Annotated in this window: 57 protein-coding genes, 2 tRNA genes and 1 riboswitch (1 of these 60 running past the window's edge); of the genes, 44 read left to right on the top strand and 15 right to left on the bottom strand. The window is 48.9% G+C overall.

The annotated features are described in order from the left end of the window. On the top strand, nt 1-1,089 hold the 3' portion of the coding sequence (locus Q366_RS10385) for an aldehyde dehydrogenase family protein (RefSeq protein WP_035238778.1). The gene continues 387 nt to the left of window position 1, outside the view; 1,089 of the gene's 1,476 nt are visible here — the last part of the coding sequence; its start codon lies beyond the left edge, outside the window; the stop codon is at nt 1,087-1,089. Here Q366_RS10385 and Q366_RS10380 read toward each other — a convergent pair. Beyond that, nucleotides 1,083-2,375, bottom strand: a complete 1,293-nt coding sequence (locus tag Q366_RS10380) for an MFS transporter (protein ID WP_035238691.1) — start codon at nt 2,373-2,375, stop codon at nt 1,083-1,085. The genes Q366_RS10385 and Q366_RS10380 overlap by 7 nt on opposite strands. Nucleotides 2,376-2,393: 18 nt before the next feature. Further along, nucleotides 2,394-3,377 (bottom strand): zinc dependent phospholipase C family protein, encoded by a 984-nt coding sequence (locus Q366_RS10375; protein WP_035238690.1) that lies wholly within the window; start codon nt 3,375-3,377, stop codon nt 2,394-2,396. A gap of 451 nt (nt 3,378-3,828) precedes the next feature. Here Q366_RS10375 and Q366_RS10370 point away from each other — a divergent pair, with 451 nt between their 5' ends. Further along, nucleotides 3,829-4,497 (top strand): response regulator transcription factor, encoded by a 669-nt coding sequence (locus Q366_RS10370; protein ID WP_035238689.1) that lies wholly within the window; start codon nt 3,829-3,831, stop codon nt 4,495-4,497. Between the two features lie 16 nt (nt 4,498-4,513). Here the strand turns inward: Q366_RS10370 and Q366_RS10365 are convergent, their stop codons facing one another. Next, nucleotides 4,514-5,749 (bottom strand): DEAD/DEAH box helicase, encoded by a 1,236-nt coding sequence (locus tag Q366_RS10365; RefSeq protein WP_035238688.1) that lies wholly within the window; start codon nt 5,747-5,749, stop codon nt 4,514-4,516. Nucleotides 5,750-6,014: 265 nt separating this feature from the next. Between Q366_RS10365 and Q366_RS10360 the strand changes: the two genes are divergently transcribed. After that, the gene (locus Q366_RS10360; protein WP_035238687.1) at nt 6,015-6,491 is read left to right on the top strand and encodes an IS1096 element passenger TnpR family protein; all 477 of its coding nucleotides are present in this window, start codon (nt 6,015-6,017) and stop codon (nt 6,489-6,491) included. Here Q366_RS10360 and cobT read toward each other — a convergent pair. After that, nucleotides 6,467-7,546: a nicotinate-nucleotide--dimethylbenzimidazole phosphoribosyltransferase gene (gene cobT, locus Q366_RS10355; protein WP_035238686.1), complete on the bottom strand. Its 1,080-nt coding sequence runs from the start codon at nt 7,544-7,546 to the stop codon at nt 6,467-6,469. The two genes, Q366_RS10360 and cobT, sit on opposite strands and share 25 nt — an antisense overlap. A 92-nt stretch (nt 7,547-7,638) precedes the next feature. Beyond that, nucleotides 7,639-7,844, bottom strand: a riboswitch (cobalamin riboswitch). Nucleotides 7,845-8,025: 181 nt separating this feature from the next. Between cobT and Q366_RS10345 the strand changes: the two genes are divergently transcribed. After that, the gene (locus Q366_RS10345) at nt 8,026-8,331 is read left to right on the top strand and encodes a hypothetical protein (RefSeq protein WP_035238684.1); all 306 of its coding nucleotides are present in this window, start codon (nt 8,026-8,028) and stop codon (nt 8,329-8,331) included. A gap of 20 nt (nt 8,332-8,351) precedes the next feature. On the opposite strand, the gene Q366_RS10340 is transcribed toward Q366_RS10345, so the two are convergent. From Q366_RS10340 to Q366_RS10330, 3 genes are all read right to left on the bottom strand, one after another. Continuing rightward, nucleotides 8,352-9,020 carry a YczE/YyaS/YitT family protein gene (locus Q366_RS10340; protein WP_211251884.1) on the bottom strand — a complete coding sequence of 223 codons (669 nt, stop codon included), beginning with the start codon at nt 9,018-9,020 and terminating at the stop codon, nt 8,352-8,354. After that, nucleotides 9,017-9,568, bottom strand: a complete 552-nt coding sequence (gene yjgA, locus Q366_RS10335) for a ribosome biogenesis factor YjgA (RefSeq protein WP_035238776.1) — start codon at nt 9,566-9,568, stop codon at nt 9,017-9,019. The genes Q366_RS10340 and yjgA overlap by 4 nt, the downstream gene beginning before the upstream one ends. Before the next feature lie 64 nt (nt 9,569-9,632). Next, the gene (locus Q366_RS10330) at nt 9,633-10,883 is read right to left on the bottom strand and encodes a thiolase family protein (RefSeq protein ID WP_035238683.1); all 1,251 of its coding nucleotides are present in this window, start codon (nt 10,881-10,883) and stop codon (nt 9,633-9,635) included. Between the two features lie 384 nt (nt 10,884-11,267). Here Q366_RS10330 and Q366_RS10325 point away from each other — a divergent pair, with 384 nt between their 5' ends. Further along, nucleotides 11,268-12,308 (top strand): hypothetical protein, encoded by a 1,041-nt coding sequence (locus Q366_RS10325; RefSeq protein ID WP_035238682.1) that lies wholly within the window; start codon nt 11,268-11,270, stop codon nt 12,306-12,308. Nucleotides 12,309-12,328: 20 nt separating this feature from the next. Here the strand turns inward: Q366_RS10325 and Q366_RS10320 are convergent, their stop codons facing one another. From Q366_RS10320 to lnt, 3 genes are all read right to left on the bottom strand, one after another. Then, nucleotides 12,329-12,883 (bottom strand): HD domain-containing protein, encoded by a 555-nt coding sequence (locus Q366_RS10320; RefSeq protein WP_156968153.1) that lies wholly within the window; start codon nt 12,881-12,883, stop codon nt 12,329-12,331. A gap of 2 nt (nt 12,884-12,885) precedes the next feature. Then, a protein-coding gene (gene prfB, locus Q366_RS10315) for a peptide chain release factor 2 (RefSeq protein WP_211251883.1) occupies nt 12,886-13,990 on the bottom strand; the annotation gives its coding sequence in 2 pieces (ribosomal slippage) (nt 12,886-13,920 and nt 13,922-13,990; 1,104 coding nt in all). Continuing rightward, complete coding sequence (gene lnt / locus Q366_RS10310; protein ID WP_051957971.1) at nt 13,990-15,549, bottom strand: apolipoprotein N-acyltransferase; 1,560 nt, start codon at nt 15,547-15,549, stop codon at nt 13,990-13,992. Before lnt ends, prfB begins: the two co-directional genes overlap by 1 nt. 170 nt (nt 15,550-15,719) lie before the next feature. Between lnt and Q366_RS10305 the strand changes: the two genes are divergently transcribed. The 6 genes from Q366_RS10305 (at nt 15,720) to Q366_RS10280 (ending at nt 23,490) form a co-directional block, all read left to right on the top strand. Beyond that, nucleotides 15,720-16,172: an Hsp20/alpha crystallin family protein gene (locus Q366_RS10305; RefSeq protein ID WP_035238680.1), complete on the top strand. Its 453-nt coding sequence runs from the start codon at nt 15,720-15,722 to the stop codon at nt 16,170-16,172. Between the two features lie 101 nt (nt 16,173-16,273). Continuing rightward, on the top strand, nt 16,274-18,625 hold the full coding sequence (gene lon / locus Q366_RS10300) for an endopeptidase La (protein WP_035238679.1): 2,352 nt from the start codon (nt 16,274-16,276) through the stop codon (nt 18,623-18,625). Nucleotides 18,626-18,628: 3 nt separating this feature from the next. Continuing rightward, nucleotides 18,629-19,426 carry a septal ring lytic transglycosylase RlpA family protein gene (locus Q366_RS10295; RefSeq protein WP_245619928.1) on the top strand — a complete coding sequence of 266 codons (798 nt, stop codon included), beginning with the start codon at nt 18,629-18,631 and terminating at the stop codon, nt 19,424-19,426. A 22-nt stretch (nt 19,427-19,448) separates the two neighbouring features. Then, the gene (gmhB, locus tag Q366_RS10290) at nt 19,449-20,024 is read left to right on the top strand and encodes a D-glycero-beta-D-manno-heptose 1,7-bisphosphate 7-phosphatase (RefSeq protein ID WP_035238678.1); all 576 of its coding nucleotides are present in this window, start codon (nt 19,449-19,451) and stop codon (nt 20,022-20,024) included. After that, nucleotides 20,021-22,162: an SF1B family DNA helicase RecD2 gene (gene recD2 / locus Q366_RS10285; protein WP_035238677.1), complete on the top strand. Its 2,142-nt coding sequence runs from the start codon at nt 20,021-20,023 to the stop codon at nt 22,160-22,162. Before gmhB ends, recD2 begins: the two co-directional genes overlap by 4 nt. Beyond that, a complete protein-coding gene (locus Q366_RS10280; protein ID WP_035238676.1) occupies nt 22,159-23,490 on the top strand; it encodes a YdgA family protein in 1,332 nt (443 codons plus the stop codon). The genes recD2 and Q366_RS10280 overlap by 4 nt, the downstream gene beginning before the upstream one ends. Here the strand turns inward: Q366_RS10280 and Q366_RS10275 are convergent. Beyond that, nucleotides 23,484-24,005 carry a shikimate kinase gene (locus tag Q366_RS10275; RefSeq protein WP_245619927.1) on the bottom strand — a complete coding sequence of 174 codons (522 nt, stop codon included), beginning with the start codon at nt 24,003-24,005 and terminating at the stop codon, nt 23,484-23,486. The two genes, Q366_RS10280 and Q366_RS10275, sit on opposite strands and share 7 nt — an antisense overlap. Nucleotides 24,006-24,153: 148 nt before the next feature. Here Q366_RS10275 and Q366_RS10270 point away from each other — a divergent pair, with 148 nt between their 5' ends. The 21 genes from Q366_RS10270 (at nt 24,154) to Q366_RS10170 (ending at nt 46,263) form a co-directional block, all read left to right on the top strand. Beyond that, nucleotides 24,154-25,671 (top strand): AMP-binding protein, encoded by a 1,518-nt coding sequence (locus Q366_RS10270; protein WP_035238675.1) that lies wholly within the window; start codon nt 24,154-24,156, stop codon nt 25,669-25,671. Nucleotides 25,672-25,900: 229 nt separating this feature from the next. Next, entirely contained in the window at nt 25,901-26,134 is a 234-nt protein-coding gene (locus Q366_RS10265) for a FeoA family protein (protein ID WP_035238674.1), read from the top strand. Nucleotide 26,135: 1 nt separating this feature from the next. Then, nucleotides 26,136-28,343 carry a ferrous iron transport protein B gene (gene feoB, locus Q366_RS10260; protein ID WP_035238673.1) on the top strand — a complete coding sequence of 736 codons (2,208 nt, stop codon included), beginning with the start codon at nt 26,136-26,138 and terminating at the stop codon, nt 28,341-28,343. 309 nt (nt 28,344-28,652) lie between these two features. Further along, the gene (locus Q366_RS10255; protein ID WP_245619926.1) at nt 28,653-30,998 is read left to right on the top strand and encodes a flagellar hook-length control protein FliK; all 2,346 of its coding nucleotides are present in this window, start codon (nt 28,653-28,655) and stop codon (nt 30,996-30,998) included. A 325-nt stretch (nt 30,999-31,323) separates the two neighbouring features. Continuing rightward, nucleotides 31,324-31,929: a flagellar basal body-associated FliL family protein gene (locus Q366_RS10250; protein WP_245619925.1), complete on the top strand. Its 606-nt coding sequence runs from the start codon at nt 31,324-31,326 to the stop codon at nt 31,927-31,929. A 7-nt stretch (nt 31,930-31,936) separates the two neighbouring features. Further along, nucleotides 31,937-32,935: a flagellar motor switch protein FliM gene (gene fliM, locus Q366_RS10245; RefSeq protein ID WP_035238671.1), complete on the top strand. Its 999-nt coding sequence runs from the start codon at nt 31,937-31,939 to the stop codon at nt 32,933-32,935. 2 nt (nt 32,936-32,937) lie between these two features. Further along, on the top strand, nt 32,938-33,282 hold the full coding sequence (fliN, locus tag Q366_RS10240; RefSeq protein WP_035238670.1) for a flagellar motor switch protein FliN: 345 nt from the start codon (nt 32,938-32,940) through the stop codon (nt 33,280-33,282). Continuing rightward, the gene (locus tag Q366_RS10235) at nt 33,279-33,701 is read left to right on the top strand and encodes a flagellar biosynthetic protein FliO (RefSeq protein WP_035238669.1); all 423 of its coding nucleotides are present in this window, start codon (nt 33,279-33,281) and stop codon (nt 33,699-33,701) included. Before fliN ends, Q366_RS10235 begins: the two co-directional genes overlap by 4 nt. Then, on the top strand, nt 33,698-34,474 hold the full coding sequence (gene fliP, locus Q366_RS10230) for a flagellar type III secretion system pore protein FliP (protein WP_035238668.1): 777 nt from the start codon (nt 33,698-33,700) through the stop codon (nt 34,472-34,474). The genes Q366_RS10235 and fliP overlap by 4 nt, the downstream gene beginning before the upstream one ends. Before the next feature lies 1 nt (nt 34,475). Next, complete coding sequence (fliQ, locus tag Q366_RS10225; RefSeq protein WP_035238667.1) at nt 34,476-34,745, top strand: flagellar biosynthesis protein FliQ; 270 nt, start codon at nt 34,476-34,478, stop codon at nt 34,743-34,745. A 19-nt stretch (nt 34,746-34,764) separates the two neighbouring features. Continuing rightward, on the top strand, nt 34,765-35,553 hold the full coding sequence (gene fliR, locus Q366_RS10220; protein WP_035238666.1) for a flagellar biosynthetic protein FliR: 789 nt from the start codon (nt 34,765-34,767) through the stop codon (nt 35,551-35,553). 3 nt (nt 35,554-35,556) lie between these two features. Further along, complete coding sequence (gene flhB / locus Q366_RS10215) at nt 35,557-36,633, top strand: flagellar biosynthesis protein FlhB (RefSeq protein WP_035238665.1); 1,077 nt, start codon at nt 35,557-35,559, stop codon at nt 36,631-36,633. Between the two features lie 159 nt (nt 36,634-36,792). Then, the gene (gene flhA / locus Q366_RS10210; protein WP_035238664.1) at nt 36,793-38,901 is read left to right on the top strand and encodes a flagellar biosynthesis protein FlhA; all 2,109 of its coding nucleotides are present in this window, start codon (nt 36,793-36,795) and stop codon (nt 38,899-38,901) included. Beyond that, entirely contained in the window at nt 38,894-39,997 is a 1,104-nt protein-coding gene (locus tag Q366_RS10205; RefSeq protein ID WP_035238663.1) for a flagellar biosynthesis protein FlhF, read from the top strand. The genes flhA and Q366_RS10205 overlap by 8 nt, the downstream gene beginning before the upstream one ends. Further along, nucleotides 39,998-40,891, top strand: coding sequence for a MinD/ParA family protein (locus tag Q366_RS10200; protein ID WP_035238662.1), 894 nt, complete (start codon nt 39,998-40,000; stop codon nt 40,889-40,891). A gap of 41 nt (nt 40,892-40,932) precedes the next feature. Continuing rightward, entirely contained in the window at nt 40,933-41,679 is a 747-nt protein-coding gene (locus Q366_RS10195; protein WP_035238767.1) for a FliA/WhiG family RNA polymerase sigma factor, read from the top strand. 77 nt (nt 41,680-41,756) lie between these two features. After that, nucleotides 41,757-43,541, top strand: coding sequence for a membrane-attack complex/perforin family protein (locus Q366_RS10190; protein ID WP_035238661.1), 1,785 nt, complete (start codon nt 41,757-41,759; stop codon nt 43,539-43,541). Nucleotides 43,542-43,557: 16 nt separating this feature from the next. Further along, complete coding sequence (locus Q366_RS10185) at nt 43,558-43,860, top strand: hypothetical protein (RefSeq protein ID WP_035238660.1); 303 nt, start codon at nt 43,558-43,560, stop codon at nt 43,858-43,860. Then, nucleotides 43,857-44,456, top strand: a complete 600-nt coding sequence (locus tag Q366_RS10180) for a hypothetical protein (RefSeq protein WP_035238659.1) — start codon at nt 43,857-43,859, stop codon at nt 44,454-44,456. The genes Q366_RS10185 and Q366_RS10180 overlap by 4 nt, the downstream gene beginning before the upstream one ends. Further along, nucleotides 44,453-45,985: a flagellar hook-length control protein FliK gene (gene fliK, locus Q366_RS10175; protein ID WP_035238658.1), complete on the top strand. Its 1,533-nt coding sequence runs from the start codon at nt 44,453-44,455 to the stop codon at nt 45,983-45,985. The genes Q366_RS10180 and fliK overlap by 4 nt, the downstream gene beginning before the upstream one ends. Before the next feature lie 2 nt (nt 45,986-45,987). After that, nucleotides 45,988-46,263 (top strand): EscU/YscU/HrcU family type III secretion system export apparatus switch protein, encoded by a 276-nt coding sequence (locus Q366_RS10170; protein WP_035238657.1) that lies wholly within the window; start codon nt 45,988-45,990, stop codon nt 46,261-46,263. Nucleotides 46,264-46,278: 15 nt separating this feature from the next. On the opposite strand, the gene Q366_RS10165 is transcribed toward Q366_RS10170, so the two are convergent. Continuing rightward, entirely contained in the window at nt 46,279-46,536 is a 258-nt protein-coding gene (locus Q366_RS10165) for a hypothetical protein (RefSeq protein WP_035238656.1), read from the bottom strand. 370 nt (nt 46,537-46,906) lie between these two features. Here Q366_RS10165 and Q366_RS10160 point away from each other — a divergent pair, with 370 nt between their 5' ends. From Q366_RS10160 to fliW, 9 genes are all read left to right on the top strand, one after another. Continuing rightward, complete coding sequence (locus tag Q366_RS10160) at nt 46,907-47,599, top strand: flagellar hook-basal body protein (RefSeq protein ID WP_035238655.1); 693 nt, start codon at nt 46,907-46,909, stop codon at nt 47,597-47,599. 12 nt (nt 47,600-47,611) lie between these two features. Further along, the gene (gene flgG / locus Q366_RS10155) at nt 47,612-48,394 is read left to right on the top strand and encodes a flagellar basal-body rod protein FlgG (RefSeq protein WP_035238654.1); all 783 of its coding nucleotides are present in this window, start codon (nt 47,612-47,614) and stop codon (nt 48,392-48,394) included. 69 nt (nt 48,395-48,463) lie between these two features. Continuing rightward, nucleotides 48,464-49,417 (top strand): flagellar basal body P-ring formation chaperone FlgA, encoded by a 954-nt coding sequence (gene flgA, locus Q366_RS10150; protein ID WP_035238765.1) that lies wholly within the window; start codon nt 48,464-48,466, stop codon nt 49,415-49,417. A gap of 15 nt (nt 49,418-49,432) precedes the next feature. After that, complete coding sequence (locus Q366_RS10145) at nt 49,433-50,161, top strand: flagellar basal body L-ring protein FlgH (protein ID WP_035238653.1); 729 nt, start codon at nt 49,433-49,435, stop codon at nt 50,159-50,161. Nucleotides 50,162-50,188: 27 nt separating this feature from the next. Then, nucleotides 50,189-51,214 (top strand): flagellar basal body P-ring protein FlgI, encoded by a 1,026-nt coding sequence (locus tag Q366_RS10140; RefSeq protein ID WP_051957968.1) that lies wholly within the window; start codon nt 50,189-50,191, stop codon nt 51,212-51,214. Nucleotides 51,215-51,292: 78 nt separating this feature from the next. After that, nucleotides 51,293-51,601, top strand: a complete 309-nt coding sequence (locus Q366_RS10135) for a rod-binding protein (protein WP_035238652.1) — start codon at nt 51,293-51,295, stop codon at nt 51,599-51,601. 146 nt (nt 51,602-51,747) lie between these two features. Further along, a complete protein-coding gene (gene flgN, locus Q366_RS10130; RefSeq protein ID WP_035238651.1) occupies nt 51,748-52,251 on the top strand; it encodes a flagellar export chaperone FlgN in 504 nt (167 codons plus the stop codon). 178 nt (nt 52,252-52,429) lie between these two features. Continuing rightward, nucleotides 52,430-52,693, top strand: a complete 264-nt coding sequence (gene csrA, locus Q366_RS10125) for a carbon storage regulator CsrA (protein WP_035238650.1) — start codon at nt 52,430-52,432, stop codon at nt 52,691-52,693. Beyond that, nucleotides 52,683-53,108: a flagellar assembly protein FliW gene (gene fliW, locus Q366_RS10120; protein WP_035238649.1), complete on the top strand. Its 426-nt coding sequence runs from the start codon at nt 52,683-52,685 to the stop codon at nt 53,106-53,108. The genes csrA and fliW overlap by 11 nt, the downstream gene beginning before the upstream one ends. 13 nt (nt 53,109-53,121) lie before the next feature. On the opposite strand, the gene Q366_RS10115 is transcribed toward fliW, so the two are convergent. The 3 genes from Q366_RS10115 to fliS are packed head-to-tail and all read right to left on the bottom strand — an operon-like array spanning nt 53,122 to nt 54,494. Further along, nucleotides 53,122-53,562: a flagellar protein FlaG gene (locus Q366_RS10115; RefSeq protein WP_035238648.1), complete on the bottom strand. Its 441-nt coding sequence runs from the start codon at nt 53,560-53,562 to the stop codon at nt 53,122-53,124. Between the two features lie 28 nt (nt 53,563-53,590). Next, nucleotides 53,591-53,983: a hypothetical protein gene (locus tag Q366_RS10110; protein WP_035238647.1), complete on the bottom strand. Its 393-nt coding sequence runs from the start codon at nt 53,981-53,983 to the stop codon at nt 53,591-53,593. Nucleotides 53,984-53,999: 16 nt separating this feature from the next. After that, nucleotides 54,000-54,494, bottom strand: a complete 495-nt coding sequence (gene fliS, locus Q366_RS10105; RefSeq protein WP_051957967.1) for a flagellar export chaperone FliS — start codon at nt 54,492-54,494, stop codon at nt 54,000-54,002. 538 nt (nt 54,495-55,032) lie between these two features. On the opposite strand from fliS, the gene Q366_RS10100 reads away from it, so the two are divergent. From Q366_RS10100 to Q366_RS10090, 3 genes are all read left to right on the top strand, one after another. Then, on the top strand, nt 55,033-56,505 hold the full coding sequence (locus Q366_RS10100) for a tetratricopeptide repeat protein (RefSeq protein ID WP_051957966.1): 1,473 nt from the start codon (nt 55,033-55,035) through the stop codon (nt 56,503-56,505). 67 nt (nt 56,506-56,572) lie between these two features. Then, nucleotides 56,573-56,648 (top strand) — tRNA-Lys (locus tag Q366_RS10095). Between the two features lie 25 nt (nt 56,649-56,673). After that, a tRNA-Glu gene (locus tag Q366_RS10090) sits at nt 56,674-56,751 on the top strand. Nucleotides 56,752-57,206: the final 455 nt, after the last annotated feature.

Here is a 57,206-nt window from a genome sequence, read left to right as displayed (position 1 = left end):
ACCATGATTGACGACAAGACCATGAGTATCGTACTGAGCGAACCCATTGGTGTTATCGGTCAGATTATTCCATGGAACTTTCCCTTTCTCATGGCGGCATGGAAAATTGCTCCGGCGCTTGCTGCAGGCAACACCGTGGTCATGAAACCGTCTTCAGACACCAGCTTAAGCCTGCTGGAATTTGCCAAGATTCTGGATACGGTCCTGCCGCCTGGTGTTGTAAACGTGGTCACCGGTGGCGGTTCATCCACCGGAAATGCCATGCTTAACCATGAAGGATTTGCAAAACTGGCCTTTACCGGGTCCACTGAAGTGGGATACCAGATTGCAGATGCCGCAGCCAAAAAGCTGATTCCCGCCACCCTGGAACTTGGCGGAAAATCCGCCAATATCTATTTCCCGGACTGCCCCTGGGACAAGGCTGTGGAAGGTGTGCTCCTTGGTATTCTTTTCAATCAGGGACAGGTCTGCTGTGCCGGGTCCAGGGTGTTTGTCCACGAGGATATTTATGACAAGTTCCTGGCTGAGATTAAGGCGCGGTTTGAATCCGTCAAAGTGGGACTGCCCTGGGAAGAGGACACCATGATGGGTGCCCAGATTAACCTGAGACAGGCTGAAAAAATTCTGGATTGTGTGGCAGCCGGTAAAAAAGAGGGCGCCACCGTGGTGACCGGCGGTGAAAAGATCAACCAGGGAGAGCTTGCCAAAGGATGTTTTCTGAAACCTACCATCCTGGCTGATGTGGACAACAGCATGACCGTTGCCCAGGAGGAAATTTTTGGTCCTGTGGTCTGTGTGATCAAGTTCAAGGACGAACAGGAAGTCATTGACATGGCCAATGATAATATCTATGGCCTGGGCGGTGCGGTGTGGACAAAGGATATCAACCGGGCATTGCGGGTGGCGCGCGCTGTCAGAACGGGCCGTATGTGGGTCAACACGTACAACCAGCTGCCGGCCCATACACCCTTTGGCGGGTACAAAAAGTCCGGCATCGGCCGGGAGACCCACAAAATGATGCTGGCCCATTACAGCCAGAGCAAGAATATTTATATCAGCATGGATGAAAGCCCCTTTGGGCTTTATTGATATTTTTTTGCAGCAGCCGTCCCTGCCTCTTCGTCCACCTTGGATAAAATTAAAGATCCAATAACGAAGAATACGGCCAGAACAGCAACCCCGGCACGCTGGGAATTGAATATCTGGGTTAGAATTCCCAGGAACAACGGCCCGAAAAACGCCGTTAATTTGCCTGAAAAGGCGAAAAACCCAAAGAATTGATTCTCTTTTTCCCGGGGAACAAAGCGGCCGAGCAGGGAACGGCTGGCGCTCTGATTGGGACCTGCAAAAAATCCCACAAGTACGCCTGCGGTCCAGAACATGGCCTTGCCGGGCGCACAAACCGCCAGCACCACGGCCAGGGTTAAAATGATATTGGATATCTGGATGGTGGTTTTGCCCCCCAGCTTATCGTCAAATATACCCATGATTAAGGCGCCTGTGCCCGCGGCCACGTTGAGCACGATGCCGAAAATCATGATTTCTTTAAAGGAGAAACCAAAGGTACCGGCTGCATAAATTCCTCCAAAGGCAAAAATGGTTACAAGACCATCGTTGTAAATCATTCTTGCAATGAGCAGTTTGACGATTTCCCGGTAAGACCGGATATCTTTAAACGTGTCTTTAAGATCGGTAAAGGCTGCCCGGACAATGGCGGCCTTGCCGTTATTTTTTATTTGGTTGCAGGGTTTGGATTTCACAAGAATAAACAGAGGAATGGAAAAAAGTCCGTACCACAGCGCCACCAGGATGCAGGTGGCTCTGATGTTGGCCCCGGATTCCCGGGCCAGGCCGAACCAGGGAATTTCCGGATTGATAAAACCGGCCATGGCGACAAACATGGCTAAAAGCCCGCCCATATACCCCACACCCCAGCCGATGCCAGAAATTCGCCCAATGTTTTTTTCACTGGAAATATCCGGTAAAAATGCGTTGTAAAACACCATACCGATTTCAAAGGCCAGGTTGGACAGGACAAACCAGATCAACGCCTGATAGACCTGGCCCGGCTTGACAAACCAAAGCATCGCTGAGCCTGCCGCACCTATCACTGTGGAAATAAACAAAAACGTTTTTTGCGCATTGCCATGGTCAGCCAGTGCCCCAAGCACAGGAGATAAAAAAGCCGTCAGAAGTGCCGTCAGCGTGACGCCCCTGGACCACAGCGCTGTACCGTAGATTTTATCCGGCGCAATGGCTGAAACAAAATAAATGGCATAAATAAAGGTTACAATCAACGTGGTGTAGGCAGAGTTGGCAAAATCGTACATCACCCACCCCAGTATCTGTTTTCTGTCTGTCCGAGGACTGCGCATATGGTTATTTCCCTGTGGTTAAAATGATATTGTAACACCCTGGTATAACAGAGGTTTGATATTCTGCTGCCCATACCATGTGTCAAAGGTATTCACCGGCAGGTCCGGGCTGATGTCCGGCAGTTTCGTGTCCGCCAGGACCCGTGATTCAAGTTGGCTGCTTTTTTCGTTTTCTTTACATGTTTCCATTGCCCGGTCAATGGTATCAAGGGCCGCAAGTGTGGCATTCGCCGTCTCCCGGATCAAGGTCAAAAGATCTGTGGAATAAAAAGCCCCGGAACAGGGATGCCGGTATTTAAGCCGACCTGAAAAAAACGGCAAAAAGCAGGGTTTGCTGAAAGGATAAATCAATCCTGCGGAAGAATCTGGTACAGGATGTGAGGTGTTGGCCATCTTTATCGCCCCCCTGCGTATGACAGAGGCGCCAAACAGTGCATGAACCGTTGAGTGCCATTGCAGGGCGTGTTTCAAAAAGGAGGGTTCGGGACATTGGGGAAAAAACAGGGTGGACATAAGCTGATAAAATTTGGGGTTTGAAATTTTTGCCTGTCTGATAATTTTATACAGACGGGTTTTCCCGGGAAACAGATATTGAAAATGAACATCCATGGCAGTTTCAAAATACCTGTGCCGGGCTGTGGCCCCGGCGTGAATTCCGTTCATACCGGCATAATAGTAAACCAATGGATGAAAAGCTGTGTCTGACATGAGGTGGCACACAGTGCCGGCGGCAAGTGCCAGGGCTGCGGGAGTACGGTGATGGGCCAAAAATTTCAGCACCGGCACAAGGGCTTGTTTGTCTGGCCGGTGAAACGGGCCGGCCAAAGCCTGTACCTGTTTTTTTTGCGGGCCTGCCAGGTAATAGAACGGCGAATCCGGACACACCGCCCCAATGAGAAATACAAAGGGAAATGTTTGAACCGGCTGGAAAAATTTTGAAGCTTTGGGCAGAACACGGCCCACATGTTCAGCCAGGGCAAAATGTGTAATTTCTTTTGGCATATTTCCCCTTAATTAAAAATTGAGACCGCCAGACCACTCTTGTGTCAAGTTTTTTGTCGTTTGTGTCAAGTTTCTTGCCACTTGATTCTACATATCAGATAGATCGGGCAGATGCGAGGCCGTAAATAAGTTCGTTTACAAAATTTAAAAATTATAAATTTATCCGGTATCCCCCCCCCATGGGTCGCAAGCCCACAACGAACAATGAAGCTAAAAACACCGACAATGCAGGACTAAAATGGGCACCTAGGCGCTTCGCCCTCTTGTTTCCTGTATTTTGTCGCTAGTTTCTTATAAAAGCGTTTGTAAAAGTTTGATATGAACGCGTGGAACGTTTCCGGTTTTTTAAGGGGGCACCGACCTTCCCGGGCCTGAAAACCCTGGTGTTCAGGCCTGGTTGGTGATATAGAACACCCAACGATCTCACAGTTACAGTCAATACGGATGGTATATGTCCGAAAAAAAGAAAATCCTGCTGGTGGAAGATCATCCCATTTTCAGACTGGGTCTGGCGGAGTTGATTAATCAGGAAAGCGACTTAGCCGCATATGGCAGTGCCAGCGATGTTGATCCGGCCATTGATGAAATCAATTTTATAACCCCGGACCTGATCATTGTGGATCTTTCCTTAAAACAGTCTGACGGCCTTGATCTGATTAAATATGTGAAACAGCACCACAGTCATATTCCTGTGCTGGTGCTTTCCATGCATGATGAATACCTTTATGCGCCCAGGGCCTTATCTGCCGGAGCCCATGGCTACATCATGAAACAGGAGGCCGTGGAGTCCGTTGTCAAGGCCATCCATCTTCTGCTTGCCGGAAAAATTTATCTCAATGAAAAAGTCAAAGAACATATTCTTTTGTCCATGTCCAATCCGCCCAAGGCACAGGAAAAAAGCCCATTCGACCGTTTAACCGACCGGGAACTTCAGGTTTTCAAGCTGATCGGCAGGGGATTTTCAAGCCGGGAAATTGCCGAACGCCTGTTTTTAAGTATCAAAACCATTGGAACCTACAGGGAGCGCATTAAAAAAAAGCTTAATATTAAACATGCAAGCGAACTGGTCCGCTGCGCCGTGCATTTTGAAAAAACAGGTCAGATTGGTATTGTGGAGTAGATCCGCCTCCCCATGGTTACTTTTTTTTCCGCCGGCCTTTTTTCTTTTCCCATTCTTCGTTTGCCAGGATCATTTCTCTGATATCTTTTGACGAATCTGTGACGTCAACCGTAAAGGCGTATTCGTCCTTGGAAACCGCTATTTTTTCTACTGGTTTGCCTAGAAAATCCTGAATTTGCGTTAACAGATCTTTTTCCTGGCTGCTGCAAAAGGATATGGCCTTACCCTTGGATCGCCCGCGACCGGTTCTGCCGACCCTGTGGACATAAATTTCCTTTTGCTCGGGAAGATCATAATTGATCACATAGTCAACATTGGGGATATCAATGCCCCGGGCTGACACATCCGTGGCAATAAGTATCTTGTCATCACCCTGTTTAAACCGGGTCAAAACTGCCAGCCGCTGGTCCTGGTCTTTTTTACCATAAATGGTCAACGCGTTTATGTCTGCTCTTTCCAGGGCCTTGGCCACCCGTTCGGCCCGTACGGTGGTCCTGACAAAAACCAGGATTTTGCTTTCCGGATTTTCCCGGATGAATTTGCGCAAAAAAAAGCGTTTATCGTCCATTTCCACGAAAATTACATAGTGGGATACATTTTTTGATACCGGATCATCAGGTGATATCTGGATGCGTACAGCAGAGGATTTAACCTGTGAATAGGCAAGCTTCTTAATATTTTTGTCTATTGTTGCTGAAAAAAACAGGGTCTGGTGCCGTTGTTTCAAAAGGCGTTTGATGCACTGGATATCATCAAAAAAACCTTTGGCCAGCATTTGATCCGCTTCATCAAGGATTAAAATTTTAACCTGGCTGATATCAATGGCTTTCTGGCTGATCAGGTCAAACATGCGGCCTGGCGTGGCAATCAGAATATCAACCCCGTTTATGAGTGCTTGAATCTGTTTATCCTGTTCCACCCCGCCGAAAACGGCAAAGGGTTTAACCTTTGTTTTGTGGCACAGCCCCATAAAGACGTCCTGTATCTGAACAGCCAACTCCCTGGTGGGAACCATTATAATACTTTGGATGCCTGGTTTTTTGTTCGTTTTTCTCAGGTTCAGGACGGTATTTATAACAGGTACTGCAAATGCAACGGTTTTTCCGGTTCCGGTCTGTGCAATGGCCAGGACGTCTTCACCGTTTAATATTGAGGGAATCGCTTTGTACTGAATATCTGTGGGCCTGATAAACCCCTGGACTTCCAGATTTTTTTTCAGGGTGCTATGTATTGCATAGGTGTCAAATTTCATGTGGTTTTACCCTAATTTGCTTTGTTGCTACCGACACGAAAACAATGCCGTGCCAGTGAAGAGCCGTTAATATAATGGCGTGTGAAAAAAATACAATCTGTTAACAAATTATTTATTGTATCCCTGTCCCAAGGTTAAATAAAGGTATCCAGGTTGCAATGTCAATGATTGAAGGCAAAAAGGTTCTTTTACTCTGGCCTTTACACCGGGTTGAATGTATAAGAGGTACCCGTTTAAGCCTAAAAGAAAAGGGGCCGTATAAAAAATGAACAACATTGTATACCTCAAACAGCCAAAGAAAATATGGACACTGCGAATCAAACTCCAGGGCGCGGAACCGGAATGGGTCCGGGTGATCGAAATTGACTGGCGGGCATCGTTTCTGGACCTGCACGAAGCCATTCAAAAGGCCGTGGATTTTGATAATGACCATTTGTTTGAGTTTTATGTAGGCCGGCACCCACGGCATGTAGCCCAGGTGGTGGGCGGGGCCCCGGACTGGGAAGATTTTCATCCGGTCAATACATACCAGCGGGTTCCCATATCCAGCGCCTGGCCAATGCTACCCGGTCTGAAGCTGTTTTATCTGTTCGATTTTGGCGACAACTGGGTGTTTCAGATCAATAAAACCAGGCACAAGGATAAAGAGGCACAACCCGGGGTTGTTTATCCCCGGGTCATCAAGGCAAAGGGGGAAAACCCGGAACAGTACCCGGATTATGAGGATTGGGATGACGAATGACATTGGGAAACGCCGACTTCCTCAAAGGTCTTAATATCTGCAAGAATACGTGTGGCAAGATCCAGAAGCTCCATGCACACGGCAGCACCGGTACCTTCCCCAAGACGGAATCTCAAGTCGATCAAAGGCTCCAGGTCCAGGCGATTATGCATGTATTTATGACCGATTTCCACAGACTTGTGGGAGGCAAACAGGTAATTTTTTGCTGCCGGGGCCAGTTCACAGGCGATCAGGGCGCCTGCCGTGGAGATCAGGCCGTCGCAGATCACCGGAATGCCTTTGGCGGCAGCACCGATCACCAGTCCTGCCAGTCCGCCGATTTCAAGTCCGCCGACCTTGGCCAGCACATCAAGGGGATCCTTGGGATCAGGCTTGTTGATATCCAGTCCCTTTTGGATCACAGCAATTTTTTTGGCAAGGCCTTTATCGTCGATCCCTGATCCCCGGCCGGTCAGGCGCTCCACGGGCAGGCCGGAAAATGCCGCGATAATAGCAACAGAGGGCGTGGTATTTCCAATGCCCATATCCCCTGTGCCCAGAAGATCCACAGGCGTCTGTGCGTGCAGTTCATTGACAATTTCAATGCCCGCTTCAATGGATCTGACCGCCTCTTCCCGGGTCATGGCAGGCCCCTTTGTAAAATTGGCAGTGCCGTGCCTCACTTTTTTATGAAAAATGGGAAGCCCGGGGTGAAAATCAAAATTTACTCCGATATCCGCAGCTTTCACCCGGGCCCCGGCATGTTTGCCGATGACGTTGACAGATGCGCCGCCCCCGGCAAAATTAAGCACCATCTGGGGGGTGACTTCCGGGGGATAGGCGCTGACCCCTTCCTCGACCACACCGTGGTCTCCGGCGCAGGTGATGATGTGTTTGTTGGTTAAATGGACGTCAATGGTTCCTTTGATGGCGGCCAGACGGGCTCCGACCTCTTCCATGATTCCCAGGCTGCCAGAGGGTTTTGCCTGGTTTTGAAGGCGCTGTTTGGCCTTTGCAAATGCTTTTTGGTTCAGTTCGGGGTTGATGGCCGAAATGGCCTGTTCAAGCAGGGACATTGTTTTACCTCGTCAATTTGTCCTGCAGCAATTCATGGCTTTTTAGGCATGCAGGAACATTTTCCTGCAAAACCCTTTACCATCGCGTCCTGCATGACAAAAATCTTAAAGCACGTCTTCTGACTCAGGGGGTCGTGGCTCTTTTCTCCCCGGGCCTTCCCGGAAAAATTTTCCAGTGGCACGACAGGGTATCTGCTCCCCATTACAGCGGCGGGACCGTCACGGATTTGCACCGTGTTCCGTTTGCCAAAGATTTGACAATACTATGTTGAAGGGCACCGTAAACCTGTTTGATACCAAGGTCAATAATTTTTCGTGCTAATTTTCAGTAACTTTTGATATAGATCAGCCCGGTTGTGCTATCAGGATCATCAGGGTTATGCTATCATGCCAGCCATTGAACGGTCAGTTCAAATGCGTGATGAAATTATATTGTTAAAAAAGAATAGGAAAAATTAGTCATAAAGGGTCAACACATTATGGAATTAAGACCACTTGGTATAGCAACAGAAATTATTCAGGAGACCGGACTTGATGTTACATATACATATGATGATCTGGTTTTTATTGAACACAACCCTTTTATAATCCAGTTTGATGATGAAAATCTAAAAAATCTAAAGCTGTTTTTCAATATTGATTGTGAACCTGAGACTGCCGGAAAACTTGTGTCACAATTAACGGATGCCGCATCCCAGAGGGGATTTACCATGACCGACAGCGGAAAGTTCGAGATGAAACAAAAAGAAAACACAGAAGAAATTGATATAAAATTTATCGGGTAGCCGTGGTCAAAGAATCGTGGTCAAAGCGGATGATTTATTTTTTTCCCACGGCCCTTAAACCACTGCTCAAATAAGAAGAATCTCGTGTGCAGGAATCTGACAATATAGCCGACCAGCACAGCAGCCAGCACCGTGCCTTCCCTGATACCCTCCAGTGCGCCCAGGAAAAACAGGGCGCTTACAATGCCGATGGCGACCAGAGAGGCATCTGTACCGATTTTGGTTTTCCCGAACTCCACGCCAAAGGTCTGTGCCAAAGCCATGACCAGGCCTTCCCCGGGCAGATAGGTGAGCCCTGCCTTGACTTCGAAAAAAATGCCAATACCAAGGACAACACAGCTTAAAAGGCATAGAAACGCCTGTTCAAAATAGTTGCCGGGTGTCATCCAGGGGGCATGTTTCATGATCAGATCAATGAAAAAACCAAACAGAAAAACCACAGGGAACTGAACCAGCTGAAACAGCCTGTATTTCTTGCGAAGCAGGAGCATCTGAATAAAAATGAACAGCAGATTGAGAATGATGGTGGCCTGGCCCAGGGTAAGGGGAAACCTTAAGCTGTAGATATAGGGCACACAGGAAATGGGCGAAATACCAAGATCTGCTTTCACGGATAAAACAACGCCGCCGGCCATGATAAACAAGCCGAAAATGAACACCAGACCCTGTTTAAATATGTTTTGCTTCATAATTTATTAAACTGAATGATTATTTTTTTTAATGCCTTTAAAAATTTTGAGTTTTTTTCCTGTCTGGATATATCTTTGTTGGCATTTCTGATCAGCTGTCTTAACTGCTGGCGGTCCATGTCAGGCGCGGCTGACAGGATTGTTTCCATGGTGTCATCATCCCAGGCCAGCAGCCTGTCTAAAAGCGCCTGGCTGGCTTTGTCTGTTTGTGGATCAATTTCGGGTTTGGGGCGGTAAAGACCGGTGGGAGCTGCTTTTAACTGTTCGAGTGCGGCCAGTATCGGTTCCGGGTCCATCTGCCTCATCAGGGTGCCGATGTACTGTCTGTGGCGCCTGGCCGCCACATTGGCGGTGATGGATTTTGCCTGGACCAGGGCTTTGAACAGATCCGGATCAAGCGCTAACAGTTCAAGCTGGCTGACGGAAAGCAGGCTTAAATCCTCTCCAAGCTTCTGAAGGTTTTCGGCCATTTTTTTTTTCTTTGTTTTGCTCAGGGGCAGTGGCTCATCAGGGGTGTTGCCAGGGGTGTTGTCGGAGGGGAAAGTCATTTGTCTGTTTTTTTTATCCGTAAAAAGGGTTGCAGGTTCAGTGGCTGGTATTTTGTTTTCATCATTAAAGCATCTCAATTGCGCAGGCCATTGATACGCCGCCGCCGCCGCAAAGCGTGGCAAGGCCTAAGTTTTTCCTTTTGTTTTTCATGGCATACATCAATGTGGTCATAACCCGGGCCCCGGTGGCGCCTATGGGGTGGCCTAAACCAATGCCGGAACCGTTGATATTGGTGATCTCCCGGTTAAGGTTCAGCTCTTTTTCGCATCCCAGGTACTGGGCGGCAAAGGCTTCGTTTACCTCAATCAGGTCAAAATCATCAATGGTAATACCGGACTTGGCCATCAGGTCTTTGACCGCCGGTACCGGAGAGAGCCCCATGACCGAAGGATGGCAGGCACCCATGCCCGTGGCTTTGATTTTTGCAATGGGGGTCAGACCTAATTCTTTGGCCTTTTCTGCGGACATGATCACCATGCCGGTGGATCCGTCATTGATACCCGAGGCGTTTCCGGCAGTGACCTTGCCGGTTTTCGGAATAAAGGCCGGGGGCAGGGCCGCAAGTTTTTCCAGGGTCATACCAGGCCTGAAATGTTCGTCCTCGTCAAAGATGATGGGGTCTTTTTTGCGCCGGGGTACTTCAACAGGAACGATTTCATCGGCAAAGCTGCCGTCGTTTGTGGCCCGTTCCGCATTGTTGTGAGAACGAAGCGCAACCTCGTCCATCTCCTCTCTGCTGATATCCAGAAGCTGGGCCGTGAATTCAGCCGTGTGACCCATGATATAGGGCTTGCCCAGGAAATATGAGGCAGGGGCCTGGGTGGTGTCCACAGGTGAGGTTTCATCAAAGGGCAGGGTATAGGAGCCGCAGTGCAGGGCATGGATCAGGGCATCCACAAAATTGGCATCCTGAAGGCGGCATCCCCAGCGGGCTTTGGGCACGGTATATGGAACACCGGACATGTGCTCGGTACCCCCTGCCAGGATCACATGGGCCATGCCGGCCTGGATCATGGCCATACCGGACAGTACCGCTTCCATGCCGGAAATGCACACCCGGTTGATGGTGGCCGCAGGCACTGTGTCCGGAATACCTGCCATAAGCGCACCCACCCGGGCGGTGTTCAGGGTGTCGTGATGCTCCAGACAGGTGCCGTAGCGCACATCATCAATGATGGCAGGATCAATCCCTGCCCGTTTGATGGCCTCTTTCATGGTAATGCTGGCAAGACAGGCGCCGTTCAGGTCTTTTAATGTGCCGCCAAAGGCGCCTATGGCAGTGCGGCATGCAGATACAATGACAACATCTTTCATACAAACATCCTTTTTTCGATTAAATGATTGTTCTCCTATTATGAATTTTTTTAAAGGAAATTACCATGGAACAGACCATTAATGAGAATGATTTTTTTTTAACGTCAGGTTGACGCGGTGTGCGGCTCTGGACAAATAGATTGTATTTCGGCATGCACCCTGGGGCCGCGGTGCGGGCTGTTAAAAACTAATATGAAACAAATAATCATGAAATAATATTCTAACCCTGCCTGTCAAGAATAGCCCATCAGTCAGACCGTTTTTATAAAAGCATCATGCCTTTGGATTTGTTAATGGATTCATCAGGCGTTAGAATGTAAACGGTCTGAAAAACGGGCTCCGGCTGCATGGCCGGAAAATTTAATTTTTTAGAAAGGGAAAAAAATGAAACGTCTTATTTCAATGGTGGTTTTAGCGGCGGGAATTGCCCTTGGCTCAAACGCCATGGCAGCGGAGTGGAATTTTTATGGAAGTGCCAGGGTTCAGACATTCTGGGCTGATGTGGATGATGGAACTGATTCGGAAGTAAACTACAGTGAATCTCTTCAGGGCAATTCACGCATCGGAGCCAAAGTCAAGGTCAGTGATGAACTGGTTGGCCGATTTGAGTACGGAGCCGACGGAGCAGGCGGCACGGCAAATATCCGCCACCTGTACGGCGAATGGGATTTCGGCACTGGAAAACTCTTGGTCGGTCAGACAACCAGCCTGCTTCACTTCGGTTTGAGTAATCAGGTGTATGGCGATGATGAGAGTCTGGAGCACTACGGCAATTTAGATGCCAGCCGCCGGCCCATGATCCGGTTAACTTTCGGGGATTTCCAGATTGCAGCTATTTCGCCAAAAATCGACGATCTGGGCGCAGTTGAGACCCAGGTCATTATGCCCAAGCTGGAAGCCAAGTACGAACTGTCCATGGACAGTTTTACCATCATGGCTGCTGCCGGATACCAGACCTATGAAGTGACGACTGTCGGTGGCGAGGACCTTGATGTGGATACATACATACTGGCCATTGGCGGTAAAGTAAATTTGGGTCCGGCCTACATTGGCGCGGGCGGCTGGTTTGGTCAGAATGTAGGCCCCTATGGCGTGGATATTAAAGCTGATGCAGACCCCTTCCTGAACGTCGTCGCCGGCGAACTTGAAGATAATGATGCGTATGGCCTCATGGGCGTGGTTGGGTTTAAAGCGAACGATACCCTGGCCCTTGAAGCCGGCATCGGTTATGTGTCTGCTGAACTGGACACCAACGGATCTCATGAGGATGATGCAATGGCGTACTATCTGCAGGCCACCATTACTCTGGCCAAAGGGGTGACGATTGTTCCGGAAATTGGTATGCTTGATTACTTGGACAAAGCTGATGGCACAGATCAAGGAGATGAATTTTACTACGGTATGAAGTGGCAGATCAATTTCTAAGGATCAACTTCTAAAACAGGTTACAGATTAAATTCATCCGCCCAGGCGGAAAACCGCTTTGCATGGCCCGGATTAAGATTGGCAAGTCTTTTTTCAATCTTTTTCCGGGTCATGACTTTATCTGCTTCCTTGGGGCTTTTTGAGTAGAATTTGTCTGCACAGCAGATGATTTTTTCTTCCAGGATTACAGGCACCATATCCCTGTGGGGCAGGGGCAGATTCGCTTCAATAATATTCTCAAGGGTGATGCCGGCCCCGGTATGACGTTCGGACACAAGGCCGAATGCCCGGGGCAGGCCCAGCCCGTCTAAAAGTTCACGCCCAAGATATCCATGACATACATAGGGGTATTTACCTGCACAGCCGATTTTCGGAGAACGGGTTTTAAAAATACCGATGTCATGGAGCATGGCGGCTTTTTCTATAAAGTCCATGTCCGGGTTCAGGTGGGCAACGCCCTTTGCGATTTCCAGGCTTTTTGCGGCCACCTTTGTGCTGTGTTCCACCAGAATGGCAAAAAGTGTTGAGTCAGGATCATAAAACTGCCTGATGATTTCCACTGGGTCTATCTTCATGTCTACCCATCCGCGGTGCCGGACAGCAGCACCCCTTCGATAAACGGGTCGATATCTCCGTCCAGCACCCGGTCCACATCCCCGATTTCAAGGTTGATACGATGGTCTTTCACCATTCTGTAGGGATGCAGCACATAGGAGCGGATCTGGCTGCCCCAGGCATTATCATCCTTGCCGTCATGCAGGCTCTGCCTTTTTTGCTCCTGCTTCTGTTTTTCCAGTTGATAGAGCCGGGATTGAAGCACTTTCATGGCAATTTCCCTGTTCCGGTGCTGGGAGGATTCCTGCTGGCACTGGACCACTACGCCCGTGGGAAAATGGGTGATGCGCACGGCTGAACTGGTTTTGTTGACGTGCTGTCCGCCTGCCCCGCTGGCCCGGTACACATCAATGCGCAGATCCTTTTCATCAATGTCGATATTGATGTCATCCTTGATTTCAGGATAGACAAAGACCGCCGCAAAAGAGGTCTGGCGCTTTCCCCCGGCGTTAAAAGGAGAAATCCGAACCAGGCGGTGTACCCCGGATTCGGCTTTCATGAATCCGTAGCAGTTCTGGCCGGTGACATGAAGGGTTACCCCCTTGATACCTGCTTCGTCCCCCTCCTGGTAGTCAATGACCTGGCACTTGTATCCTTTTTTATCGATCCACCGGGTATACATCCTGAACAGCATTTCCGCCCAGTCCTGGGAATCTGTCCCCCCGGCACCGGCATTGATGGAGACAATGGCGTCCCGGGCATCGTCCTCCCCGTCAAGGGTGACCTCCAAAGAGAAGCGTTTTACTTTTTTCTCCAGATCGGCCAGCATCTGAATGGCCTCCTGCTCGTTCTCCTTGTCCGACTCCTCCCTTGCCAGCTCCAGCAATACCTCCACATCCTCAATTTCTGAAAATATGGCATTGCAGGTGTCAATAAGGCCGGCGATGGTGGTGCGTTCCTTTAACATTTCGGTGGCTTTGTCCGCATCATTCCAGAAATCTTCTCTGGAAACAAGAAGCTCAAGTTCCCGAAGCCGTTTTTCCTTTACAGGGAGGTCAAAGATACTCCTTAAGCCGGTTGGCTTTAGCAGTGATGGAAGAGATAATCTGTTTGAATTCTACACTCATTATAAGGTTCTCCTAAATTTTTTTTTCATGGATTTTACCACACAAACCAGAAAAAATGCAACAAGGCAGGCTTGGGCGGCAAAATCCCCGTTACGGGTATAAAACGTTTTGCCGGACATGACCGGAACCTGCCGGGTAAGGGCGCAGGCGGTGAAAATATCTGTTTTCTCAAGAATGGCGCCGGAAGGATCAATGAATCCGGAGATACCTGTGTTTGCCGCCCGGACCACGCTGCGCCGGTTTTCAACAGCTCTGAATACAGCTATGGAAAAGTGCTGGAGCGCTGCCTGGGTCCGGCCGAACCAGGCATCATTGGTCATGGTGGTTAAAATATCTGCCCCGTTGAGAACAAAGTCTCTGGCAATATGGGGAAAAATAATCTCAAAGCAGATTAAGACCCCGGTTGTTCCTGTACCGAATGTTAACGGCACCGGCCCGGTTTCTCCCTTTGAAAAATCACCTGCACCGGCTGTCAGTTTTTCCGCAAACCAGAGCAGGCGCTTGAGAGGTACATACTCCCCAAAGGGTACCAGATGATGTTTATCATAATAGCCCGCTGGCAGGGCCAGGGGGGTGAGCATGCAGGCCCGGTTGTAGTACAGGAACCCATGGTCCGAAGGCCGGGCTGCAGGGATGCCGATGAGAAAAAAGGTGCCGGCCTTTCTCACCAGGGCATCCACCCGGTTCGAGGGCACAGGGTCCATGCCGTAATAAAAGGGCAGGGCGGTTTCCGGCCACACCACAAGATCACAGGGGATCGCCTGGAGGGATAACCGTGAATACTGGTCTATGGTTTCATCAATAAACGCTCTATCCCATTTTTGATCCTGGGGGATGTTGGCCTGGATCACGCAAATTTTCCGGGAAGGCGCCCCTTTGATCTGCCCATGGACCTGGGCCAGTTTAAAGTGGCCGTAAATAAAAACTGCGCAAAGCACAGCCATGACCAGGCCTAGGCCTGCCATATTTGTTTTTCCAGGCCATGCCCTTCGGGCAAACGCCTTAAAGGCAATGACCAAACTGCCGTTGGCAAGCACCAGCAGAAAGGTGATCCCCAGGACCCCGAAGGTGTCTGCCGCCTGAATCAAAACAAGGTTGGGATACTGGCTGTAACCCAGCACGCCCCAGGGAAAGCCGGAAAACAAATATGTCCTGATATATTCCAGGGCGACCCAGGCCACTGCCCCCCAGAACGGGACAAGGCCGTCAGGGACAGGTATCTTTTTCATGGCCAGGGCAAAAACGCCTGTATAAAGAGACAGGTACAGGACCAGAAGCAACAGGCAGGACAGCGCTGCCAAAGGATTCAGGCCGCCGTATTCGGTCAGGGTGGGACAGATCCAGTAGATAAGGGGGAGATAAAAGCCTGTCCCTGTGCCAATGCCTGCATAAAATGCCTGCTTTGAACTGATCCGGTCAAGGGAAAGCCATAACGGGACCAGGGCGAAAAAGGCTGCCGGATAAAGGCCTGGCCCCGGAAATGCCGAAAAGAGCAATAGGCCGCTGGTCAATGCAGGAACAAGGGGGAGTAACGTGCCGTATATGGGTTTGAATTGCATTTTGGGTGGCCTCAATTAAAGATTTCGGTATATTTATCAGATAACCCAAGGGTTCGTCAATTTTTATAGCGCTTTACAACATTTCTGCCAGATGGTAACCTGACAAAATTGATTAAGGTACAGGTTAACAGCATTCAGGGTGGTTCCGTTCCCATTATCAGGAGCATTTTATGGAACAGATAGAGATTCGATTTGGGAATCATATTGAAGCACCAGCCACAGAAGAGAAGTCTTTTGAAGAGATGTTTCAATCCGTTAATCCCATGTTCTGTTTTTCAAAACGGGTCTGGAGACCCCAGATGGATATTTTTGAAACCCGGGATAAAATTATTATCCAGGCGGAAATGGCAGGCGTTCGTCAGGAGAATATGGTTGTTGAACTCTCGGACAAGGCCGTAAAGATTTCCGGGGTGCGTAAAAGCAGCCAGCCGGATCCCACCGCCACCTACAGGCTTGCTGAAATTCAGTTCGGCCGGTTTGAGCGGGTTCTTTATCTGCCCAGTGTCATTGACATGGAAAACGTGTCTGCTTCATATTCCAATGGGTTTCTTGAGCTGAAATTAGGGAAACAGCTCAAGAAGAATTATGCGCCGGAACAGAAAATGCCCATTGATTTTTTATAACAACCATGGGATGACCGGGTTTATTGATGCCCGGGTATGCAACCCGAAAGAGATGAAAAAAGCCAACGGATTAGGCGATTGTATATAAAAAAGGAAAACGAATGGATGAATTAAACCATCCCTCCGTCCCCATCACTACTGACGACATACCTGACGAACTGCCCATTCTTCCCATAGTGGATACCAATCTGTTTCCCAAAATGGTGCTGCCCCTGGTTTTGATCCGGAAAGAGGCCATTGATCTGATTGACGATGCCATGTCCGGAAACCGTATGCTCGGCCTTCTGCTGTCAAAACGTTCGGACATTGATTCCAGGCACACTGCCGATGACCTGTGCCGCATTGGTACTGTCTCCGTAATTCTTAAAATGTCCAAGATGGAAGATGAAAAAGCCCAGCTGCTGATCCAGGGCCTGAACCGGTTCAAGGTGGTGGAGTACCTGAAAAACCGGGATTATATGCATGCCAGAATTTCAGTACTCAAAAGCCGTAACGATGACAGGAACAAAGAAAACCGGGCCCTGATGACCAACATTGTTGAGCAGTACGAAAAAATCGTGAAGCTTTCGCCGGGGCTGCCTGTGGAAATGGGGCAGATGGTCAAGACGTTGCAGGAGCCCAGCGCCCTTGCGGACATGGTGGCCTCCACCATTAATGCCCCTGTTAATGAAAAGCAGAAGGTCCTTGAGCTGACTGATGTGAATCGCCGCCTGAAAAAGGTCACCCGCCTGGTCAATGACCAGCTTGATATTCTTGAAATGGGTTCCAAAATTCAAAATCAGGTCCGGGAGGACATGGATAAGCGCCAGCGTGAATATTACCTGCGCCGGCAGCTCAAAGCAATTAAAGAAGAGCTTGGGGAAACTGATCTGGAAGCAGTGGAGATCCGGGAATACCGAACACTGGTCAGGGACAATCCCATGCCGGAACAGGCCGCAAAAGAAGCCACGCGCGAGCTGGAACGTCTTGCAAGGATGCCCCCCTCATCCTCCGAATATGTGGTGTCATCCACCTATCTTGACTGGCTGACCTCTTTGCCCTGGAACGAATATGCCGAAGACCGGCTGAATATTGCCGAGGCCAGAAAGATTCTGGACCAGGACCATTACGGCCTTGAAAAACCCAAAAAGCGGATATTGGAGTTCCTGGCCGTGCGTAAACTCAAAAAAGACTCAAAAGGCCCGATTCTGTGCTTTGCAGGACCTCCCGGCACCGGGAAAACCTCCCTGGGAAAATCCATTGCCAGGGCCCTGGGCCGGGAATTTGTCCGCATTGCCCTGGGCGGAGTCCGGGATGAAGCAGAAATCCGGGGGCACCGGCGGACCTATGTGGGGGCCATGCCGGGCCGGATTATCCAGCAGTTAAGATCTGCCGGTAAAAAAAATCCCGTATTCATGCTGGATGAGATTGATAAGGTCAGCTCCTCCTACCACGGAGATCCCTCATCGGCCCTGCTTGAAGTCCTTGATCCGGAACAGAACAGCAATTTTGTTGACCACTACCTGGATGTGCCCTTTGATTTGTCCGATGTCATGTTTCTGACCACGGCCAATGTGCTGCACACCATCCCTCCCCCCCTGCGGGACAGAATGGAGGTGCTTGAGCTTACCGGGTATACCGAAGAAGAAAAGCTAAAAATCGCCACCCGGTATATCATCCCTAAACAGCGGGAGGCCAACGGCATCAATTCCGGCCAGATCAAAATAACCCCAGGCGCGGTCAAACAGATTATTTCCGGATATACCAGGGAATCAGGTTTACGCAACCTGGAACGTCAGATCGGGGCCGTATGCCGGGGGGTTGCCGCTAAAATCGCCGAAGACCAGGTGGAAAATCTGACCATTGGCCGGAAAGAAATCTCCGAATACCTGGGCCCCATTCAAAACATGCCGGATTTGGCCACCCGAATCAACGCGCCGGGCGTGGCAATCGGCCTTGCCTGGACCCCTGTGGGCGGTGAGGTGCTTTTTGTGGAGGCTGTGGCCATGAAAGGGGGAAAGGGGCTGACGCTCACCGGACAGCTTGGGGATGTCATGAAGGAATCCGCGTCAACTGCGTTAAGTTTTATCCGGTCCAATGCCGACCGGCTGGCTGTAGATGACACCTTTTTTGATACCCATGATATCCACATTCATGTGCCCGAAGGCTCCATTCCCAAGGACGGCCCCTCTGCCGGGGTGACCATGCTTGCGGCCCTTGCCTCCCTGATCATCAAAAGGAAAGTGAAATCCCGTCTGGCCATGACCGGAGAGATCACCCTCAGGGGTGAGGTTCTGCCTGTGGGAGGCATCAAGGATAAGGTGATTGCGGCTCACAGGGCCGGTATCCGGTCTTTGATCCTGCCGCTTTGGAATGGAAAAGATATGGAAGATATTCCTGGACATATTAAATCCACCATGACTTTCTTTTTTACCGATAAAATGGAAGAAGTCCTTAATATGGCCCTGGAATAAAAAATGGCACCTTATATGAATTATCTGATCCGAACATTAATGCCGGCTCTTCTTTTCTGCCTTGCGGTTGCCGTTGCCGGATGCGGTGCCGGAACCTATAATTCCGGCGACAGAAGATCTGCGGATAAGCCGTACAGCGGAACCGAAGCCACCCAGCGCCCCTATCGCATTGCAGGAAAACACTATTATCCCATGGCCTCGGCCAACGGGTATGTGGAAAAGGGACGGGCATCCTGGTATGGCAGAAAGTTCCACGGCCGGAAAACATCCAACGGTGAAATTTACAACATGTACGCCATGACCGCAGCCCACAAAACCCTTCCCATGAACACATGGGTCAGTGTTGAGAACCTGGAGAACGGCCGGCAGATCACGGTGCGCATCAATGACCGGGGGCCCTTTGTGGCCGGCAGGATCATTGATTTGTCCTATAACGCGGCCCAGCGCATGGGCATCGTGGAACCCGGCACAGCCCGGGTAAAGGTGACAGCCCTTGGAAAGGCCACAGCCTATTCCAAGAAAGACCATACCCCTGTGAACTTTACCCCCGTGGATTACTGGAAAGGTAATTTTACGGTGCAGGTGGGGGCGTTCAAGGTGAGGACCAATGCGGATCAATACCGGATCAAGTTGTCCAGGGACTATCTTAATGCCCATATTGTTCCCTATGAGGATGACCGGGGACGGTTTTACCGGGTGAGGATCGGTAAATTCAACAACCTCAATGATGCCGTGATGTTCAGCGAAAGGCTGATGGCCGGGGAAGGCTTTGGGTATGCCTTTGCCGTGGCCGAAGACTAAGGGCGGGAAAAGCCGGGAGACAATGACGGGATATACTGTTTTTCTGGACCGGGACGGGGTGATCAACCATGATTCCGACGCTTATATCAAACAACCGGCCGAATTCCATTTTATCCCCAAAAGCCCGGACGCCATTGCCCTTTTGAACGTCAAAGGTTTTCAGGTGATTCTGATTACCAATCAATCGGCTGTGGGCCGCGGCATGATCTCCGGCCGAACCCTTGATGCCATTTTTAAAAAAATGACCCATGGGGTGGAACAGGCCGGTGGCCGGATCAAGGATATATTTTTCTGCCCCCATGTCCCGGACCAGGGGTGCGGCTGTCGAAAGCCTAAGCCCGGAATGATTCTTCAGGCCGTGGACCGCCATGGCATTGATTTGAATAAAGCCATCATGGTAGGGGATTCTGCCAAAGATATTGAGTGCGGCAAAAATGCCGGGTGCGCCGCAACCCTTCTGGTTAAGACCGGCAACTGGGAAAAGGCCCTGGCCGCTTTGAAAAAAAAAAGCCTTGCACCGGATTTTCTTGCCAGGGATCTTTACGAGGCTGCCTGTTGGATAACCGCTAATTTTTCACCCGATGACATGGTGTCATGATTACTATCAGCGGAACCCTGTCCCGGATTACATTCCAAAATTCGGAAAATCATTACACGGTGTGCCGTGTGGCAGTTCCCAAGGTGGCCGATGCCATCACCGTGGTGGGGCATCTGCCCGGGGTGGCCCAGGGGGAGCAACTTAAACTTAAAGGCACATGGATCAGTCACCCTAAATACGGGGAGCAGTTTAAGGCCGCCTCCTTTGAGGTGACCCTGCCCTCCACCCTGGCGGGGATTCGAAAATACCTGAGCTCAGGCATCATTCCCGGCATTAACCAGGACCTGGCCGACAAAATTGTGGATACCTTTGGGGAACAGACCTTGGAGATCATTGAGAATGATCCGGATCAGCTTCTTGATGTTTACGGGATCGGCAAGATCAAGCAGAAAATGATTGAAACGGCCTGGAATGCCCACCATTCCGTGCGGCGGGTCATGGAGATGCTCCAGGGCACCCGCATTGATTCGGCCAAGGCCGCAGCCATCCTTAAAACGTATGGAAACCACGCCCTGGAAGTGTTGACCCAGGATCCTTTTCGCATTGCCCGGGACATTCCCGGCATTGGTTTTGCCGCCGTGGATGAACTGGCAAGGGAGCTGGGTACAGAAAAAGAGGCTGAAAAAAGGCTGAAAGCCTGTCTGATCTGCCGTCTGCTGGACCTGGAGCAGAACGGCCATGTGTTTGAAGAAAAAGAAGACCTGATCCGGGCCTGTGCCCAAAGGGCTGACGTGTCTGCAGAACTGTTTTCCGATGCCCTTGGAAATCTGGAACAAGATAACGAGGTGGTGCTTGAAAAGGGCAGGGTGTATCTTGCGTTTTTACATAAGGCGGAACACGGCATTTCCCGGCGGATCAAGGCGCTGTTATCCATGCCCAACCCTGATTTTCGCGTTGATGAAGATTTAATCCGGACCCAGGTGCTCTCGGCCATGGCTGTTCAGTTGTCCGAAGAGCAGCTGGATGTGGTGGTCCGGATTATGGGCCAGAAAATTTCCATTATCACCGGCGGTCCCGGTACAGGGAAGACGACCCTTATAAAGGCATTGTGCGTTGTGTTTAAAACGCTTCGCCTGAAGGTCATGCTTGCCGCACCCACAGGGCGGGCAGCCCGGCGTCTGGCCGAGGTGACCGGGCAAGGGGCCAAAACCCTTCACAAACTTCTGGGCTTTAACCAGGACACTGAGTCCTTTGAACATGATTTCACCAATCCTCTGGATCTGGATCTTCTGGTGGTGGATGAGGCTTCCATGGTGGACACCCTGCTCATGTACCGCCTGGCCGAGGCCCTGCCGGCCGGGGCCGGACTGATTCTGGTGGGGGACACCTTTCAGCTGCCCTCTGTGGGACCGGGGAATGTGTTGTCCGATATTATTGATTCGGCACAGGTGGCCGTGTTTCCCTTGACCCGGATTTTCCGCCAGGCCCGGAAAAGTCCCATTGTCATGCATGCCCACAGTATCCGAAACGGGCAGATGCCGGACATAAAATCAGGACCTGCGGACCAGTACTCCCAGTTTTATTTTATTGAAACCAGCACACCGGCACGTGTGGCAGACACCATCTGCGAATTGTGCGCCCTGAGAATTCCAAAGGCCTTTCCCCAGATCCGGGAAACCCAGGTGCTTACCCCTATGCACAGGGGCGAGGCCGGCACCATCAGCCTGAACCAGCGGCTTCAGGCGGTTTTAAATGACAAACCAGGCGGCATTAAGTCCCATGGCCACACCTTTAAGACCGGTGATAAGGTCATGCACCTGAAAAACAATTATGAAAAAGAGGTGTTTAACGGAGATATCGGGCGGGTGATCGAGGCGGATGATTCCATGGGCCAGGTACTCGTGGATTACGAGGGCCGGATCGTGCCCTATGATCTGCCGGAACTGGACGAGCTGACCCTGGCCTATGCGATCTCCGTTCATAAATCCCAAGGTTCGGAATATGATGCGGTTATCATTGCCCTGACCACAGCCCATTTCCCGCTTCTTCAGAGAAATCTGCTCTATACGGCCATGACCCGGGGAAGGTTTCTTGTCATTATTGTGGGATCCACCCGGGCCTTTAAAACGGCATTTGACAATAACAGGACCGCGTTGCGGCGGTCCGGACTGAAAAACCGTCTAAAGGAAAACTTATGAAAAAATTGTTAATCGTTTTAATCGGCCTGGCTGTTGTTTGTGGCGCCGGCCTGCCCATTGCCAACGGCATCATCATGGAACGTACGATTAAATCAGCTGTTGAGGAGAACAATAACAAAGCGGTCAAAGCCCGGACAAGTCCTAGGATAAAAATTGTCGACTATGACCGGGGACTGTTTTCTTCCCGTGTCAAGTGGTGCATTGAGAATCCCGGTGGTTTCCCCGGAAGCGATACCGCACAGCTGGTACTGGTAACCCAGGGAACCCACGGGTTTTTCAGTGTGACTTCACAAACAAGTTGTGAAGAAAATCCCTGGTACATGCAGTGGGTGAACACCCGTTTGAACGGCAAAGATCCGTTGTCCATCCAGACCCGGTTTTCCCTTGCAGGCACCATGGATTCCACAATACATCTGGACGCCTTTTCCACTGAAGATAAGGGGAAACAGATTGATGTTCATACCCTGGATCTTGACGTTTCCACGGGAAGGGGATTTGAGACACTGGATGCAAAAGGCCGGTGGGAAGGATTGTCCCAGGGCAGTGAATTTGTGATGGGTCCGGTCGATTTTACATCTGATCTGTACCAGCTTACGGACATGATATGGGCCGGGAAAAATACATTTTCACTGGAACAGCTGAACATAAATGACGGGAAATCAAATCCTGTAGATCTCTCAGGCCTTACCTTGAACTTTGATACAAGTGCGTCCGAGGATAAAAAAACAGTGACCATGGCCATGGATTTTCATGTGGACCGCATTGCACTGGGCGGCAAGCCTTTGTCTGACTGGGCTGCCACCCTTAAGTTGAAACAGATGGATACGGCAGCCTTTGAACAGGGCATACTCCTGTATTCGGATATGATGACCCAGGCCGGCCAACGCCTTGAAAAAACAGGCGGAAATCCCGGTGATTTCCAGAGAATATTAAAGGATGAAATGGCCCGGAACACGCCACAGCTCATGTCCGCGCTTGATGGGTTGCTTAAAAAAGGGCTGGGCATGGAAATCTCCGGCCTTGATATAGACCTGCCCGAGGGAACGGTAACCGGGGGACTGGACATCAGTCTGAAAAAGGACCTGGCCCCCTCTAATTTTTTTATTTTTGCCATGCAGCCGGACATGATGTTTGCTTTTTTTGATCTGGATGCCCAACTCAGTCTGCCCTATGCCCTTGCAGGCGGAATCCCTAATCTGACTGAACCGCTGTTCCCGGGAATGGCCACCGGACTTTTCGTTATTAAAGACGATCTTTTGTCCCTTGATATGCACATCAAGGAAGAGAAACTGTTTCTCAACGGGAACCCGGTGGTACTGAATCAGTAGTCTCTTAATGCCACGGCAATATCTGCAGCCACCTGACCCGGCAGTTTTTGACCACATGCTATTTTGATGTCGCAGAATTTATCGTACAAAGGCGTTCTTTCTTTGTAAAGCGCATCAATGTTGCTGTTCGGATCAATGGCAACTCCCCTGGCTTCAAGATCGGACAGCCGGGTTAGAAGGGTGGACAGGTCGGCATGCAGGTAGATGACCGTGGCAATTTTTTTCAGGTGACGCATGGCCTGTTCCCGGTAGATGACTGAACCTCCGGTGGAAATGACCCGGCGTTTACCGCCAAGGCCCAGCAGGTGGCCGGCCTCAATGTCCAGAAAGCCCTGAACCCCCTTTTTTCCAATGATCTGGGCAAGGGTCATGTTTTCCTTTGTCTGGATCAGAATGTCCGTATCCAGAAAGTCATATCCCAGCTGTTTTGCCAGAAGCACCCCTACGGTACTTTTTCCAACAGCCGGCATACCTATTAACGCAACGCTCAGGTTTTGGGGCATCATTTTTTCCATGTTCTGTCCAATGTCCAATAATCTTTTTGACAATACATTTAAATTTATGACAGTTAAAGGGAAGAAAATTTCAGATCCCGGCTGACCCGGGAAGCTGTAACCGGTTTTTTTTGCTTGCGTCATTTTGTAAAAATTAAGGATAAGCACCATGAATACGCCCCACCAACTGACAATATTTGATTTTTTCCACAGAAACGCCCTGATGAACGGCCAGGAACGCGCTCTGTATTTTAACGGTGAAACCCGCAGCCATTCAGAACTGTTTGACGATGCCTGCCGTTTGACCTGCGGTATAGCAAAACTCAATCTGGCTGCCGGTACCCGTGTGGCCGTGGTCGCCAAAAACCACCCGGCATTTTTTCACCTGTTTGCCGCCGGCTCTGCGTTAAACTTATGCCTCGTGCTCATTAACCGGCGTCTGGGCGAAGATGAACTGGCCCATGCCCTTGATGACACCACACCACAGATGGTCATTTATGATAACGAAATGACAGGCAAAATCCTGCCCCTGATCCAGGACAGACCCGGCATTGTTCACCGCTTCAATCTGGCGGAGAACTTTTCTTCTCTTTATGCGCAAGATTCCCAGGGTGCTGTTGAACTGGCCGCCGATTCAGACCCGGACCGTGCCTACATCATCATCCACACCGCAGCAGTCCAGGGTAAACCAAGGGGGGCGGTGCTCAGCCAGGCTGGCCTTATCCTGGCCAATCTCCAACTCATGCATGCCTATGGTCTGGACAAAACAAAAGCCTATTTAAATATTTTACCCCTGTTTCACATCATGGGGGTGAATATCGGGCTTGGAACGCTTATGGCCGGCGGAAAAAATGTGATTATGGATCACTTTTCCCCCCAATCCGCTATAGATCTGATCCGGGAACAGAATGTGTCGATTTTCGGATCCTTCCCGCCGATTCTGGGCCGCATTCTTTCGTGCATCCAATCCCAGGATACGCCGCCTGATCTGTCCAGTCTTGAAATTGCCGCAGGCCTTGAAAATCCGGAAACCGCCGAACAGTGGGAAGCCGTTACAGGATCAAAATTCTGGATCATGTACGGACAGACTGAAACCTCGGGCCTTATCACGTTTTCCCCCATTTTTGAACAGCCCGGATCAGCGGGCAGGGTATCGCCCCTGGCCAGGATGGTCGTTGCAGATGATCTGGATAATGCCCTGCCAGCAGGCACCACCGGAGAAATCCTTGTCAAAGGCCCCCTGGTATTTAAGGGATACTGGAATGCCGACGATCTTAATGCTTTTACATTCAGAAACGGCTGGCACCATACCGGTGACATGGGACAGCTGGATGAAAACGGATACCTTTATTTCAAAGGCCGCAAGCCGGAAAAGGAATTGATTAAACCTGGCGGGGAAAACGTATTTCCCGCAGAGGTGGAAAATGCCCTTGTCAGCCATGGGGCCGTGGACAAGGCATGTGTATTCGGCGTACCGGATGCGGAATTCGGAGAGGCCGTCAAGGCCGTGTGTACCCTGAACCGTGGCTGCACCGTTGGAGAAAAAGAGTTAATTGCCTATACCGGCACCCTGATTGCCGGTTTCAAAAAACCAAAATTCATTGTGTTTGTTGATCAGTTGCCCCTGACGCCGGCAGGAGGCATCGACCGTTTTGCAATTAAAGAAAAATATACCCCCGGGCAATAAGCATCATACACTGCAAACCCTGCACAGTCCTTGTTGACAAAGACTGTGCCATGCAGCTTTTTTTAGGTTGTTTCCGCGTTCCATATGTTTTTTTTATTCTTTCTTCCCTATTGTTCAATAATGGCTACATCTTTATTGACGAACATAAAAGTTATCTGTATAAAACTTATTCGCAGTTACACTAAAAAGCATTACAAGGCATATTGTGAATTATAAAAGGAGTTTTTTAATGGCCGTGATCAATCTAAGGCAAATGAAAAGGAACCAGACCGGGATCATTACGTCGGTCAAAGCACAGGGCGAAATGGGCCGGCGTATACGGGACATGGGAATTGTACCCGGCAAGGCGGTTACCATACAGGGCAGGGCACCGCTGTATGACCCGGTGGCATTGCGGATCATGGACTTCACCTTGACCCTAAGAAATAACGAAGCCGATTATATCCAGGTGGAGGTGGAATAAAATGAACACAGCGATTGCCCTTGCAGGGAACCCAAACGCAGGAAAAACCACCCTTTTCAACGAACTGACAGGTGCCCGCCAGCATGTGGGCAATTACCCCGGGGTCACAGTGGAAAAAAAACAGGGCACCTGTATTTCCGAAGCCGGCACCTTTGAAATTATAGATCTTCCCGGCACCTATTCCCTGACTGCCTACTCCCTGGAAGAGGTGGTGGCAAGGGACTACCTGGTGAATGAAAAGCCTGCCATGGTCGTTAACATCGTGGATGCCTCAAACCTGGAACGTAACCTTTACCTGTCCGTGCAGTTCATGGAAATGGGCATTCCGGTCTGCCTGGCCCTGAACATGATGGATGTGGCCCAGAAAAGAGGCATAGAGATCAATACAGACAAGCTGTCCGAGCTTTTAAACATTCCTGTGGTACCCATGGTGGCAAGGACCGGCAAGGGCAAAAAAGAGCTGCTGGCCCAGGTGGCAAAGGGGATTGGCAAACCTGCCTCGCCCTTATTGATCTCTTATGGCCAGGACATTGACAAGGCCCTGGATGAAATGGAAGAGATCATCCAGGAGAACCAGTTTTTAACAGATACCTATCCGGCCCGCTGGGTGGGTCTTAAATATCTTGAAAACGATAATCAGATTCTTGAACTTGGCTCGACCCGCGATAAAGAAACAGCCGGCAAACTTTCAGGCATTGAGGAAAAAGTCAGCCGCCATATGTCAGCCACCCTTGATACGCATCCCGAAGGCATGATTGCCGACCAGCGGTACGGATTCATCAACTCCGTACTCAAACAGAATGTGATCCGGTTCGCTTACGACCGCAACCGGCTCCAGCGCTCGGACCAAATCGATAAAGTGCTGACCAACCGGTTTCTGGGGCCCTTGATCATGGTGGGGGTGCTGGCAGCCCTGTACCAGTTTACCTTTGCCTACAGTGCCCTGCCCGTTGAATGGATCGAAGGCATTTTCGGCTGGATCAGCGGTGTGACGGATGCGGTTTTGCCTGACGGGCTTCTCAAATCAATGATTGTCTCCGGGATCATTGACGGTGTGGGCGGTGTCATGGGGTTTGTGCCTTTAATCATGTTCATGTTCCTGGGCATTTCTTTTATTGAAGATTCAGGATATCTGGCCAGAATGGCCTTTATGCTGGACCGGGTATTCCGGATGTTCGGACTTCACGGCAGTTCTGTCATGGCATTCATTGTTTCCGGCGGCATTGCCGGCGGGTGTGCCGTGCCCGGGGTTATGGCAGCCCGGACGCTTAAGTCTCCCAAGGAGCGTCTGGCCACCCTTCTGACCGTGCCGTTTATGAACTGTGGGGCAAAACTGCCGGTATATGCCCTGCTGGTGGCTGCCTTTTTCCCCCGGAAACAGGCCTCTATCATGGTTATTCTTACTCTGATTTCCTGGACAGGTGCGCTTCTGGTGGCAAAGCTTTTGAGAAGTACAGTGATACGGGGTGAGGCCACCCCCTTTGTTATGGAACTGCCTCCATACCGGTTTCCCACCCTTAAGGGCCTTTGGATACACACCTGGGAAAGAACCTGGCAGTATATGAAAAAGGCCGGTACCGTAATCCTTGGTATATCCATTCTCATCTGGGCCATGATGACCTTCCCCGGGTTGGATGACAAAACCGCGGCCCAATTTGAATCCCGGCGCACAGCCATTACCGGTTCAGTCCAGGCCGACATTTTAAAGGAAATTGAAACGGCAGATAAAGACACAGAGCTCTCCCCGAAAGCCCGGGAAGTAAAGAAAGCCCTGGCCGGTATTAACGGCGAAGAGTCCATGGCCGGACTTGAAAATTCAATTGCAGGCAGAATGGGAAAGGCCCTTGAAAAAATATCTTTTCTGGCAGGATTTGACTGGCGCACCAATATTGCCCTGGTGGGCGGTTTTGCGGCCAAGGAAGTGGTGGTCTCCACACTGGGAACCGCCTACTCCCTTGGGGATATGGATCCTGAAAACACGGACTCACTGGGAGAAAAACTTGCCAAATCCCCTGGATGGGGGCCTGTCACCGCCTTTTCCCTGATGATCTTTACCATTTTTTACGCACCCTGTTTTGTCACGGTTGTCTGTATTGCAAGGGAGACCGGGTCATGGAAATGGGCTGCATTTTCAGTGGGGTTTAATACAACCCTGGCGTTTTTGCTGTCCGTGCTGACATACCAGGTCGGGTCCATGATCGTACAATAATTTCATTGAGTTTGTGCCGAATAATGACAATGATTGTATGTCTCTCCATGCTGGCCATACTGAAAATCTTGAAGTCACGATCAGTGTGAAGGCTGAAATTCAGAAAAAAATAGGTAATTATTTCCCTTGTGACTTTTTTGTGGGAAATTCCTGCCTTGGCACCTGTGAAATTTTTATTTTATATATAAATGTGTTTATTACAATATATTGAAATTATATAAAATTGTTGTTTTTGTCGATTGGCTGGCATGATGGTTGCTTTTTCAACAGTAAAATTCATGAAAAAGACAAACAAATTAAAGGTGACTCATGGCATCAACTGTTTCAGACATCAATGTATCACTGGCAGGAAGTACTTCAGGTGCCTTCATGGGGGCAACCCGTACCAGCGCTGTTTCTACAGACAGTGGTTCTGCGGTATCTGCATTTCAGGGGCAGCTGGACAAAGCCATGCAGCAAAGCTCGGGTATGAAAAGCACAAGCGTCGTGAGTCCCGTTGTGGAAGATACGGGTACCAGCCTTTCAGAGGATGTCAGTGCCCAAACGAAGGCGTCATCGATTGCCAGTGTACAAAAGCCTAATCTGTCCACTGGAAAACAGAGCAGAGAAATGTCCACGGTGGATAAATCTGATTTGGTTGTACGAACGACGAAACAAAAAGTTTCAGACATCGTGAACACCGTTGTGGAAGATGCGGGTGCCAGCCTTTCAGAGGAGATCAGTGCCCAAAATGAGGCGTCATCAATTGCCAGTGGACTAAAGCCCAATTTATCCACTGGAAAACAGAGCAGAGAAATGTCCACGGTGGATAAATCTGATTTGGTTGTACGAACGACGAAACAAAAAGTTTCAGACATCGTGAACACCGTTGTGGAAGATGCGGGTGCCAGCCTTTCAAAGGAGGTCAATGCCCAAACGAAGGACTCATCGATTGCCAGTGGACTAAAGCCCAATTTATCCACTGGAGAACAGAGCAGAGAAATGTCCACGGTGGATAAATCTCGTTTCGTTGTACGAACGGCGAAACAAAAAGTTTCAGACATTGAAGATGCACTGGAAAATGGAGGGGGAGCTGAATTTCTCACGGAATTGAAAAATCTTCTTTTATCCCTTTCCAATCGTGATCTGGATAACCTGTCCCTGGATGGGAGCGGTCTTGACGCACTTGGCGATCTTCTCGTTCAGGCTGGTTTTGACCAGGCATCTGTTGAAGAACTGATGTCGGACCTGAACCTTACCCTTGAAGAGGGAAACGGCCTGATATCCGTGTCCGATTTCATGGATGATTTGTTTGAACTGCCCCTTGCCGAAGATGAGGATATCACCCAGGCAGACGCACTCATGCCCACCTCGGATCTGCCCTATATTAAATCCCTTTTGTCAATGATGGGCGTGGATGAGGAAGAAATTACCTCAATTATGGCTGAAGCCTCCGAAGGAACCCGGGGATTTGATTTTGATGCGTTTATCGAACAGCTTAAGCAGCTTTTGGATACAACCGGTGGCTCCGGCCAGAGCTATCAGACAGATGGCGGGGGCGACGCTTATGGCATCTTTTTGAAACAGCTTGATCTGGATTCTTTTATTGAAAAATCTGACGAGCCTTTGACCCTGGCCACATTAATTGATGCCTTTTCCCAAAAGCTTAACCAGACGCTTGACCAGAAGCTTGACCTGGCAGAAGATAATCCAGCAGATCAGACTGAACAATCTTTATCACAAACGTTTACAACGGATTCCGTTGATGCACTTGCAACCCAATCCGGCCGGCATGGATTGCTTAACCAGCTTTTGTCCGGACTGAACATCCAGGAAGACAGTGAGAAAACTGTCGATTCTGCCATAACGCCTGGCGCAAGTTCGAACGCCATGGTTAAGGAAATTGAGGACCGGTTCCAGGTTCAGTTCATGAATCAGGTCAGACGGGGTGACGTGCGTACAAATCAAACAGGGGAAGCCGATTCTGATCATGCATTTAAAATAGCCAAGAGTTTTTCAGACACAGCAGGAACAACCAAGGACTCGGCATCACAGAGTTCTATCAAGGCGCCCCAGACCGAAGCCCCTGCTTTGGAAAAGATTGCTTCCACCAATCCCCAGTCCGGGGACACTGCGTCCAAAGGTTCAGAAACCCAGACCCTTGTTTTGGGCATGGAAAAATCAGCCACAACGGCTAATGCGGGAACTTCGGGCACACAACGAACCCAGCAGGCCTTGTCCACCCTGCCTGATTTTGTTACCCGGCAGGTGGGAAAAAGTATTGTCCGGTCAATCAACGCCGGTGACGACACCATCCGGATGCAACTGAAACCTCCTGAGCTAGGCCGGGTGTACATGAGCATTGACCATGATGGCAGTTCCATGAAGCTCAGTGTGATCACTGAACATCAATCAGCAAAAGACATTCTGACAGCCAATATCAATGAAATCAAAGCCATGCTCTCCTTCTCCGGTATCAGTCTTGAGAGTTTTGAAGTGAATATGAGCAGCGATTTCCAGCAGTCCATGGCCGATGCCCGGACCCAGGATCAGTCAGCCAGAAAACAGAAGGCAAAGAGAGGGGCCGGTGACGATACCCAGGACGCCGCAACTGATAACTTAACGGGTCAGTTTACTTCTATAAATGACAGCGGGTCGCTGCACTTTGTTGCATAAATAATGGGATCCTTTGCCATGAACCTGTCAAAACATTGACAGGTTCATGGCAGAAGTGATGTTTTTTAACCGGGATATTGCGTGCAGGCGATATCCTTTTTTTTTATTTGGTGTTTCTATAATAAATAATTTTGCAAATTCCCTCTTGGTTCCTATAATCCTTCCCATAAATTTTTAATTTCCCGCACTGTCCAGGTAAAAACCAACGCAGGCTGGCATAAGGATTGCTGTCAATTCTTGTAATCTGATTTATCAAGGGTATTCGCAATACAGCCTGCAAGGGCCGGCTGGGCGAACGAAGGACCGGACTATTTGGGGAGGTGTTGTGGTTGAAGACCTGCTGGAAGAAATTGAAGGCGATGAACTGACCGAATCCATAGGCGATGGTGGCGGGGGGGCAGATAAAAAACCTGTGAAAAAGGGATTTATCGGCAGACTGCTGTCAGGGAAGAAGCTGATCATTATTCTCCTGTTGCTTTTCCTTTTACTGGGCGGGATGGGTGCCGGTGTGTTCTTTTTTCTGTTCAGCGCCAAGGAAGAAAAGATTCCTGAACAGCCGGTTGCCGAAGATGTTGTGACCGAGGAGAGCATTCAGGCGGCCCTGAAGGACCAGAGCAAAGCGATATTTGAGGATGTTGTGCAACTTGAGCCCTTTGAACAGATTTTTTTAAAACAAGATTCAAACATGCATTACATATCCCTTGGTATCGCCCTTGAAATGATGGAACCCGGATTTCGAAGGCAGGTGTATACCATGGAGCCCAGGATAAGAAAAATAATTGAAAGCCAGATGCGGCAGATGCGGTGGATGGAGCTGCGAAGCCCCCAGGGCAAGCTTAAACTGAAGTTTGCGCTTCTCAACCGGATTAATCAGATTTTTCCAAAAGTTGCCATAAGGCATATTTATTTTACCAATTTTATAATGCAGTGATGGTGCCATGAGTGAAATTCTATCCCAGGATGAGGTCGACAGTCTATTAGACGGACTGGATTCCGGAGAGGTCGAAACCGAGGCCGATATTTCGGAAATTGCTGAGGTGCCGTTTGACGGGATCGTTGCCTATGATTTCACCAGTCAGGATAAGGTGGTCAGGGCAAGAATGCCCACCTTTGATGTTATTAACGAACGTCTGTCCAGGGAAGTTCGGGCCACATTGTCTTCACTTCTTCAGACCAATGTGGATGTGTCTGCCAACCCCTTTGACACCCTGAAGTTTTCCGAATTTGTCCGCAGTCTTCCTGTGCCCACAAGCCTTCACGTATTCAGGATGGAGCCGTTAAGGGGTCATGGCCTGGTGGTGTTTGAAAGCCAGTTGGTCTATAATCTCATTGATACTTTTTTTGGCGGAGAAGCCTTGGGAAAAGCAAGGGTGGAGGGCCGTGAATTTACCCGCATTGAAGAGGTGATGATTAAAAAGGCAGTGGTGGCTGTACTCAAAAATATCGAGGCGTCCTGGGCACCCATAGAGACGGTAAAGGCATCATTGATCCGTTCGGAAATGAACCCGCAGTTTACGGCCATTGTACTGCCCACCGACCTTGTCATTGTTACCCGGTTTGAAATTGAACTGGAGCAGGCCGCAGGTAATCTTGTGGTCTGCTATCCCTATTCCATGATCGAACCCATGAGAAATAAATTGTCATCCGGTGTTCAGACGGAAATTGAAGAGATTGATTATAACTGGCGGCGGATGATTGAAGAGGTCATTCTCAACTCCGAGGTGGATTTAAGAATTCTTCTGGGTAAAACCGAGATCACCGGTGAACGGGTTTTGTATATGCAGCCCGGTGATGTCATTCAGCTGGATAACGATGCATCTGATCCTTTGTCCTGTTTTGTGGGCGGCCTGGTCAAGCTGACAGGTTTTATCGGCGTCCAGCGGGGATTCCAGGCATTTAAGATTAAAGATAAAATTGTAACCGATTGTGAGGGGTAAATATGGTTGATGAAAACAGCACCATAAATGATGAAGATCTGGAAACAGAATCCAGACATGGTGAGGAGCATAGCGCAAGGGAACTGGATTTTATTCTGGATATCCCTTTGGAACTTTCCGTGGAACTGGGCAAAACCAAGATGCTGGTTAATGATCTTCTTCAGCTGGCCCAGGGTTCCATTATTGAGTTGAACAAGCTTGCCGGCGAACCCTTGGAGGTATATATCAATCGTAAACTCATTGCCCGGGGAGAAGTTGTGGTGGTCAATGAGAAATTCGGGGTTCGTCTCACCGACGTCATAACGCCCATTGACCGCGTCAAATCCCTGGCCGCGGAAGATCAATGAATACGCATTCGGATATGTGGATGGAATTTGCCAAAAGTTTCGGCATGCTGTTTGCTGTTCTGGCTTTTTTTCTGCTGGCCCTTTATCTTGTTCGTAAATTCTCGGGCCGGTTCGGTGCCAGAGGATCAGTGGAACTGATAAAGGTGTTATCCGTCCATCATTTATCCCCCAAGGAAAAACTGGTGTTGGTATCTGTCCAGAATGAGGCGGTTTTCATCGGCGTTTCGCCGGCCGGAATATCGTCTTTGGCCCGTTTTGACAAGATCCCGGAAACAGGATCGCAAACCGTACTGGAACCTGCGGAAACTGCCAAAGGATTTCAAAACCTGCTCCAAAAGAGTCTGATTAAAGGCGGCAGTGGTCACAAGATGCCCTTGGAAAGTGATTCTTCCGATTCCGGTAAAGGAAAGGAATCATGATCAGGTATACCCGGTTGATCAGATGGGCCGGATGGATTGTGGTTGCAATCATAATGATCGCAGGGTTTGCTGATACGGCAGGGGCCGTCACCTTCCCGATTCCTTCCCTGGAACTCAATATCACCACAGCCCAGGAGCCCGAAGAAGTGGCGGTGGTTCTTGAAATTATTGCCCTGTTAACCATTATTACCCTGGCCCCGGCCATTTTGATCCTGATGACGCCCTTTGCCCGTATAACGATGGTGTTTCATTTTCTGCGCCAGGCCATCGGCACCCAGTCAAGCCCCCCCAACCAGGTGATTGTAGGGCTTTCACTTTTCATGACTTTTTTTATTATCAAACCGGTGGCTTTAGACGTGTATAATAACGCTTTAAATCCCTATCTTGAACGTGAAATCTCCTATGAAACAGCCTTTGACGAGGCCCAGAAGCCCATACGAAAGTTTTTGCTGCGCAACACCAGGGAGGCTGACATTGCCCTGTTTGTCAAAGAGGCTGGCATGAAAAAGCCTGAAACCCGGGATGATGTGTCGCTTCTGGCGTTGATCCCAGCCTATGTGATTTCTGAACTTAAAACCGCATTTATCATAGGCTTTGTGCTGTACGTTCCCTTTCTTGTCATTGATATGGTCGTGGCCTCGGTGCTGCTGGCCATGGGTATGATGATGCTGCCCCCGGTTATGATTTCCCTGCCTTTCAAGCTTATGCTTTTCGTTCTTGTGGACGGCTGGCATTTGATTGCAGGTTCAATGATCAACAGCTTTGGAGTGTAACATGACCCCTGAATTTGTTATCGCATTTGCCAAACATGCCATCACCCTTACGATCCTTTTGTCCATGCCCATGCTGGGGTTAGGTCTGATTGCAGGCCTTACCATCAGTGTGTTCCAGGCTGTTACCCAGATCCAGGAGATGACGCTGACCTTTGTGCCCAAGATCCTTGCCGTTTTTGTCGGGCTTTTATTTGCTGCCCCGTGGATGATGGAGAAACTCGTGTCTTTTACCACCGATATTATTATCAATATCCCTATGTATATCCGGTGATCCAGGAAAAGGGACGGCTGTGGAACTGCTTGATCTCATTGATCCCATCCGGTTCAGAACCTTTATGCTGGTTCTGGCACGGGTATCCGTGTTTTTATTTTTGTTTCCTATTTTTACATCTTCTGCATTTTCCAGCCAGCTGAAAATGGGGCTGGCCCTGGTTTTAACCCTGTTGTTCTATATGGTAGTGCCTGTGGATCCGGCCCGTTTTCCAAAGGATGTCCCCACCTTTGGCCTGATGCTGGGGGCAGAGATTCTGGTGGGATTTACCCTGGGGCTTTGCCTGCGGACTTTTTTGGCAGGGGTCCAGCTGGCCGGCCAGATCATCGGGTTTCAGGTCGGGTTTTCCATGATCAATGTCATGGATCCCCTAAGCGGTGAGAACGTGTCCATCATGGACCAGATCGGCTACTGGGTATGCCTGGTCATTTTTCTGCTACTCAACGGGCACCATATTATTATTATGACCATGATTGACAGCTTTGAACTGGTTCCTGTGGGCGGGTTTGTCATGCATCCCGCCCTCACCCCCCGGATTATGGATGTGGCGGCCGGGTTATTTGTGAATGGCATTAAAATCAGTGCCCCGGTCATTGCCACCCTGACCTTTGTCAATGCCGGCTTCGGACTGATTGCAAAATTTTCACCCCAGACCAATGTCATGATCGTGTTGTTTCCGGTGAAGATTACAGTGGGTCTGATTTTTTTTGCCATGACCCTGCCCATCATTGCCATCATCACCCGGGATTACATCGAACCCTGCAGAAAATTGTTTCTGGAATTATTGTTTTATATGGGCGGAGGATAAGATATGGCCGAAGATCCAGAAGGTGGCGGCGAGAAGTCCGAGGACGCATCGTCGCGAAAGCTCAGCAAGGCAAGGGAGGAAGGCCAGGCCCCCAAAAGCATGGAAGTTTCTTCGGTTCTTGTCTTGTTGGGCGGAGTTACAGCATTGTATGCTACGGCATTTTTTTTCTACCAGAACTGCCTGGAAGTGTTTCATTATGATTTCGTGTTTGACCGGGTGCCGGAACTGAACCGGGCAGACCTGACCGCGCTGCTGATTTACCATGCCAAAAAAATGTTTTTAATGTGTCTACCTGTATTTGCAGCGGTTTGCAGTATGGCGCTTGTGTCCAATATCGCCCAGGTTGGATTCCAGATATCTTGGAAAGCCCTGGAGCCGAAACTGAGTAAATTGAATCCCATTAACGGGTTCAAACAGAAATTTTCTTCCCGGGCTGTAATCGAATTTGTGAAATCCCTGGCTAAGCTTGCCGTGATTTCATTGGTCTGCTATTTGGCCACAAAAGGTGAACTTTCCAACGTGCTTACCCTGTACGATAATACCATAGCCCAGATTCTTCTTTTCCTTTTTATTAAATCGTTCTGGATTTTCATAAAAGTTTGTCTTGTCATGGCTTTGATTGCCATCCTGGATTATGCTTTCCAGAAATGGAAATTCTTAGAAGACCAGAAAATGACCAAAAAAGAGGTCAAGGATGAGCGTAAGCAGACAGAAGGTGATCCGGCGGTTAAATCCAAGATTCGCCAGCTCCAGATGGCTGCGGCCAGGAAACGCATGATGGCTGCCGTACCAAAGGCGGATGTGGTTGTGACCAACCCGACGCACCTTGCCGTGGCATTGCAGTATGACAGAGAAAAGATGGATGCCCCAACCCTTGTGGCCAAGGGGGCCGGGGCCGTGGCTGCAAATATCAGAAAAATCGCCCATGAAAATGATGTCCCCATAGTGGAAGATAAGCCTTTGGCCCGGAATTTGTATAGAGCAGTAGATATTGGCGGGCAGGTTCCGTTTGAATATTTCCAGGCTGTGGCTGAACTGCTCGCCTACGTTTACGGGCTTAAGAACGGTCAGAAGAATTAGTGTTTGAAACAGAAGTCATCCATCGGCGACGTTGCAGAAAAATTTGCATCCGGATAACGTTTCATTCAAACACGAGGATTCCGTTCACACAAGAATTAAGCAGGAGATAGTCAAATTTTTGGCACCAGGTGTCAAGCATCCATCAGTAAAGGAGGATAAATGGCGGCGGAAAACGTCGGTATCATGGCCACAATGAAACAGGAGTCATCAGATATTCTGATGGTTGTGGCTTTTATCGGTATTCTTATGGCAATGGTTCTGCCTTTACCCCCTATTATTCTTGATTTTTTTCTGGCCCTGAATATTTCCCTTGCGATTGTGGTACTGATTACCACCATGTATACCCAGAGGCCACTTGATTTTAGTATCTTTCCTTCTCTTCTTCTGATGCTGACCCTTTTCCGGCTCTCGTTGAATGTGGCATCCACACGGCTGATTCTTTTGCACGGCAGCGAGGGGCCGGAAGCTGCCGGGTCGATCATCATGTCATTCGGTGCCTTTGTGGTGGGCGGCAACTATGTGGTGGGTCTGATTATTTTCATTATTCTGGTGCTCATCAATTTCATGGTAATTACCAAAGGTGCCGGTCGTATTGCAGAGGTGGCAGCCCGTTTCACCCTGGATGCCATGCCCGGCAAACAGATGGCCATTGATGCGGATCTCAATGCCGGCATGATCGACGAGGTGGTGGCTGGCGAGCGAAGGGCCGCCATTGCCAGGGAATCGGAATTTCACGGTGCCATGGATGGTGCCTCCAAATTTGTTCGTGGTGACGCCATTGCAGGCATTGTGATTACTTTGATCAATATCGGCGCAGGCTTTATCATCGGCGTGATACAGCAGGGTATGGAGCTTCGCGAGGCCTTGGGCAATTACACCCTGCTGACGGTGGGTGACGGGCTTGTATCCCAGATTCCGGCGCTTTTGATATCTTCGGCCGCGGGTCTTCTGGTATCCCGTTCCGGTGCAGAAAGCAAAATGGGGCATGCCTTTGCCGAACATTTATTTTCCAGCTCCACGCCGGTAATGGTGGGGGCTGTGATTGTTTTTCTCATGGGCATGATCCCGGGCCTTCCCACTATCCCCTTTATGACCTTAGGGATTACCCTGGGAACCATTGCCTGGTATTTTTTAGGACAAAAGGACAAAAAAGCTGGAGAAGAACAGCAGGCCATTGAAAAAGCTCAGACCAAGGCCCAGGAAGAGACGCCTGGCAAGCCCGAGGATGTGGATCATCTGCTGCGTCTGGATACCATGGAACTGGAAGTGGGATATGGCCTGATTCCCCTGGTGGACAAGCAGCAGGACGGCACGCTTCTGGGGCGGATTAAGGCCATTCGCCGGCAGTTTGCCACGGAGATGGGCATTATTGTACCGCCCATCCATATCCGGGATAACTTGAATTTAAGCCCGGCCCAGTACCGCCTTATGATCAAGGGCGTTGAGACTGCCGGTTCAGAGCTTATGGTCAATCACTACCTGGCCATGGATCCGGGGGGAGTGGCTAAAAAAATTGACGGAATTGATACGGTTGAACCGGCCTTTAATCTGCCGGCCCTGTGGATACCCATGTCCAGGGAAGAGGAAGCCAAGTTTGCCGGATACACGGTGGTGGACAGCTCCACGGTTATTGCCACCCATTTGACGGAGATCATCCGGAACAATGCCCACAGCCTGCTTAGCCGACAGGATGTCCAGCATCTTCTGGATAACCTGGCCAAGACCAGTCCCAAGGTGGTGGAGGAACTGGTGCCCAATCTTTTAAGTGTTGGTGCTGTCCAGAAGGTCCTCCAGAATCTTTTGAGGGAACGTATCTCAATCCGGGATCTGTTGACCATTGTGGAAACCCTGGCAGATTTCGCCCCGGCGGGCAAGGATCCGGACCTGTTAACCGAATATGTACGCCAGCGGATTGCCAAAGGCATGTTAGGTCCCTACCTGCAACCCGGTAAAAAGCTGCAGGTCATGACATTGGACCGCAGGCTTGAAGAAATTTTAACAAAAAATATCAAGCGGACCGACCACGGGATTTACCTGGCTTTAGAGCCTGTCCTGATCACGGAATTTGTCGGTGCCGTATCAAAACAGGTGGAAAAGCTCATCACGCTGAATACCCAGCCCGTGCTCATGACCTCGCCCGCATTGCGCCGTCATGTCCGCCGTCTGATTGAGCCGTCTCTTCCCAATGTATTTGTGGTATCCCACGCAGAGATCGTGGATGATATAAATCTACAGGCTGTCGGGAAAGTGAGCTTGAAGAATGAATAAGAAAATTTTCAGGGCACCGAATATCCAGAATGCCCTTGCCAGTATCAAGGAGGAGCTGGGGCCCGATGCCATGATTCTTTCCACCCGAAAGGTGCCGAAATCACCAAAAGATCCTTACGCAAAGACCATGTTCGAGGTTGAGGCCGTAATCCCTTCGGCCGGTGATGGCAAACCTGAATCCGCAGTTTTGCAGGATGTGGTATCCCTTAAGTCAGATCTTGCGGAGATAAAGGACATCCTTTCTGTGGCCGGTTTTGGCTCCGGGGTGCAGTCTATTTTATGCAACCATTTTGAATCCGTGGGCGTGCTTGCTTCCCTGCTTCGCTGCGGTGTCAGTGAGCGACTGGCAGCAAAGCTTGTTCAAAAAGCTGCCGCAGATCAGGATCAAAGCCTTGATACGGCAACACAAATGAAGCAGTTGAAAAAGAGTGTCATGGGCCTTTGCCTTGACCAATTGCGCACCAAGGATTTTTTCACCCGGCACAACTCTTCGGGGTTGCCCCAGGTGGCGGCTTTTGTCGGGCCGACCGGTGTGGGAAAAACCACCACCATTGCCAAACTGGCCGCCTGTCTGAGCTTTACCCGTAAAATGAAAGTGGGGCTTATTTCCATTGACAATTACAGGGTTGGGGCCTTTGAGCAGCTCAAAGCCTATGCCGGCATCATGGGGCTTCCCTGTGTGCCTGCCTTTTCACGCCAGGACCTGGCATGCGCCCTGGACCGGATGAAGTCCATGGATATGGTACTCATTGATACGGCCGGACACAGCCATTATGACAAGGAAAAGATTGACGAAATCCTTGAGCTGATCAGGAATGATTTCCAGATCAGCGTCCATTTAACCTTGAGTGTTACCTCTGAATTGATTAATATGAAGGAAGCGGCATCTGCTTTTTCCGTATTTAATCCAGATACCTATGTGTTTACAAAAATAGATGAGACAAAAAGATGCGGAAAAATTTTTGACCAGGTGGCAGACCATGACCTGCCGGTGTCATTGGTGACCAACGGGCAGAAGGTGCCCGAGGATTTGATTATTCCGGACAGCCATGAGCTTTTGAAGATAATTCTGAAAAAAAATCCCAAAGGAGATTAGGTGGATCAGGCAAAAGGACTGCGGCAGATGGCCAGGACAAGTGCGATGCAAAGACGGGAACGGAACGGGGCTTCCAACGGCAGTTCATACCCCAGGGTCATTGCGGTGACCAGCGGCAAGGGCGGGGTGGGCAAAACCAATATTGCCGGGAATCTGGCCGTAGCCATGACACGGCTTGGAAAAAGGGTGGTGATCATAGATGCCGATGTGGGATTAGCCAACATTGACATTGTATTTAACCTAAGACCCAAATACAATATCCGCCATCTGATATCCGGGGAAAAAACATTGTCCCAGGTGATGGTGACAACGAATCATGGCATCGGCATCCTGCCGGGGGGATCCGGATTTGCTGATTTGACCCGTTTCAGCGAAGGTGAAAAACTGACGCTGCTGTCTGAGTTTGAGGCGTTTTCCGACATGGCAGACATAATTTTGCTGGATACCGGGGCTGGCATTTCATCCAATGTGCTCTATTTTAATGCATCTGCGGACCAATGCCTGGTGGTGGCCACTACGGAACCCACCTCTATCACCGATGCCTATGCCCTGATGAAGGTCATGTCCCAGAAGTACGGGATAAAGCATTTCAAACTAGTGGTGAATATGGCGGACACCCGGGCCGGGGCAAAAAAGGTTTACGGATCTTTGAGCAATGCCCTGGATAAATTTTTGAAAAATGTGGTTCTGGAATACTGCGGATATGTCCCCTTTGATCCGGCCCTGCAAAAGGCTGTTCGAAACCGCAGCATCCTTTTGGATACTGTAAGTCACAGTCCCGCAGCCGATGCCATGTCTGAGCTTGCAAAAAATATGATTAATGACAGCAGGACGAACCAGAACCAGGGGAATTTGACTTTTTTTATGAACAGGGTATTTGCGGCGGCCCAATGAGCGGTTACGGTCATTTTATAAAAGGAAACAATAACATTTCCATGAAACACCCCCATAGAAAAAACCGGGCGGCATGGGAAGCCTGGCGACAGGAGAGTATTGTCAATTACGCTTATCTGGTCCGGTACATTGCCTCCCGGTTTGCCATGCGTTTGCCCGCCAGTGTGCTTTTTGACGAACTGATGTCAGCGGGTTCCCTGGGACTTATTGATGCGGTGGATAAATTTGACCCGGGCAAACATGCCAGCCTTGAGACCTATGCCCGGTATCGTATCAAGGGAGCCATTCTGGATGAGCTGCGCAGCATGGACACCTATTCAAGATCCATGCGTAAAAAAATTCAGGACATCGCCCGGGCTGCGAAAACCATTGAAGATGAAAAGGGCAGACCCGCCGAGGATGATGAAATCTGCAAGGTTTTGGGCGTGGATCTGGAAACTTACCAGAATATGCTCACAGACATCCATGGGGCTGCCGTCCTCAGCCTGGATGATTTTATCAAGACCCAAAAAAATGATGCCTATTCCCAGACCCGTTTTCAGGCTGGGCTCAAGGGGGAAGAAAATCCGGAAGACGACTTTCACCGGGCGGAATTGAAATCCATTCTGGTGAAGGCCATCAAAAAATTGACAGAAAAAGAACAGATTATTATCTCCCTTTACTATTATGACGAGCTGACCTTGAAAGAAATTGGCGAGGTATTGTCTTTGACGGAATCCAGGATCTGTCAGATCCATACGGCTGTTCTGGTGAAACTGCACGCCAGCCTCAATAGTTATGGGGAGTAATTCAATCCTGTTGGCCTGATATTTGCATCATCCTGTTAACAAGTAAAATTTATTTTTTTCGATTTTAGGGGGGAGTTATGTCAGACCTGGTTTTGGAAGAAGAAGACGATCTAATTTCCCAGGATGATATCGATAAACTGCTGGATATCTCTTCCGAAGATGACGATGACGATGGCGGTGAGTTGTCCCAAAATGATATAGACAGTCTGCTCAACGGACCCGGCCTGGATGCAGATGACGCAGACGCCGGGGAAGAGGATGCCGGTGAACTGTCCCAGGACGACATAGATCGCATGATGGGGGGGAATGCCCTGGATGATGATGACACGCCCGAAGATGCTGGCGGTGAGTTGTCTCAAAATGATATAGACAGTCTGCTCAACGGACCCGGCCTGGACAAAGATGACGCAGACGCCGGGGAAGAGGATGCCGGTGAACTGTCCCAGGATGATATTGACCGAATGATGAGCGGTGACGATGACCTGGATGAGGATCTTGAGCTTATTTCCCAGGATGATATTGATCAGTTCATAAATGGTGGTGATGACGACGACGATGACGATGATGAGTTGATTTCACTGGAAGATATTCAGGGGGTAATGAGTGCAGATACCCAGGGGAGTGATGCATCCGAGCCCGAGTCCGACCTTGTTCCAGCAGCGGAAGATGAGCCTGGGGTTTGGGATGCTGAATCAAACCAGGACGATATGATGGCGCAAAAGGAGGAAGATGAGGCTGTTGACGATGCCCCGGCCACGGACGCATTGGGTCTGGAAGAAGATCCCTTGGATGAGCCCATAAATGAAGGCCAGGCCGCGGACGTGGCGGATTGTATGATCACCCAGGAAGCCATGGATGCGTTGATTGAGGCCAGTTTGCCGGCTCCGGATGTGCCTGAAGCAGATGTGCCTGAAGCAGATGTCGGGGCTTCTGATGCAGATGCCGGAGACGACGGGGATGATAGCCTGTTGGACGGGATAGATCTGACATCTGAAACAGATACTGGAGGCACGTATGATGCCATCGAGGAAGATGAAAATGATGTCACCCAGGACGATATAGATGCCCTTCTCCAGCAGTCCGACGAGAATGATGGGTTTCTGAACGAAGATGAAGACATCCTCATATCCCAGGACGACATTAATACCCTGCTCATGGCCGCAGATCAGGAAGATGAAGACATACTCGGCGAGATTGGCGGAGAAAACGACGCGTCTGACCTGGAAGACCAGCTTGATGACCTGAAATCCGATTCGGATCAGGTGATTCTGGAAGGCATTGACGGTGCCGAATTTCTCGGCAAAAATGAATCTGTCCCTGCAGGGCCGTCTAAAAGCGGAAAGATAAGAGCCCTTTTTAGATCAAAGGCGATGCTTGCGGCAGCTTCCGTATTGCTGTTCATGGGCATATCCGTTCCTTTAAGTTATTTTCTGTTTTTTTCAAGTAAGTCTGTGCCTTTGCCGAAAAGACAGACCGCCTCTCTGACCGAAATTGATCTTATCCGGGCTGGCCAGTCTAATGTGCTTGCAGATACGCCTGACCTGCCGCCCAGCCGCAGGTCAGGAAACATTTTGTTAACAGATTTTATCATTCTGGCCTCTGATCAAAGCCAGACCATGACCTATGTGTCTGCGGATGTCTCTATTGATTATTCAGATCAAAGGGCTTATACTGAAATAAACAGCAATCTTGCCTTTTACCGGGATCTTATCTATGGGGCTATTCAGACCCGGCTGGTGTCTGAAAAAAACAACGAGGTGACTGAAGCTGATCTGCTATGGGATGTGGAAGCCTCACTGAAAAAGGTGTTGCCACCCCAATATATTGACAAGATCAGTTTTAAAACATTTAAAGCAACTTGACTGATATGGGGAATCAATGACCACAGTCCATGGACATAACCAGATTTTTCAGCAATCCGGTATTGCCCAGGAATTGAGCCACCAGATCCACTCCCCAAAACCGGATCCTGATCAGGCAGCTGTGCAGCATCAGAATCAGCAGATAGTGGAAAATACAACGGTTCAGGAAAGCGAAGAAACACTCTCTTTGAAACAGGAAAAAGAGAAAGAAAAGCGGCAAACGACCCGTAAGGCCAAAGGTGCCAAAAAACAGAATCCCAAAGACGATGTGCCGCCAGACCCGGATGGCCCGGGCTGGCTTATAGATACCACTGCATGATGCTGAAGGTTCCCACGGAGTTTCTTGTTGTCCTCTCACTTATTATTGATCTGTTTTTAATCTTTCTGCTGTTTCTTTTTATCCGGCGGGCCAATCGGCTTCAACGCAGTCCGACCCCCATGCCGGGAACTGACCCTGGCGACATTTCCGCCCAGACCCGTGAAAAAGCCCAGGTTGTGGCCAGGCAGGTCTTGACTGAAACTGCTGAGATGATCGAACCCATTTTGGAAGCCTCAAAGGATGCGGCCATGGAGTTTGAGCGGCTGATACAGGAGAAACAGATACTGACCCGGAAACTTGATCAGTCCCTTGATTCGAAAATGATCAGTATTAATCTGCTTTTGTCCCGGGCCAACACCCTGTACAGTCAGCTTGAAAATCAGCATAATGTTTTGCTGAATGCTTTGCCTAAAAGGGGGGCTGAATTATTTCACAAAGAAACAGATGTCCTTGATCAGCAGCAGCGGATCATAGATCTTTACTATCAGAAGATGGATGTTGACACTATTGCAGAAAGACTTTCCATACCCAAAGGAGAGGTTGCGCTTGTCATTGGGCTTAAGGAAAAGTTTATTGCAATGGAGAAATCCAGATGATTCCCAGCCAGTCCTTAACTTCCCTGAAAATTATCGGCGATAATCCGGAACAATCCGGACTGTCAGACGCCATTAATTTAAAGCCCGGCCGGATTATTGATGCAAAGGTGCTTGATGTTAAATCCGAAAATCGTGTTCAACTGCTTTTATCCGAAAAAAATGAACCAGGTAAACCTTTGCTGGCCGGTCAGAAAGTTGAGGTTTCAACCCAGCGGCCATTAAAGCCGGGCATGTCGCTGACGTTGACAGTCGTTGCCACCCGGGAAGGTCCGGTTCTTAAATTGGTTTCGTCTACGATTCTGTCTTCCCCCGACACGGATGCTGCGCTTAAAATTCTTCCCGGAAAACAGAAGGCTTCGACATTGTCCGAATCAGGTATAAAACCCGGGCAGACAGTGGCGGCAAAAGTTCTTGAAGTTACATCCCAGAACCGGGTCCAATTGCTTGTGGGGGGTCAGAAACTGACTGTTTCCTCCCAGCTCCCTTTGGCCCGGGGCATGAATATCCCCATGAAGGTTATCCGTTCCCAGGACGGTATTGTGCTAAAGCCGGTTTCTGCCCTGTCTGGGCCTGCATCCACTGATCCGGCAGGTTCCGGTATTAATTCAACCAGAGGGCCTGTCATTGATCCCACCATGGGGTCTGCCATTGATTCCGCCAGAGGACCTGTAGTGAATGCCGGGGGACTGATGGCTTCGGTTCCGGCCACCTTACCGGATTCAAACCCTTTTCCCGGGACGGAAAGCGCTTTTCAATCCTTTTCCCTGGCAAAGATTTTCCAGGGTTTGAGTGAACTTAGCCAGATCCGGGAACCAATACTGAATGATATCCTTATGGGACTTGCCCTGAAATCCGATGTTCGGGATGACCAGTTCCTGCCTAAAATCATAGAGAATATGGGCTTGGGTTTTGAAAAAAAACTGGCAGCCGGTCTCGAAAATGCCTCGGATAAAAAAGCGGTTTCGCATGTGATCAAACAGCTGGCGGGTCAGGACCTGAAAGCCGCCTCTTTGTCCCTTTCCACCGCGGAAAGTGACCCGGGTAAGGCTTCTGTATTTAAACATATCGCAGATGCGTTGGATAGCTTTGCCCAGTTAAATGTCAAATCAGGGGATAGCGGACCAAATCAGGATGGCGCACGTTTTCTGCTGCCTTTTCCTGTCTGGCGGGAGGATGGCTTTGATTTTGGCCAGCTCATGGTGGACATGGGAAAGGCGGGCACAGCAAATACAAAAAAAAAAATGCTCAGCATTTCCTTTTTATTAAACATGACCGCCCTTGGCCCTTTACGGGCGGATTTTTCCATTCTGGATAAAACCATTATCGGCCGGTTCCTTCTGGAAAATCAGGTAACCTGTGATTATCTTACCTCCAAAATTTCAGATTTGAGACAGCGTCTGTCCGGGATCGGATATCAGGCCGGAAACATCGATTGCCAGGTGGCCCGGCCAGAACAGATTGCCCCGGCCAGTTTGATGCTTTCCATGAAAGCGCCCGATAACATGCAGGGTCTGAGTATTGTGGTTTGACCATGGCACCTAAAGACAAAAGAAAAAAAGCAATTGCCCTGAAATATGAAAGGGTTAAGGATGCTGCACCGAAGGTAACTGCCAAAGGCCAGGGAAAGGTGGCTGAAAATATCATTGCCCTGGCATTGGCCCATGGGGTGCCGGTAAAGGACGATCCGGATCTGGTGGAGGTTCTGGCATCCCTCGACATTAACCAGGAAGTTCCGGCTGAAATATACGTGGCAGTGGCCGAACTTCTCGCTTTTGTTTATGGGATCAATGCGGACAAGAAATCCTGATGTTGTCCAGAATTGTTATTCTTCAAGCTTTTTACTGTCAACAAGCCGGTTGCATTCATGGCAGACCATTCTGAAATCCCGGACCTTGCCCCGGAATAATCTGTGGCCGCAAAACGGGCAAAAATAATCTTTAAACGCTTTTTCTTCATGCGTCACCGGGTTTCCATCCGGATCGGACGGGTGTTGAAAGGAATCTGTTTGGGACGTGTCTTTCCCGGCAGGGTGCTCGGAAGAGATATGCTTTGGGTCAGGGTAATCGCCGTAGTCAGTCATAAATTTCCTTTTTATTCTTCTTTTTACATCATCAATGAATGCGGTTTTGCTTTATACCTAAACGGGTCAGGATGCAAGGGTATTTTTTTGAAATCAATCCCAAACCGGTGGGAAAAAATTTCTGGGTGCGTCAAATCCGGCTGTCTCAAGTGTCGGCCTTTTGGCACATTATTTTAAAAGTTAAATCGTTTTTTTTCACATAATATACTTAAAAGATAAAAAAGTCTTTTAAAAATGGATTTGTCCAGATCCAGAGCTTCATTGAAGGAAAGTATGGCACCTCATTTGCATAGAGTGTGGACATGGCTGGAATTAAACCGGTCAATGCCGGCAGAACACCGGAAATTTTTGCAAAGGAGTAAACTGCCCTATGATTCTTGAAATGACGCGACCGACCCAGGGCGGGTTAAGGCAGGAACGAAAACTTGAAGCTGTCTCCAATAACCTGGCCAATGCATCCACCATTGGGTATAAAAAGGATATTGTCAGTTTTGACAAGGCGTTCAGGGCCCGGGTGGACCAGGATTTCAGCCAGGGGGATGTGGTAAAAACCGATAATCCCCTGGATGTGGCCCTGGGACCCCAGGGCCTTTTCAAAGTCGAAACCCCGGACGGCATCAAATACACACGGAACGGCAATTTTTCTTTGAGCAGTGAAGGCATTCTTGTGGATAAAAGCGGGAATCCGGTCATGGGGCAGGGCGGAGCCATTTTTATTGATACGATGGAGCCCAATACAAGCATTAATATTGATGAATCCGGGCAGATTTTTTTGAATAATGAGATTCTGGATACCCTTGACGTGGTCTCTTTTGAAAATATGAAAGCTCTTGAGAAAACCGGTGATAATCTGCTTGTTTATACCGGAAATACGGCAGATGAAGTTCCCCTTGAAAATGTCAGGGTTGAAGCTGGTTCCCTTGAGCAGGCCAATGTTCAGGCCGTGGAGGAAATGGCGAAAATGATTGATTATCAGCGGATGTTTGAAACTTACACCAAGTCTATGAAGACATTTGATGAAATTGATTCAAAGGCAATTAATGACGTAGGGCTGTTTACGTAAAGGAGTAAATTTATGATACGGGCACTTTGGTCAGCAGCTACGGGAATGATGGCCCAGGATACTCAGATTGGCGTTACCGCCAATAACCTGGCAAACTCTTCCACCACCGGGTTTAAAAAATCCCGGGCAGCATTCGAGGATTTAATGTATATGACCCAGCGGGTCGCAGGACAGACAACGCCTGGTGGAGGGCAGGTGCCAACGGGAATCCAGGTGGGCATGGGGGTGAATACGGCAGGTATTCAGAAAATATTCACCCAGGGCGATTATATCCAGACCGATAATAATCTGGATTTTGCCATCCAGGGCGAGGGGTTTTTCAGGGTTTTGCACGGGGACGAGGATATGTATACCCGGGCCGGGGATTTTTCCCTGGACAGCGAGGGATATATTACGTCCCAGGCAGGGGACCGCCTTCAGCCCGAGATTGCCATCCCTGCGGAGGGGGTTACGATTACCCTGGACAATGACGGGACCCTGACTGTGTTTGCCGGCGATGATACCATTCTGGCCACAGAGCAGGTCCTTGTCACCACCTTTATCAATCCCGCCGGACTATATGCCGTGGGTGGCAACCTGTTCAGGGAAACCGAAGGTTCGGGCGTACCCCAGGAAAATACGCCGGGAGAGAACGGGGCCGGGACCGTGTTAAATTATTATATTGAAAATTCCAATGTGGATGTTGTTGAGGAGATGGTCAGTATGATTTCAGGCCAGCGTACCTATGAGGCCAATTCAAAGTCCATCACCACTGCCGATAATATGCTGGCAACGGCGGTTCAGTTGAAATCTTAATACTCTTGAATGGATAAAGCCATGAATGCCTGGGCAATTTTATATGAAACAAGAAACAAGAAATCTCTTATGGTCGCGTATTGTCTTGTCTGCATGCTTATTTTCAGCCTGCCGGTATTGGCTGCTACACCGGGGAAAATTGTTATTGACGTTGCCCGGACATCAGAAATTACAAGCCCTGTCATTTATTTAGGAGAGGTCGCAAGGATAACCGCACCTGATTTTTTCAAGGCGGAACTGGCGCGTGTTGATCTTGGAAAATCACCCCGGGCCGGGAGGATGAAACAGCTTTCAGGCAACCGGATTACAGCGGCCATAAATGCCATGGGCCTTAATGATAATGACATTAATATTCAGGTACCTGAACGGGTGTTTGTTAAACGTGCCAGCCAGGAGCTTGACCCGTATCGGGTGGAGACTGCGCTTGGACATTTTTTGTCCGGTTTTTTTCCCAAGGACGGATTCAAAGTAAAGGCTTTCAATGTTCGGGGGATTGAACCCTATCCCCAGGGCAATTTATCCCTGGTGTTTGACAAACGCTATACGCCTTCAGACAATGGCCGCCTGTCCGTTCATGCCGAAGTCTGGGTGGACGGCGTCAAAGAGGGCCGGTTGACTGTCACAGGGCGTCTTTCACAGATCAAACCCGTAGTTGTTGCGGCAATACGCCTGGAAAGAGGACAGATCATTACACCGGCTGATGTCACCCTGCGGGATATGGACGTGTTCGGACTGCAGCCGGATGTAATGACTTCGGTTGACCAGGTCAGCGGCATGGTGATCACCCGGACCATTGACAAAGGGGAATGTGTGACCCGGGATGAATTCAGACAGGCTCCCGCCATTGAAAAAGGGGCCGTGATAAAGCTGGTGGCCCAAAAGGATCGTTTATCCATTGTGACTTTAGGGGTGTGCAAGGAAGATGGCTATCCGGGGCAGTCTGTGACAGTGCAAAATTTAACATCGGGGAAACTGGTGCGCGGTCTTGTTACAGCAGACGGCACCGTGGAGGTCGTTTTTTAAGCTTGGAGGTTTGGAATGTGGTCAATTCAAAAAAAATTACTCAATGGGTGTCTGGCATTTTTACTGATTTTTATGGTCGGGACTTTTACCGGTTGTCTGTCCAGTGGCGGGGAGCCGGCCTTAAGCGTTGTGCCCCAGGACGCAATGCCTGAACCTGCCGTGCAGCCTGAATATACCATGGCAAAGCCTGCGGAAGGTTCTCTTTGGACCGCACAGAACAGATTCCTTCTGGATGACACCAAGGCTGCTTATGTTGGAGATACGGTGATCGTGGATATTGTGGAGAACGCCTCTTCGGCAATGGAGGTAAATTCCGAGGGTGCTCGGACAACCAGTATGTCGGTGGGGGTGCCTACGTTCAATGCTCTTGGAAAAGTGACCCATCTTGGTGGCGGTTCTGGTGGCGGCAACCTCATTGACACCAGTTTTGAAAATTCCACCAAAGGAGAAGCCACAAGTGACCGGTCCGGTAAGGTAACGGCCTCTGTTGCGGCCCGGGTCACGGAGGTCATGCCCAACGGTAACTTAAGCATTTTCGGACGCAGGGCCATGAAAGTGGATAATGAGGTTCAGTACATCATGGTATCAGGAATTGTACGTCCCAATGATATTGATTCGGACAATCGGGTGGAATCCACGTCCCTTGCTGATTCACGCATTGAATATTACGGCAAGGGGGCCCTTGCCGACAAACAGAAACCGGGCTGGGGCACACGGATAATTGATAATATCTGGCCCTGGTAAGCGTTGCGGGCTAAAGGAGCAGGCATCATGAACAATATGTTGAAAAAAATAATGATCAGTACAGGGATCGCGCTGTGTCTGATTGCCGTTTCAGTGCCTGCCATGGCGACCCGAATTAAGGACATGGCCGCCATCCAGGGGGTCCGTTCGAATCAGATCACCGGATATGGCCTGGTGGTGGGGCTTAACGGCACAGGAGATAAGAACAATATTCTGTTTACCCGACAATCTTTGACCAATATGCTTAAAAAGATGAGTCTTCATTTTGACAAAAGCCAGATCAAGGTAAAAAATGTGGCAGCGATTATGGCCACGGCAAATATTCCGCCCTTTGCTCGGATCGGGGACCGCATTGACATCACGGTTTCGTCCCTGGGGGATGCCACGAGTCTTAAAGGCGGGACCCTTCTAATGATGCCCCTGAAAGGGGTTGACGGCAACGTCTATGCCATTGCCCAGGGTGCCGTAAGTCTTGCAATTCCCGCCGGTGTGAACGATCGGAACAGTCATCTTCTCACCGCCCGGATTATCAACGGGGCTACAGTGGAACGTGAGATTCCCTTCCATCTGGAAGGGAAAAAACAATTGACCCTGTCCCTGTTCCGTCCGGATTTCACCACGGCCCGGCGGGTGGGGGATACCATCAATGCCGCTTTAGGGGAGGGGATTGCAAAAATCATTGATGCCAGCGCCATCTGCCTGAATGTGCCGGAATCCATGCAGCAGGAGCATGTGGCGGAGTTTATTGCCGATGTGGAAGGGTTGTCTGTGATTCCGGATACCGTTGCCAAGGTCGTGATTAACGAAAAAACCGGCACTGTGGTTATCGGCAGTGACGTGACCATTTCAAATGTGGCCGTGGCCCATGGGGATTTGAACGTGGTGATTCAGGGGCAAAAACCCGAGTATCTTATGGAACTGCCCGGCACCTCCACCATCGGAGAACTGGTTAGTGGACTGAACTCTTTAGGGGTCCGGCCCAGGGATCTGATCAGTATTCTGGAAAGTATCAAGGCAGCCGGGGCGTTGCAGGCCAGCCTGGAAATACTTTAGACTTGTTTTTTTGCAGCACAGCATTCCAATTTTGAAAAATGGCCCGTTTGTTGAGCCAGTAAAAGAGGGGGCAAAATTATGTCTATGCAAATTCCTGGGGTGATAACGCCTGTTACAGATGCCCAGGACACTACAGGTACGGCCCGGAAGCTTCAGCGCGAAAAAGATCTTGAAAAAGCCTGCCAGGGGTTTGAGGCTTTAATGCTCAATACCTTGATGCAGCGTATGCGGGATACCCTGTCCGGAGACAGTCTTTTCCCCGAAAGTAATGCGTCTGACATCTACCAGTCCCTGCATGATCAGTATCTTACGGAAAATTTATCCCAGGGCCGTCGTGTAACCGGCTTCAAGGAATTCTTATACCAGCAGCTTCAGGACTCAGTTTAAGGTATTTGTGTCAGGTTATGGCATGATAGTTGCTTTTCATATCTGCACAAAAACGGAAAATGAAAATATTCATTTGTTTTGTGCGTTGAATTTATCTTTAACTATTTAATATCTTTGTTGATATTAATGAAATAGGGAGAAGGGATATGGAAAAAGCTGCCGACAGTATACAAGCGTTGCTTAAGGAAAAACTTGCCTGCTACCAGCAACTTCACCTGGTATTAAAGGCTGAAAAAAAGGCGATTGGAACCATTGACCTGGGTATGATCTGGGAGACAACCAGAGCAAAGAAAGATCTTGTCCGCAAAATTGAAAAATTGCGAAATAATATTCTTGTTGTCTGCCGAAATCATTTTCCCGGTATGGATAAAAAAACGGAAACCTTCTCCCTGGGCGCACTGGTACATGCCCTGCCGCTGTCCAATAAAAGCAAAAATGATATAAGACAGATCAAGCGCACCATTGATAAAGAAAAAGACATTGTAGCCAATTTTATAAAATCTAATCAGATTCAGGTCAAAAAACACCTGTCTGTTGTGGATAACATCATGGCTTTAATCGGAAATAATCCTGCCCAGGCCCGGTACACCGGCAACGGGATGGTGACCCAGGGAGGAAAGAACCACTGCCTGTTTGTGGCCCAAGTGTAGCATGACCTAATAGATACATATCGGTCGGACAGGAACAACAGTTGACTCTGGTGTTGCATAATGATTATAACAATGGCATGTTTATTTTAAGAGTCAATCTGGATGTCTGTAGTGCCTTTTTGAATTCAACAGCTAAAAAAATTATTAATGTCAGCCTGGTGGATTATTTGTTAAGCCTATGCTTATTTTAACACGAAAAGTTGGTGAAAGTATCGTCATTGCTAATGATATCATCGTAAAGGTGGTTGAAACCGGAAAAAACAGCATTCGGATAGGTATTGATGCACCCCGGGAAATATCGATTCTGCGTCAGGAGGTGTTTGACGCTATTCAAAAAGAGAATATCCTTTCCTCCCAGGGAGCAGATAACATTGATATTGAAAGGGCAGCCAAACTGATAGGTAATAAAGACAAGGAGTCTGAACAAGGCAATGAAGATTAATACAAAACAATTCGGCGAAGTGACGATTGATGATGATAAAATCATCAATATGCCGGAGGGTATTCCCGGATTCAGGCAGCAGAAACGATATGTTTTTCTCGAAAAAAAGGAAACGGCACCTTTTTATCTGTTTCAATGCGTGGATGACCCTAATCTGGCATTTGTGGTCATGGATCCCCTTCGTTTCTATCCTGAGTACACACTGTCTGTTAAGGATTTTGACACGACGATTAAATGGGAATTTGGAAAGGAAGCACTATCCTGTTTTGTCATCATCACCATTCCCCATGGCAAGCCTGAAGCTATGACGGCGAACTTTATGGCACCTATTGTAATTAACAATGAAAGAAAAGAAGGGATGCAGCTGATCCTCCAAGGCAGTCCCTACTCACACGAGCAGCTGCTTTTGAAATAAGAAAAGAATCAATTCAAACATTCGTACTGAAAAGAAGACCTCTTAAATCCTGCATTTTTTCACGAAGCTCAAGAATTTCTTCTGCAGGGAACTGCTTGATGACTTCATTGGTCTCTTTGTCCATAATTTTGACCACCATATCCTCGGTGCTGTCGTCAATGGTAAAATTCAGCCTCGTCTGAACCGTATTGGCAAAGTCCTCAAAGGCGTCCACCATTTCTTCGACATCTTTTTTGGTCAATTGGGTCAGTTCGGTCGAATTGCCGGGATCCTCATTTTTTTGTTCAGAAGCCTGACTTTCATTCAACTGACTGCTTGCCGAAGAAGATGCAGCCTGCTTTAACTGGGACAGTCTAGGAATGTCTGCACTTACTGTTTCGGTAGCAGTTTCCTGAATCCTAGTGCTGGTTTCAGGCCTGTCTGTATGGGATATTGCTTTTGCTGTTACATCCATGTTTTTTGCCTTCCTGGGTAAATAATTTCTACCGGCTGATGCTGATAAATTTGGGGCGGTCCTTTGACGGCCGATAGCGCTCCAGGGTTGTTTTCCCGTGCTTGAGATGTTTAAGACTTTTTTCCAATTGGCTTTTGTGTCTTTGTATCTCAATCCCGATGGTTTCGTCAACCCTTAGGATCAGCCCAAGGCGCTGTTTAAGGTCCTCCATTTTTTGAGAATCAGATAAAGATTCGGACTGATCCGTTGTGCTGATAAATTCATTAATGGCACGTTTCAGCTTTTCCGATGCATTTCTGCGCTCAATGGTCATCTGAGCCAGATCTGGCAACTGTTCCGTCCTAAGCAGATCTAAGTGTCTGTTCTGAAGATTTTCATATTCACTGCACGGCGTTGAAATATGCTCTGCTGAATCTTTCATATATTGTCCTTATTGCTTAAATGGCAATACTTGTCCTTTGACCATGTCTTTCATACCCTGAATAACTCATGGAAGAAACTTCTTTTTTTTGTGCAGTCTTAGTTTTGGTATTCTGGGTTTTGGTATTCTGGGCAGTATTCCCCTGTCCCATCACGCTGGTTTCCCATATTTGTTTGAGTTTCATCAGATATTTGATTGCCCGGTCCAGGGTCTGAATATCGTTAGTGACGGAAACCTTACAAAGTTCCTGCATCATGGCTAAAAAAAGACTTCTTAGAAAGAAGATATCTTCATTCTCAATATTACGAAGGGATGCGTTGAGTTCGGAGATAATGGCAATGGCCTTGCTCAGATTCTCTCCCCTTTGCTTGGGATCTTTGTTTATTACGCCTTCCCGTGCAAAATTAATGCGTTTGATGGCACCTTCGTACAGCATGTGGATCAATTTTTGGGGATTAATTTCACTGCTGACCTGGACTTGCTGATAGGAACTAAGGGCATTGTATACCATATTAATTTAACTCTCCTTTTTGCAACCGATTAACTTTGGTCATTCCTGGTTGCATAAAAAATTTGGGTAACATAAGACTGCATGGGCTCATTTTAAGTATTGTGCAGTCAGGGGTCTTTGCCTCTTTATCTATTTTTTTACTATTGTTCTTTAATTAACTCTTAAAGTGAGTTATCGGCAAAAATCGGCAACACTTTATACATAAAAATTGAAAATAAAATATTTGGAAGCAGACTATCAATTTTATTCCCCTTCCTCCTCTTATAAGGTGTTCTGCGCGGACAGGTGCGATTATTCAGCTTGATACGGGTAATGCAACCATTGTTTTTTTTTGCAATCTCTGTCCGAAATTTGAAAACGGCATTGGCAAATTCACGGCGGCAGCTTGCCCCGGAAGAACGGGATTAAGGTGTTGGTGGGAGAAGACGTATTATATTAAAAAAGATGTAAAGAAACATCAGGCCATTGACGATTCTGTTATTATTGCCCAGCCATGGGCTGCACCGTAATATCAACCAGGTCGATTCGGGAGATCAAAATGTCCGTGCTTGAATTACTTAAAAAGGCAGTTGCCTGCCATACCGCAGGTAATTTACAAGCGGCCGAGCAGATGTATCTTCAGGTTCTTTCCCAGGTTCCTGACCATCCTGATGCAATACATTTTATGGGGATGCTGGCCTCCAAGGCCGGGAAAAACGATCTGGCCATTGCCTATCTTAAAAAAGCCATAGAATTGATGCCGTCAAATGCCGGGTGCTTTAATACCATGGGCAATGTTTTCCAGCAGCAGGAAAAATATCTGGAATCGGTTAAGTGGTATGAGATGGCTGTCCGAATAAAACCTGAGCATAAAATGGCCCATAATAATATTGCTGTAGCATATCTCAACCTTGGCAATCTGGACAAGGCCCTTATGTCTGTTGAAAGGGCCCTGGAACTGGATCCGGAATATGCCGATGCCCATAATAACCACTGCGAAATTCTCAGGGCCATGGGGGACAACGACAAGGCTCTTGCTGCCATTGAAAAGGTGCTTTCCCTCTCACCTGATATGATAAGCGCACACTGGAACCGTGCGCTTATCTGGCTGTCAAAGGGAAATTTTCAAGACGGGTGGCCCGCATATGAGTGGAGATGGCGCCGGCCAACGACTCCCCGGAGGATGTTTGCCCATGGCACTGCCTGGCAGGGAGAGGATGTTAAGGGAAAAACATTGTTTGTTTATGAGGAGCAGGGATTGGGCGATACCCTGCAGTTTATCCGCTATCTTCCCATGCTTCATGCTTTGGGTGCCCGGGTGGTGTTTGAAACAAGTCCTGCCCTGATCCGTCTGGTGGCAGAAAACCGGCTTTATGACCGGCTCCTTGTTGCCATAAAAAACATGGATACCCGTCCTGTGGATAGGTTTGATTTTCATGTTCCGTTGTTATCTCTGCCCCATATATTGAAAACAAAAATAGAAACCATTCCTGATAAGATCCCATATCTGACTGCTGATCCAGCGCTTTGCCGTATTTGGCACAATAGAATGACCGGTGATAATTCGTTTAAAGTCGGCCTTGTATGGGCAGGCCGCCCGAAACATAAAAATGACGGTAATCGGTCTATCCATTTAAGCATGTTTGAAACGTTAGGAAAAGTAAGCGGCATTTCATTTTACAGCCTTCAAAAAGAAAAACATGAAAAATGGACCAACATGGACAGTCTGGCACTCTTTGAAAAGGATCTGGGACCTGAAATTTCAGATTTTGCTGATACTGCAGCCATTATGGAAAATCTGGATCTTATTATATCCGTTGACACTTCGGTGGTTCACCTGGCAGGTGCTTTGGGAAAGCCTGTATGGACACTTCTTCCCTTTGCGCCTGATTTCCGGTGGCTGCTTGACCGGGAAGATTCTCCATGGTATCCGACCATGCGGCTGTTCAGGCAGGCTTCTGCCGGGGCGTGGGCCCCTGTCCTTGAGCGGGTCGCCCATGCACTTGCACAAGTTGTAGATAAAAAGACTTAAAATTTAAAAAAATAGTTGACAACAAATATTAAAACATATACATTGCCCCTGTTTTTGACACTGCCACGGGCCGTTAACTCAGTTGGCAGAGTATCTGCCTTTTAAGCAGAGAGTCGCTGGTTCGAGCCCAGCACGGCCCACCAGTTTAATAAGTGTTAAAATTTAAGTGTCCCCATCGTCTAGCCCGGTCCAGGACACAGGCCTTTCACGCCTGCGACAGGGGTTCGAATCCCCTTGGGGACGCCACTTAAAAATAAAGGCTTTTCAGAATATTCTGAAAAGCCTTTTGGTTTTTTATTTAACAAGTGGGTTAGTTGCGACCTTCTTTATTCAGGTGCGTTGAAAGTTACCAGATAGTTGTACTCACCGATATCTGCAGTATTTCTTTTTTCTGGCTATAACGGATTTGGGGGGTGACCTTTTGACTGGATTTTTAGAGTGCTTTCGTTCATGGTTAAGTTGCAAAGCATAACCTGAAAAATGAAAGGAGCAACGAAAATTCAGACAACAAAGCCAACTCCCCGAAAGAATCGTACAATTGTACTCCCCTTTGATCAAGAGAAATATATGGTTTCGATTCAGGATCCCAAAAAATTCAAAAGAATAGTGGACAATTTCATCGAAAAGCATTCCGAGCTTTTCCCCGATGGAATCCGGAACGGATACGGGTTGAAGGATATTCGGCGTTCTAAAAAGCTTAA

This window comes from Desulfobacter vibrioformis DSM 8776 (genome assembly GCF_000745975.1).
In the GTDB taxonomy this organism is placed as follows: Bacteria; Desulfobacterota; Desulfobacteria; order Desulfobacterales; family Desulfobacteraceae; genus Desulfobacter; species Desulfobacter vibrioformis.
Note: the sequence above shows the minus strand (reverse complement) of the source record. Positions and strands in the feature narration are given on the sequence as shown.

Coding starts and splice junctions, on each gene's coding strand:
- cobT (WP_035238686.1), bottom strand. CDS start 7,546: ATGTCCCTGCTTGAACAGGCCATTTCGGCCATCAACCCCGAACTGAAC.
- fliP (WP_035238668.1), top strand. CDS start 33,698: ATGATCAGGTATACCCGGTTGATCAGATGGGCCGGATGGATTGTGGTT.
- Q366_RS10270 (WP_035238675.1), top strand. CDS start 24,154: ATGAATACGCCCCACCAACTGACAATATTTGATTTTTTCCACAGAAAC.
- Q366_RS10265 (WP_035238674.1), top strand. CDS start 25,901: ATGGCCGTGATCAATCTAAGGCAAATGAAAAGGAACCAGACCGGGATC.
- Q366_RS10100 (WP_051957966.1), top strand. CDS start 55,033: ATGTCCGTGCTTGAATTACTTAAAAAGGCAGTTGCCTGCCATACCGCA.
- Q366_RS10185 (WP_035238660.1), top strand. CDS start 43,558: ATGACCACAGTCCATGGACATAACCAGATTTTTCAGCAATCCGGTATT.
- gmhB (WP_035238678.1), top strand. CDS start 19,449: ATGACGGGATATACTGTTTTTCTGGACCGGGACGGGGTGATCAACCAT.
- Q366_RS10360 (WP_035238687.1), top strand. CDS start 6,015: ATGAACAACATTGTATACCTCAAACAGCCAAAGAAAATATGGACACTG.
- csrA (WP_035238650.1), top strand. CDS start 52,430: ATGCTTATTTTAACACGAAAAGTTGGTGAAAGTATCGTCATTGCTAAT.
- Q366_RS10195 (WP_035238767.1), top strand. CDS start 40,933: ATGAAACACCCCCATAGAAAAAACCGGGCGGCATGGGAAGCCTGGCGA.
- lnt (WP_051957971.1), bottom strand. CDS start 15,549: ATGCAATTCAAACCCATATACGGCACGTTACTCCCCCTTGTTCCTGCA.
- flhB (WP_035238665.1), top strand. CDS start 35,557: ATGGCCGAAGATCCAGAAGGTGGCGGCGAGAAGTCCGAGGACGCATCG.
- flgG (WP_035238654.1), top strand. CDS start 47,612: ATGATACGGGCACTTTGGTCAGCAGCTACGGGAATGATGGCCCAGGAT.
- Q366_RS10380 (WP_035238691.1), bottom strand. CDS start 2,375: ATGCGCAGTCCTCGGACAGACAGAAAACAGATACTGGGGTGGGTGATG.
- Q366_RS10205 (WP_035238663.1), top strand. CDS start 38,894: ATGAATAAGAAAATTTTCAGGGCACCGAATATCCAGAATGCCCTTGCC.
- Q366_RS10275 (WP_245619927.1), bottom strand. CDS start 24,005: ATGGAAAAAATGATGCCCCAAAACCTGAGCGTTGCGTTAATAGGTATG.
- Q366_RS10110 (WP_035238647.1), bottom strand. CDS start 53,983: ATGAAAGATTCAGCAGAGCATATTTCAACGCCGTGCAGTGAATATGAA.
- recD2 (WP_035238677.1), top strand. CDS start 20,021: ATGATTACTATCAGCGGAACCCTGTCCCGGATTACATTCCAAAATTCG.
- Q366_RS10370 (WP_035238689.1), top strand. CDS start 3,829: ATGTCCGAAAAAAAGAAAATCCTGCTGGTGGAAGATCATCCCATTTTC.
- flgA (WP_035238765.1), top strand. CDS start 48,464: ATGGTCGCGTATTGTCTTGTCTGCATGCTTATTTTCAGCCTGCCGGTA.
- Q366_RS10135 (WP_035238652.1), top strand. CDS start 51,293: ATGTCTATGCAAATTCCTGGGGTGATAACGCCTGTTACAGATGCCCAG.
- Q366_RS10160 (WP_035238655.1), top strand. CDS start 46,907: ATGATTCTTGAAATGACGCGACCGACCCAGGGCGGGTTAAGGCAGGAA.
- Q366_RS10255 (WP_245619926.1), top strand. CDS start 28,653: ATGGCATCAACTGTTTCAGACATCAATGTATCACTGGCAGGAAGTACT.
- Q366_RS10165 (WP_035238656.1), bottom strand. CDS start 46,536: ATGACTGACTACGGCGATTACCCTGACCCAAAGCATATCTCTTCCGAG.
- feoB (WP_035238673.1), top strand. CDS start 26,136: ATGAACACAGCGATTGCCCTTGCAGGGAACCCAAACGCAGGAAAAACC.
- Q366_RS10340 (WP_211251884.1), bottom strand. CDS start 9,020: ATGAAGCAAAACATATTTAAACAGGGTCTGGTGTTCATTTTCGGCTTG.
- fliK (WP_035238658.1), top strand. CDS start 44,453: ATGATTCCCAGCCAGTCCTTAACTTCCCTGAAAATTATCGGCGATAAT.
- Q366_RS10235 (WP_035238669.1), top strand. CDS start 33,279: ATGAATACGCATTCGGATATGTGGATGGAATTTGCCAAAAGTTTCGGC.
- Q366_RS10325 (WP_035238682.1), top strand. CDS start 11,268: ATGAAACGTCTTATTTCAATGGTGGTTTTAGCGGCGGGAATTGCCCTT.
- fliW (WP_035238649.1), top strand. CDS start 52,683: ATGAAGATTAATACAAAACAATTCGGCGAAGTGACGATTGATGATGAT.
- lon (WP_035238679.1), top strand. CDS start 16,274: ATGGATGAATTAAACCATCCCTCCGTCCCCATCACTACTGACGACATA.
- fliM (WP_035238671.1), top strand. CDS start 31,937: ATGAGTGAAATTCTATCCCAGGATGAGGTCGACAGTCTATTAGACGGA.
- Q366_RS10365 (WP_035238688.1), bottom strand. CDS start 5,749: ATGAAATTTGACACCTATGCAATACATAGCACCCTGAAAAAAAATCTG.
- Q366_RS10330 (WP_035238683.1), bottom strand. CDS start 10,883: ATGAAAGATGTTGTCATTGTATCTGCATGCCGCACTGCCATAGGCGCC.
- fliQ (WP_035238667.1), top strand. CDS start 34,476: ATGACCCCTGAATTTGTTATCGCATTTGCCAAACATGCCATCACCCTT.
- yjgA (WP_035238776.1), bottom strand. CDS start 9,568: ATGACTTTCCCCTCCGACAACACCCCTGGCAACACCCCTGATGAGCCA.
- fliS (WP_051957967.1), bottom strand. CDS start 54,494: ATGGTATACAATGCCCTTAGTTCCTATCAGCAAGTCCAGGTCAGCAGT.
- Q366_RS10115 (WP_035238648.1), bottom strand. CDS start 53,562: ATGGATGTAACAGCAAAAGCAATATCCCATACAGACAGGCCTGAAACC.
- Q366_RS10280 (WP_035238676.1), top strand. CDS start 22,159: ATGAAAAAATTGTTAATCGTTTTAATCGGCCTGGCTGTTGTTTGTGGC.
- Q366_RS10140 (WP_051957968.1), top strand. CDS start 50,189: ATGAACAATATGTTGAAAAAAATAATGATCAGTACAGGGATCGCGCTG.
- Q366_RS10375 (WP_035238690.1), bottom strand. CDS start 3,377: ATGCCAAAAGAAATTACACATTTTGCCCTGGCTGAACATGTGGGCCGT.
- Q366_RS10320 (WP_156968153.1), bottom strand. CDS start 12,883: ATGAAGATAGACCCAGTGGAAATCATCAGGCAGTTTTATGATCCTGAC.
- Q366_RS10190 (WP_035238661.1), top strand. CDS start 41,757: ATGTCAGACCTGGTTTTGGAAGAAGAAGACGATCTAATTTCCCAGGAT.
- Q366_RS10345 (WP_035238684.1), top strand. CDS start 8,026: ATGGAATTAAGACCACTTGGTATAGCAACAGAAATTATTCAGGAGACC.
- fliN (WP_035238670.1), top strand. CDS start 32,938: ATGGTTGATGAAAACAGCACCATAAATGATGAAGATCTGGAAACAGAA.
- Q366_RS10295 (WP_245619928.1), top strand. CDS start 18,629: ATGGCACCTTATATGAATTATCTGATCCGAACATTAATGCCGGCTCTT.
- Q366_RS10170 (WP_035238657.1), top strand. CDS start 45,988: ATGGCACCTAAAGACAAAAGAAAAAAAGCAATTGCCCTGAAATATGAA.
- flhA (WP_035238664.1), top strand. CDS start 36,793: ATGGCGGCGGAAAACGTCGGTATCATGGCCACAATGAAACAGGAGTCA.
- flgN (WP_035238651.1), top strand. CDS start 51,748: ATGGAAAAAGCTGCCGACAGTATACAAGCGTTGCTTAAGGAAAAACTT.
- Q366_RS10145 (WP_035238653.1), top strand. CDS start 49,433: ATGTGGTCAATTCAAAAAAAATTACTCAATGGGTGTCTGGCATTTTTA.
- Q366_RS10305 (WP_035238680.1), top strand. CDS start 15,720: ATGGAACAGATAGAGATTCGATTTGGGAATCATATTGAAGCACCAGCC.
- Q366_RS10180 (WP_035238659.1), top strand. CDS start 43,857: ATGATGCTGAAGGTTCCCACGGAGTTTCTTGTTGTCCTCTCACTTATT.